Source organism: Bacteroides sp. 3_1_23, from assembly GCF_000162555.1.
GTDB classification, from domain to species: Bacteria; Bacteroidota; Bacteroidia; order Bacteroidales; family Bacteroidaceae; genus Bacteroides; species Bacteroides ovatus.
Map to the genome: position 1 here is coordinate 61,478 of NZ_GG774949.1, position 43,037 is coordinate 104,514.

General features: G+C 41.0%; 35 protein-coding genes and 1 tRNA gene (1 of these 36 cut by a window edge). 12 read left to right on the forward strand and 24 right to left on the reverse strand.

Annotation, left to right across the window (positions count from 1 at the left end; translation table 11 throughout):
* From HMPREF9010_RS23550 to HMPREF9010_RS23535, 4 genes are all read left to right on the forward strand, one after another.
* Positions 1-1,543, forward strand: partial view of an aminopeptidase P family protein gene (locus HMPREF9010_RS23550; protein WP_008646330.1) — the 3' portion only. 239 nt of this gene lie to the left of the window's left edge; only the last 1,543 of its 1,782 coding nucleotides appear in the window; its start codon lies beyond the left edge, outside the window; it ends in the stop codon at positions 1,541-1,543.
* A 148-nt stretch (positions 1,544-1,691) separates the two neighbouring features.
* The gene (locus HMPREF9010_RS23545) at positions 1,692-2,207 is read left to right on the forward strand and encodes a gamma carbonic anhydrase family protein (protein WP_004307560.1); all 516 of its coding nucleotides are present in this window, start codon (positions 1,692-1,694) and stop codon (positions 2,205-2,207) included.
* A gap of 283 nt (positions 2,208-2,490) precedes the next feature.
* On the forward strand, positions 2,491-3,702 hold the full coding sequence (locus HMPREF9010_RS23540) for a peroxiredoxin family protein (protein WP_008646331.1): 1,212 nt from the start codon (positions 2,491-2,493) through the stop codon (positions 3,700-3,702).
* Complete coding sequence (locus HMPREF9010_RS23535; RefSeq protein WP_004310899.1) at positions 3,699-5,333, forward strand: TlpA family protein disulfide reductase; 1,635 nt, start codon at positions 3,699-3,701, stop codon at positions 5,331-5,333. Before HMPREF9010_RS23540 ends, HMPREF9010_RS23535 begins: the two co-directional genes overlap by 4 nt.
* A gap of 274 nt (positions 5,334-5,607) precedes the next feature.
* Here the strand turns inward: HMPREF9010_RS23535 and HMPREF9010_RS23530 are convergent, their stop codons facing one another.
* Both HMPREF9010_RS23530 and gltX read right to left on the reverse strand, forming a co-directional pair.
* Positions 5,608-6,831, reverse strand: a complete 1,224-nt coding sequence (locus HMPREF9010_RS23530; RefSeq protein ID WP_008646335.1) for a 3-deoxy-D-manno-octulosonic acid transferase — start codon at positions 6,829-6,831, stop codon at positions 5,608-5,610.
* Positions 6,832-6,844: 13 nt separating this feature from the next.
* The gene (gltX, locus tag HMPREF9010_RS23525; RefSeq protein WP_004307566.1) at positions 6,845-8,362 is read right to left on the reverse strand and encodes a glutamate--tRNA ligase; all 1,518 of its coding nucleotides are present in this window, start codon (positions 8,360-8,362) and stop codon (positions 6,845-6,847) included.
* 94 nt (positions 8,363-8,456) lie between these two features.
* Between gltX and HMPREF9010_RS23520 the strand changes: the two genes are divergently transcribed.
* Positions 8,457-10,529 (forward strand): HD family phosphohydrolase, encoded by a 2,073-nt coding sequence (locus HMPREF9010_RS23520; protein WP_004296374.1) that lies wholly within the window; start codon positions 8,457-8,459, stop codon positions 10,527-10,529.
* Here HMPREF9010_RS23520 and HMPREF9010_RS23515 read toward each other — a convergent pair.
* The 5 genes from HMPREF9010_RS23515 to HMPREF9010_RS23495 all read right to left on the reverse strand — a co-directional run bounded on the left by HMPREF9010_RS23515 (position 10,504) and on the right by HMPREF9010_RS23495 (position 16,695).
* Positions 10,504-10,974, reverse strand: a complete 471-nt coding sequence (locus HMPREF9010_RS23515) for a low molecular weight protein-tyrosine-phosphatase (RefSeq protein WP_004296375.1) — start codon at positions 10,972-10,974, stop codon at positions 10,504-10,506. The genes HMPREF9010_RS23520 and HMPREF9010_RS23515 overlap by 26 nt on opposite strands.
* A 17-nt stretch (positions 10,975-10,991) precedes the next feature.
* On the reverse strand, positions 10,992-12,788 hold the full coding sequence (locus HMPREF9010_RS23510) for a DUF4091 domain-containing protein (RefSeq protein ID WP_004310902.1): 1,797 nt from the start codon (positions 12,786-12,788) through the stop codon (positions 10,992-10,994).
* 51 nt (positions 12,789-12,839) lie between these two features.
* Entirely contained in the window at positions 12,840-15,296 is a 2,457-nt protein-coding gene (priA, locus tag HMPREF9010_RS23505; RefSeq protein ID WP_004310903.1) for a primosomal protein N', read from the reverse strand.
* Between the two features lie 191 nt (positions 15,297-15,487).
* Positions 15,488-16,063, reverse strand: coding sequence for a porin family protein (locus HMPREF9010_RS23500; protein ID WP_004296378.1), 576 nt, complete (start codon positions 16,061-16,063; stop codon positions 15,488-15,490).
* 200 nt (positions 16,064-16,263) lie between these two features.
* Positions 16,264-16,695, reverse strand: a complete 432-nt coding sequence (locus HMPREF9010_RS23495; RefSeq protein WP_004310904.1) for a hypothetical protein — start codon at positions 16,693-16,695, stop codon at positions 16,264-16,266.
* Between the two features lie 35 nt (positions 16,696-16,730).
* Between HMPREF9010_RS23495 and HMPREF9010_RS0123920 the strand changes: the two genes are divergently transcribed.
* Entirely contained in the window at positions 16,731-17,039 is a 309-nt protein-coding gene (locus HMPREF9010_RS0123920) for a hypothetical protein (RefSeq protein WP_022199847.1), read from the forward strand.
* 937 nt (positions 17,040-17,976) lie between these two features.
* Here HMPREF9010_RS0123920 and HMPREF9010_RS23490 read toward each other — a convergent pair.
* Together HMPREF9010_RS23490 and aspA are read right to left on the reverse strand one after the other, a co-directional pair.
* Positions 17,977-19,347, reverse strand: a complete 1,371-nt coding sequence (locus HMPREF9010_RS23490) for an FAD-dependent oxidoreductase (protein WP_004310905.1) — start codon at positions 19,345-19,347, stop codon at positions 17,977-17,979.
* Between the two features lie 228 nt (positions 19,348-19,575).
* Positions 19,576-21,009 carry an aspartate ammonia-lyase gene (gene aspA / locus HMPREF9010_RS23485; RefSeq protein WP_008646342.1) on the reverse strand — a complete coding sequence of 478 codons (1,434 nt, stop codon included), beginning with the start codon at positions 21,007-21,009 and terminating at the stop codon, positions 19,576-19,578.
* A gap of 178 nt (positions 21,010-21,187) precedes the next feature.
* Between aspA and HMPREF9010_RS23480 the strand changes: the two genes are divergently transcribed.
* From HMPREF9010_RS23480 to HMPREF9010_RS23470, 3 genes are read left to right on the forward strand one after another with little or no spacing between them, the layout of a single operon-like run.
* Positions 21,188-22,498, forward strand: coding sequence for an anaerobic C4-dicarboxylate transporter family protein (locus HMPREF9010_RS23480; protein ID WP_004302365.1), 1,311 nt, complete (start codon positions 21,188-21,190; stop codon positions 22,496-22,498).
* A gap of 34 nt (positions 22,499-22,532) precedes the next feature.
* Positions 22,533-23,591, forward strand: coding sequence for an L-asparaginase 2 (gene ansB / locus HMPREF9010_RS23475; protein ID WP_004296386.1), 1,059 nt, complete (start codon positions 22,533-22,535; stop codon positions 23,589-23,591).
* 15 nt (positions 23,592-23,606) lie between these two features.
* Positions 23,607-24,794: a porin gene (locus HMPREF9010_RS23470; protein ID WP_004296387.1), complete on the forward strand. Its 1,188-nt coding sequence runs from the start codon at positions 23,607-23,609 to the stop codon at positions 24,792-24,794.
* A gap of 92 nt (positions 24,795-24,886) precedes the next feature.
* Here HMPREF9010_RS23470 and HMPREF9010_RS23465 read toward each other — a convergent pair whose 3' ends face one another.
* From HMPREF9010_RS23465 to HMPREF9010_RS23425, 9 genes are all read right to left on the reverse strand, one after another.
* Entirely contained in the window at positions 24,887-25,108 is a 222-nt protein-coding gene (locus tag HMPREF9010_RS23465) for a DUF2795 domain-containing protein (protein WP_002558131.1), read from the reverse strand.
* A gap of 73 nt (positions 25,109-25,181) precedes the next feature.
* Positions 25,182-25,745, reverse strand: a complete 564-nt coding sequence (locus HMPREF9010_RS23460; protein WP_004302366.1) for a cob(I)yrinic acid a,c-diamide adenosyltransferase — start codon at positions 25,743-25,745, stop codon at positions 25,182-25,184.
* A 43-nt stretch (positions 25,746-25,788) separates the two neighbouring features.
* A complete protein-coding gene (locus HMPREF9010_RS23455; protein ID WP_008646346.1) occupies positions 25,789-26,412 on the reverse strand; it encodes a hypothetical protein in 624 nt (207 codons plus the stop codon).
* Positions 26,413-26,519: 107 nt separating this feature from the next.
* Positions 26,520-27,200, reverse strand: a complete 681-nt coding sequence (locus tag HMPREF9010_RS23450) for an energy transducer TonB (RefSeq protein ID WP_008646348.1) — start codon at positions 27,198-27,200, stop codon at positions 26,520-26,522.
* Positions 27,201-27,445: 245 nt separating this feature from the next.
* Complete coding sequence (locus tag HMPREF9010_RS23445) at positions 27,446-28,585, reverse strand: toll/interleukin-1 receptor domain-containing protein (RefSeq protein ID WP_004323776.1); 1,140 nt, start codon at positions 28,583-28,585, stop codon at positions 27,446-27,448.
* A 250-nt stretch (positions 28,586-28,835) separates the two neighbouring features.
* A complete protein-coding gene (locus HMPREF9010_RS23440; RefSeq protein ID WP_008646351.1) occupies positions 28,836-30,971 on the reverse strand; it encodes a tetratricopeptide repeat protein in 2,136 nt (711 codons plus the stop codon).
* Positions 30,972-31,099: 128 nt separating this feature from the next.
* Entirely contained in the window at positions 31,100-31,606 is a 507-nt protein-coding gene (locus HMPREF9010_RS23435) for a zinc ribbon domain-containing protein (RefSeq protein WP_004302377.1), read from the reverse strand.
* A 10-nt stretch (positions 31,607-31,616) separates the two neighbouring features.
* Positions 31,617-31,874 (reverse strand): hypothetical protein, encoded by a 258-nt coding sequence (locus HMPREF9010_RS23430; RefSeq protein WP_004302378.1) that lies wholly within the window; start codon positions 31,872-31,874, stop codon positions 31,617-31,619.
* Positions 31,875-31,886: 12 nt separating this feature from the next.
* A complete protein-coding gene (locus tag HMPREF9010_RS23425; protein WP_008646354.1) occupies positions 31,887-32,765 on the reverse strand; it encodes a M48 family metallopeptidase in 879 nt (292 codons plus the stop codon).
* Between the two features lie 1,024 nt (positions 32,766-33,789).
* Between HMPREF9010_RS23425 and HMPREF9010_RS23420 the strand changes: the two genes are divergently transcribed.
* The gene (locus tag HMPREF9010_RS23420) at positions 33,790-35,898 is read left to right on the forward strand and encodes a BT4734/BF3469 family protein (RefSeq protein ID WP_008646360.1); all 2,109 of its coding nucleotides are present in this window, start codon (positions 33,790-33,792) and stop codon (positions 35,896-35,898) included.
* A gap of 372 nt (positions 35,899-36,270) precedes the next feature.
* On the opposite strand, the gene HMPREF9010_RS23415 is transcribed toward HMPREF9010_RS23420, so the two are convergent.
* Positions 36,271-36,615 carry a hypothetical protein gene (locus tag HMPREF9010_RS23415; RefSeq protein ID WP_008015740.1) on the reverse strand — a complete coding sequence of 115 codons (345 nt, stop codon included), beginning with the start codon at positions 36,613-36,615 and terminating at the stop codon, positions 36,271-36,273.
* A gap of 279 nt (positions 36,616-36,894) precedes the next feature.
* Between HMPREF9010_RS23415 and HMPREF9010_RS23410 the strand changes: the two genes are divergently transcribed.
* The gene (locus tag HMPREF9010_RS23410) at positions 36,895-38,067 is read left to right on the forward strand and encodes an immunoglobulin-like domain-containing protein (RefSeq protein ID WP_008646361.1); all 1,173 of its coding nucleotides are present in this window, start codon (positions 36,895-36,897) and stop codon (positions 38,065-38,067) included.
* On the opposite strand, the gene HMPREF9010_RS23405 is transcribed toward HMPREF9010_RS23410, so the two are convergent.
* Entirely contained in the window at positions 38,059-38,574 is a 516-nt protein-coding gene (locus tag HMPREF9010_RS23405; RefSeq protein ID WP_198139047.1) for a DUF6125 family protein, read from the reverse strand. The two genes, HMPREF9010_RS23410 and HMPREF9010_RS23405, sit on opposite strands and share 9 nt — an antisense overlap.
* 133 nt (positions 38,575-38,707) lie before the next feature.
* Positions 38,708-38,791 (reverse strand) — tRNA-Leu (locus HMPREF9010_RS23400).
* 164 nt (positions 38,792-38,955) lie between these two features.
* Here HMPREF9010_RS23400 and HMPREF9010_RS23395 point away from each other — a divergent pair.
* The gene (locus tag HMPREF9010_RS23395) at positions 38,956-40,038 is read left to right on the forward strand and encodes a mannose-1-phosphate guanylyltransferase (RefSeq protein WP_004296398.1); all 1,083 of its coding nucleotides are present in this window, start codon (positions 38,956-38,958) and stop codon (positions 40,036-40,038) included.
* A gap of 154 nt (positions 40,039-40,192) precedes the next feature.
* On the opposite strand, the gene HMPREF9010_RS23390 is transcribed toward HMPREF9010_RS23395, so the two are convergent.
* From HMPREF9010_RS23390 to rpsO, 3 genes are all read right to left on the reverse strand, one after another.
* On the reverse strand, positions 40,193-41,842 hold the full coding sequence (locus HMPREF9010_RS23390; RefSeq protein WP_004296397.1) for an AMP-binding protein: 1,650 nt from the start codon (positions 41,840-41,842) through the stop codon (positions 40,193-40,195).
* Between the two features lie 35 nt (positions 41,843-41,877).
* A complete protein-coding gene (locus HMPREF9010_RS23385; RefSeq protein WP_008646368.1) occupies positions 41,878-42,453 on the reverse strand; it encodes a helix-turn-helix domain-containing protein in 576 nt (191 codons plus the stop codon).
* Positions 42,454-42,639: 186 nt separating this feature from the next.
* Positions 42,640-42,909, reverse strand: coding sequence for a 30S ribosomal protein S15 (gene rpsO, locus HMPREF9010_RS23380; RefSeq protein WP_004296393.1), 270 nt, complete (start codon positions 42,907-42,909; stop codon positions 42,640-42,642).
* Positions 42,910-43,037 lie beyond the last annotated feature (128 nt).

Below are 43,037 nucleotides of genomic sequence, written 5' to 3' on the forward strand. Positions count from 1 at the left end.
GGAAGGGAGTGGCATCACACTCTACAAAGAGATGCTGCCGGAAACTCCAAGCATAACAGAGTTTCTCTGCCAGCACCTAAAACCCGGAGAATCTGTAAGCATTGACGGGAAAATGTTCTCCGTGCAACAGGTAGAACAAATGAAAGAAGAACTAGCGGCACATCAGTTACAGGTAGATATATTTGGAGATCCATTAAAGAACATCTGGAAAGACCGTCCCTCCATACCTGACTCTCCAGCCTTTATTTATGATATCAAATATGCAGGAAAAAGCTGCGAAGAAAAAATATCCGCCATCCGTGCGGAGTTGAAGAAGAAAGGTGTCTATGCCTTATTCATATCTGCACTGGACGAAATAGCATGGACTCTCAATCTACGAGGAAACGATGTACATTGCAATCCAGTTATAGTGAGCTACCTGTTAATTACGCAGGACGAGGTGACTTACTTCATTTCACCGGAAAAAGTGACGTCGGAGGTCGAGACTTATCTGAAGAAACAACAAATAGGAATACAGAAATATGATGAGGTAGAGACATTCCTGAATTCTTTCCCCGGAGAAAATATTCTTATTGATCCACGGAAAACGAATTATGCGATTTACTCGGCCATTAATCCGAAATGTTCCATTATTCGTGGCGAGTCTCCCGTCACATTATTGAAAGCCATTCGCAATAAACAGGAAATAGCCGGCATCCATGCTGCCATGCAACGGGATGGAGTGGCACTTGTCAGATTCCTCAAGTGGCTGGAAGAATCTGTATCCACCGGAAAAGAAACTGAATTAAGTATAGATAAAAAGCTGCATGAATTCAGAGCAGCACAGCCCCTCTACATGGGAGAAAGTTTCGACACCATTGCAGGATATAAAGAGCACGGAGCAATCGTGCATTATTCGGCAACGCCAGAAAGCGATGTAACTCTTCAGCCTAAAGGATTCCTACTCTTAGATTCAGGGGCACAATACTTGGACGGAACCACTGACATCACTCGTACCATCGCATTAGGCGAACTGACGGAAGAGGAAAAGACGGATTATACCTTAATATTAAAGGGACACATAGCATTGGCTATGGCCAAATTCCCAGCCGGAACCCGTGGTGCGCAACTCGATGTACTGGCGCGTATACCTATCTGGAATCACAGAATGAACTTTCTCCATGGCACAGGGCACGGCGTCGGGCATTTCTTGAGTGTACACGAAGGTCCACAAAGCATTCGTATGAATGAAAACCCTGCAATTCTCCAGCCCGGTATGGTTACATCCAACGAACCTGGTGTTTATAAGACAGGCAGTCACGGGATACGTACGGAGAACCTGACGTTAGTTTGCAAAGATGGAGAGGGAATGTTTGGAGAATATCTTAAGTTTGAGACTATCACTTTATGCCCCATCTGCAAAAAAGGGATCATCAAGGAGATGCTGACAAATGAAGAAATTGAATGGTTAAACAATTACCATCAGACTGTCTACGAGAAACTATCACCGGATCTTAACGAAGAAGAAAAAGTTTGGTTACAAGAGGCGACTGCTTCCCTTTAAAAAGAACTTGCCTGACACCCGGGTGTCAAGCATACCAGCACCCGGGTGTCAGACTGCTCAAGACCCGGGTCTCATACATCACGACACCCGGGTGTCGTACAACATAGAACTGCATTAAATAAAAAACTTTATTAGAAACAAATATTATATGGCTTTAATTAAATCAGTACGGGGTTTTACTCCCGAGATCGGAGAAAACTGCTTCCTCGCAGATAATGCAACTATTATAGGAGATGTAAAAATAGGAAATGATTGTAGCATTTGGTTTAATACGGTATTAAGAGGTGACGTCAACTCCATACGAATCGGCAACGGTGTCAATATTCAAGATGGAAGTGTCTTGCATACATTATACCAGAAATCGACTATTGAAATTGGCGATCACGTATCCGTAGGACATAATGTCACCATTCATGGGGCGACCATCAAAGATTACGCATTGGTCGGGATGGGGTCAACCGTACTGGATCACGTTGTAGTCGGTGAAGGAGCAATCGTTGCCGCCGGCTCTCTGGTATTAAGCAATACCATCATTGAACCGGGAAGCATTTGGGGAGGAGTACCCGCGAAATTCATTAAAAAGGTAGATCCTGAACAAGCCAAAGAACTGAATCAAAAAATTGCTCACAACTATCTGATGTACTCACAATGGTATAAAGAATAGCTTTAAATAAAACCTAAAACAAAACTTCGTTCCTCCTTACTCTTATATTTTTAAGAAAAGGGGGAACGTTTTTTTTCAGAACACCATTGACACTTCAATAGCCACATAAATAAGCCATTTACAAACACATACCATAAAATCCACACTACTAAAACTAATCATCATTGATTTCCAAAGTCCATATTTATATTATTTAACCCTCTGAATATATTTTTATTACGAATTATTCGTAGATTTGTAAGACATTAAATCTGAGCAATGAACCAACAAGCACTTATTCATTATGAAAATAAAACTACTACTTACAATTCTCTTATTGGCAGAAATAATAACCGCCAATGCACAAAACGCAGAAAAAGAATATTTAAAGAAAGTACTTACCAATTTAGAAAAGATTGAATCTGCAACCTACTATGTCACTAACGAAAGCTGGCAACCTGGTGATTCAACCGCATTATCTACCTTGCATGGCTTCGTTAAAGAGTACGATAATCCAATGGACTCAACCATAGGTGCAAGCTATGTTTCACTAGATGCCAATGATACAACAAAACTAGAATTTTGTTATGACGGCAACATAAGAGTATTACCTTATCACGAAAATAAGAAATTAGCAATTGATGATTTCACATTCAGACCACTTCCTTTCAGACTAGTAAGTCCTCCATTCTTCAATCACGCAAAGAATATCATCAGATATGCACTTACCACTAAGGATCATATTGTAACAGAGTTGAAAGATGAGGGTGATAATTATTATTTTAAATTAGTCATTGATGAGAATCAACAGGTTGAGTTCTTTGGAAAAGCTTATCACATGCCACTTCCTCCATTCAATATCGGCAGTACAGCTTCTATTTATGAGTTATGGATCAACAAATCGAATGACCTACCTTATAAAAAACGGAGAGAGATGTCGCATGATATTTCCGTTTCAACCTGTTCGAATCTTGAAATCAATAAACTAACAATTAACGACTTTAACGCGTCTGATTATTTCCCCAAAGATTATGAGATAGTAAAATACAGCGACCTCTACAAGAAAAAAGCAGAACCAACAGCATCCAGTCTTATAGGAAAAAAAGCTCCCGACTGGATATTAGAAAATATAGAAGCACAGCCGGTATCATTAGCCGACTGTAAAAGCAAAATCATACTAATCAACTTCACAGGCATTGGTTGTGGTGCCTGTCAGGCGGCTGTTCCTTTTCTGAAACAGTTAAAAGAATTATTCACCAGTGAAGAGTTTGAGTTGATTGCAATAGAATCCTGGAGCCGTAAAGTATCTGCCATCCGAAATTATGCAAACCGAAAGGAATTGAATTATACCATTCTGAATGCAACAAATGAGGTTATAAAACAATATCAGACCGGTAGTGCCGCACCTTACTTTTTCATAGTAGACCAAGAACGAATCATACGAAAAGTAATCAGAGGTTATAGTAATGAGAATACAGATAAAGAAATAATAAATGCAATAAAAGAACTACTATGAACATGAACAGACTATTTACTTGTCTTTGTTTGTCCTTGTTATTCAACCTGGCACAAGCACAATTACCCATCCCCGAATATCAGAAAGGAAAGGCCATTTTAAGTGGTACAATCGCCAATTACCATCCGAATGATAATCTGATATTCAAGATCGGAGCTCCCAATATCGTGATGGGAACAGCCGAAACTCTTTATCCGACTGTTGAGTCAGACGGAAACTTTACTATTAATATTCCTCTCTACCATCATACACAAGTACGGATGATGATAGGAAATGCTGATTTAGTCATTCTGCTAAGTCCCGAAAAAGAAACAAATGTAGCTATCAATCTAAGTAATCCACCAGGAAAACAGTTTGTATTTAGCGGTCAATATGCTACCATTAACAATGAATGGTGCCAGCCGGAACTGATAACAAAGATACCACCTGTTTATAGTGATGGCGACCTATTGGATTCCATTGTAGGCATTAGTGCCAATGAATTCAAAAAACGATGTATCAACCAATACAAACGATATGTAACGCACAACAACGCACAGTTACAATTCAGCGAAGACACTCGCACACTCGCCAATCTCTCATGCGCATTTGATTGCCTGGAAAATCTACAGGCCACCCACTATTGCCTGCAAACTGCTTATCAAAAGAAGGAAAACATTACGCGGGAACAAGCTTTTGCTGCTTTTCTTGATGTATATTTGCCTGATGATTTCCACAATTATTTGAAGGATTTCCCAGTCAATCACCCTTTAGCACTCTATTGTTATAATTACCGCAATGTAGTCATGGATTTATATGATACCCACAAAGACCCACTCGCTTACGAAAAAAATCTATTGAAAAATGCACCACTCACTAAAGAGGAACAGACACTTATCCATCAATATGAAACGGCTTTCAAAGCAGGTGTCTCCTTTCAGCAAGAAAGCGAGCTAATGGCACTTAGTGCAAAATACTTCAAAGAAAATGACCTATTCAGATGGGAGTCATTCTCCAAAACAAAAGAACGTCTTAGTAATATCATACAAGACAGCACAAGTTTAATAGTTGACTACATACGAGCAATCTATATGCGTTCCAGTTTTTACAATTTACAACCTCTGACACCCCGACAAGAGCTCATGGCTTCGGAAATCACCAATCCTATTTTCTTAGGTATCATTCAAGACATGAACCGCCAGATGCAACCCCGACAGAAAACGATAACAAAGAAATTCACTATTTGCGAAGTACCACAAGTTCCGGAAAAGGAACTGTTGACTGCTCTCATTGCCCGCCACAAAGGGAAGGTACAGTTTATCGACTTTTGGGCTACCTGGTGCGGTGGCTGCCGGCAAATCATCAAGGAATATGAACCACTAAAGAAAGAAATAGGTGAAGACAAAGTTGCTTTCATTTACCTCACAGGCCCCAGTTCTATAAAAAAGACTTGGGATATACTAATACAAGACATTGCCGGAGAACATTACTGGTTGAACAAAGAACAGTGGGGTTATCTTTGGAATCATTTTCAGATGACGGGATTACCGATGTACCTGATAATAGATAAAAAAGGAAATATCGCAAAACAATTCACCCACGTAACAGCCAAAGAGTTGAAAGAGTTGCTAGAGTTAGAAGTCAACAGATAAGGTGCCTAGCTACAAATGCAGGAAACAGGTTCTTCGTCAAATCTGGTGAAAAGTTGTCCTCTATTCATTTATATAATTCAGTAGATGCCTGTTTTTCTAAAGGATTTACCACCCAATTTGACAAAGAGCCGAAAGCAATGAGAAGTGTGCCAAAGCTCCTTAATAAACAAAGAATCACCTTTACCACAGATAATTGTGATAAAGGTGATTCTTTGTTTATTAAGGTTTTGTATTGCCCTCTTATATCGAATTCACATTGATCTACACTACATATTTAGAAATTAATCATGTGCATAATCTTCTCCGTCGCACCGGCATTGCTAGTCACATAATAACCGGCATTCGTTCCGGTTTCCCGCAAAAACGCCTCATCTGTCAGGAAACGATCCAGCAAAGTTTTCAGCTCATCATAGTCTTTGATAGAATAGGCACCTTTTGCTTCGAGCAATTGAACGGCTTCCATAAATTTCTGATACTTCGGTCCGAAAATCACCGGAATACCGTATACAGCCGCTTCCAAGGTGTTATGGATTCCTACCCCGAAACCACCGCCTATATAAGCTATTTCACCATAGCGGTAAATAGAGGACAGCAGTCCGAAGCAGTCTATAATAAGACAATCCGCTTTCAATACATTCCTCTCATCGGCACGGGTATAGCGCACATACGGACGCTTCAGTTTACCGATGATCTCAACCAGGTGATTCTCATCGATCACATGCGGAGCAATAATCAATTTCATTTCCGGATGATTATTGAAATATTCGAGGAATAAATCCTCATCAGGTCCCCATGAACTTCCGGCAACAAAAGTAAAAGAATTGTTTCCTTTAAACTTCTCCACCAACGGGAGCTCTTTAGCCTCTTCGCGGATTTGCAGTACACGGTCAAAACGGGTATCCCCCACTACTGTCACACGACTGATGCCGATTTTCGACAAATAACGTTTGGATGCCTCATTCTGAACAAACAGATGATCGAAATCTTTCAAGACATTGCGATAAGTGCCACCGTACCATTTAAAGAATATTTGTTCGCGACGGAAAATAGACGACACACTATATACCGGAATACGGCGCTTGTGAAGCTCATCCAGATAATTCTTCCAAAACTCATATTTGATAAAGAACGCCATGCAAGGATTTGCAATATCCAGGAACTTCTTCACATTCCTCGGCTTATCAAACGGCAGATAGCAGACAATATCCGCCCCCCGATAATGCTTGCGCACTTCATAACCGGAAGGAGAAAAAAATGTCAGCAATATCTTATAGTTAGGATATTTCTCACGAATCATTTCTATCAGAGGGCGTCCTTGTTCAAACTCCCCCAGTGAAGCAGCGTGAAACCAAATATACTGTTCCCCTTTTTCCACTTGTTGGCGTAAGAGTTCATACACCACCCAATGCCCCTTCATCATCTTCCGTGGCTTACGGCTAAACGGAGCAGCCAAATGGACGATAAAGTCATAAATGACTATTGCCAGGTCGTAAAGCATAGTACTGTGTCGATTACTTCAAAACCTCTACCGCTCGTTTCATACGAGCTATCGTCTCCTCTTTGCCCAATACCCAGGAAATATCGAACATGTGCGGGCCTTTTCCTTCACCCACCAATGTCAGACGGAAAGCATTCATGATATTACCGGTATGGTAACCTTTCTCTGCAATCCAGTCCATAACGACTTTTTCCTGTCCTTCAATGCTAAAATCTTCAATACCGGCAATCACTTCTGCCAATTCGGTCATACATTTGGCAGAATCTTCTTTCCAGCGTTTCTTCACCGTCTTTTCATCATATTCGGTAGGAGCCACAAAGAAGAAGCTACATACATCCCACAGTTCTTTAATGAAACTTACCCGGTCTTTCATCATGCCAACCACAGTCACTACCTTTTCGAAAGGAGCCTCTACGCCTTGTTCTTTCAAGAAAGGCAAGAACAGTTCCGCAATTTCTTCGTTAGGTTTCTGCTGTATATATTGATGATTGAACCATATTCCTTTTTTATAGTCGAACTTAGCTCCCGACTTGCTGCAACGGTGAAGATCAAACAACTTAATCAATTCATCCATCGACATCACTTCCAGATCATTACCCGGATTCCATCCCAATAAAGCCAGGAAATTAATCACAGCTTCGGGTAAATAACCGGATTCGCGATAACCAGAAGAGATTTCTCCGGATTTCGGATCGTGCCATTCCAATGGAAATACAGGGAATCCGAGACGGTCACCGTCACGCTTGCTTAATTTTCCATTACCTTCCGGTTTCAATAACAAAGGCAGGTGAGCAAATTCCGGCATCGTATCTTCCCAACCGAAAGCACGGTACAACAACACATGCAAAGGAGCGGAAGGCAACCATTCTTCACCACGAATCACGTGGGAAACTTCCATCAAATGGTCATCCACGATATTTGCCAAATGGTAAGTAGGCAGTTCGTCAGCCGATTTATAAAGCACTTTGTCATCCAGAATAGATGAGTTGATTACTACTTCGCCACGAATCAGGTCATTTACATGTATATCTTCATTCGGTTCGATTTTGAAACGAACAACATATTGTTTGCCTTCAGCAATCAGTGCATCCACTTCTTCTTTCGGCATAGTTAATGAATTGCGCATCATACCACGGGTAGATGCATCATATTGGAAGTTAGCAATTTCAGCACGCTTAGCGTCCAGCTCCTCCGGAGTATCAAAAGCGATGTAAGCTTTTCCATTTTCCAGCAAAATCTGCACATATTTCTTGTAGATTTCGCGGCGCTCCGACTGACGGTATGGACCCTGTTCACCACCGAAGCTCACTCCCTCGTCAAAGTGGATACCTAACCACTTAAAAGATTCGAGTATATACTCTTCCGCTCCCGGAACGAACCGGTTAGAGTCAGTGTCTTCAATACGAAATATCAAGTCTCCGCCGTGTTGACGTGCAAATAGATAATTATACAAAGCTGTACGCACACCACCGATGTGCAATGCTCCCGTAGGACTTGGAGCAAAACGAACTCTTACTTTTCTTTCTGCCATAATTTGGGTTAGTATAGGTAAATCGTGGCAAAATTAAACCTTTTTTTCCACACTATTGTTTTTTTTTGTACTTTTCGCAAAAATTTCAGTGGATATGGAACATTTGAAGAAGAAAAAAAGATTTTCATGGAGAGATTTACTATATAAATCACTGCTGTTTGTAGGCACTGTGGCGCTGATTGTTTATTTCCTGCCACGTGACGGAAAATTCAATTACCAGTTCGACATCAACAAGCCCTGGAAATACGGACAGTTGATCGCTACTTTCGACTTTCCTATTTATAAAGAGGATGCAGTGGTAAAAAGGGAACAAGATAGCCTGATGGCTTTCTTCCAACCTTATTATCAACTGGATAAAAATATAGAAAAAGACGCAATCGCCAAGCTGAAAGAGAATTACCATACGAATCTGAAAGGTATTCTCCCTTCCATCGATTATTTGCGGTACATTGAGCGCACTTTAAAAGAAATCTATCAGGCAGGCATCGTTTCGACAGAGAATATACAGCTGCTTCACAAAGACAGCACTTCATCTGTCATGGTGATTGATGACAAACTGGCTAATCCACAGGCTACCGAGAATCTTTACACGGTAAAAAAAGCCTATGAGCACTTGCTGTCAGCAGACTCTACTCATTTCAACCGGGAAATTTTAAGGCAATGCTCCCTGAACGAATACATCACCCCCAACCTTACCTTTGACGAGGAACGTACCCAGGCTGCCAAAGAAGAAATCCTGAACAACTATTCCTGGGCAAACGGATTAGTAGTCAGCGGGCAAAAGATTATCGACCGGGGGGAAATCGTCAGCCCGCATACCTATAATATCCTGGAGTCATTACGCAAAGAATCCATCAAACGGAATGAGTCCATGGGACAGAACCGTCTGATTCTCGGCGGACAGATTCTGTTTGTAGGAATGCTGATGCTTTGTTTTATGCTTTATCTCGACCTGTTCCGAAAAGACTACTATCAACGAAAAGGCAGTCTGTCATTGCTATTCACGTTGATTGTATTTTACAGTGTCATAACCGCTTTTATGGTAACACATAATCTATTTAATGTGTATATCATCCCGTACGCGATGCTACCCATTATCATCCGTGTTTTTCTTGATTCGAGGACTGCTTTCCTGACGCATGTCATCACTATATTGATATGCTCCATATCCCTACGCTTTCCGCATGAATTCATTCTGACACAGTTGGCAGCAGGATTGGTGGCGATATTCAGTCTAAGAGAGCTATCGCAAAGGTCCCAACTTTTCCGGACGGCTTTATTGGTTATACTGACTTATGCAGCCATTTACTTCGCCTTCGAATTGATGACAGAGAACGGTCTTTCCACCGACTTCTCGAAGTTGAACATACGAATGTACACTTACTTCATCATCAATGGAATTCTGTTATTATTCACCTATCCTTTACTCTTTTTATTGGAAAAGACTTTCGGATTTACTTCCAATGTAACGTTGGTAGAACTTTCGAATATCAATAATGACCTTTTGCGGCAAATGTCCGAGACGGTTCCGGGCACCTTCCAACATTCCATGCAAGTGGCCAATCTTGCTGCAGAAGCAGCCATCCGTATTGGAGCTAAAAGCCAGTTAGTACGTACAGGAGCTTTGTATCATGATATTGGTAAGATGGAAAACCCTGCTTTTTTCACAGAAAATCAGTCAGGAGGAGTTAACCCGCATAAGAACCTGAATTACGAACAAAGTGCGCAGGTCGTCATCAGTCATGTGACGGATGGATTGAAGTTAGCCGATAAACACAATCTGCCTAAAGCCATCAAGGACTTTATCAGCACGCATCATGGACGGGGGAAAACAAAATATTTCTATATTTCCTGGAAGAACGAGCATCCGGACGAAGAGCCGAATGAAGAACTGTTCACCTATCCCGGCCCGAATCCGTTCACCAAAGAACAGGCTATCCTGATGATGGCGGATGCCGTAGAAGCTGCCTCACGCAGTCTTCCGGAATATACAGAAGAAACAATCAGCAACCTGGTCGATAAGATTATCGATTCCCAGGTCACTGAAGGTTACTTTAAAGAATGTCCTATCACTTTCAAGGATATAGCAACAGTGAAAGCTGTGTTCAAAGAAAAACTAAAGATTGCTTATCACACCCGGATCAGTTATCCTGAGTTAAAGAAGTAAGCAAACCTGCGCAAGCATCTTCAAGAACATCAAGTACATATTCAAACCCCTCGGCCCCTCCATAATAGGGGTCGGGTACATGATCTGCAGGAATACGGGTGCAATACTCCGTCATGCGATGAATCTTCTTCCATTCTTCGGGAGAAGGAGCTTTGTCTTTCAAGTCATCTATGTTCCGGTCGTCCATACCGATAATCAGATCAAAATTATAAAAATCTTCCGTACGGACGGGGCGAGAACGATGCACCAATTGATAACCGCGACGGGCTGCATGAGCACGCATCCGGCTATCCGGCAATTCCCCCTGATGATAAGACAGGATTCCGGCAGAATCTATCACAAATTCTTTTTCCAGTCCCGCTTCTTCTATTAAATGAAGCATTACGCCTTCAGCCGTAGAGCTACGGCAGATATTTCCTAAACAGACAAATAATATTTTCTTCATATATACATGATTGTTTCTCAAAAAGAGTTCAGTATCTGATTGGCCCGGTTCACGGTTATTGCGGCCGGGATTTCCGGCATACTACCCAAATTGAACGGAGCAAGCATTTTTTCTATCTTCTTTAATCCGGCCTTATTTCCTTTTTTCTCAAATTCCTGACGAAGGATATTGATCTTCTCATGCGCCTGTATTCCTTCAATCAAACGCTCGAAACGAATACAGCTACGAGCTCCCGGATATACAAGGTAAGTATCTCCGCCTGCCCAACTACGGAAACGGGAATCGAGCAGTGGTTCCAATGGCCAGCTGTTATATGCCCAACGCAGATAACCATCCAGATGTTTCTTAGATGAATAATAACTCATCCAGGCTGCTTCTGCAGGATCAGAGAAAGTAAACGTGTTGGGATGGGCTTCCGTACAGCAGGTATAATAATTAGTACGCTTGTTCTCGGCAACACGACGCAGACGCACTTCTTCCGGGAAGTTCTGTCCGATAACAATACAATAATCATATAGATCGGGCTCAATTTCTTCATGATAGTTCCCGGCCAACGATACTTTAAAATCCGGATCAGCTTTACGAATCACTTTCAACGTCTTCTGCATCACTTCCATCGGACGTTCGTCCATTGCAATAGCACAAATATCAAACCATCCTTTTTCTTTCAGATGCTTGGAGAAAGAGGCAAGCATCGCTCCCCACATTTCTTCATAAGCCGCATCACCCGGTGCAGTTTTCACGAATTGCAGAGAGTTGGTTGCCTGATCGTAGTATTGGAATGACAATTCCCATGGAACCATTGAGTAACAATTAATCTGTTTATCAATGCCTACACTCATCATAAATTCCACCCAACGGTCGAAGATAGTATAATCAAAAGCCCATGTTCCATCTGCCCGTTTCATCCAGGTGACCATTGTATCAAAATAATCTTCTGTCTGACCATTCCAGGGTTTATGTGTCAAAGTAGCCGTGATAATCTTCTGTCCGGCATCTGCCAACATTTTCATCAAAGGACGCATAGCGTCAAAATGCTCCTGGCTCCATAAAGGAACCTGATAATAACGTGCCACTGCATAAGGACTTTGCCATAAATCCAAGTGATAAGCCCATTCCGAAGGTTGAGGAAGTTCACGGGAAGAAACGGTAATTTCGAGATTCAGGCGTTGCAATAAACGCGAGCCGTCATTGATTAACAACTCCCCTTGATAAGTTCCGGGAGTAGCCGATTGAGGAATCCAGCACTGCACCCAAACCGGTTGAACAGTGTGAGCGGGCAAAGCCATCGTTTTCAGGTTGGTATCAATAGGATCGGCCACCAATAATGAATCATAATCTATGGACTTCCGGTGTCCGCAGGCACCTCTCCCATCCTTATTCAATTCATCCGTCATCACATAACGGACAAAACCACCTGTAAATGCATCTTTGGGAAGAACATTTCCCTTTTTGTCTTTAAAATCACCAAAGCTGAAATTCAGGTCTTTCAGTTCTACGCCTGTCCACACAACAGCTTGCGCGTTCACACGTTCGCCACGCCAGCCTTTCAGGGAAACAGTCTGTTGTTTCTTCAACTGCGGGAGTTGATGTTTCGCATACCGGGTATCTGTTGTACCCCAAGAGACTTGAGTGGAAGTCACCGCTGCCCACTCTTTATCAGAAGGTGCAGTAGGATCAGGCAACTCCTGATAAGTCAGTAAAGGGAACTTCGGTTGTCCTGTCGGAACACCACATTGAGTTACTCCCTGCTGGGCAAAAACTGCACCCACGCTAAAGAGACAAGTCAGAGAAAAAATAGTAAGTCGTTTCATGGTTAGTTAATTAAATGATTAAAGGTTATTATATGGGGGAAAATTATTAAATCACATAGGGTCTACATCATAATACACAATCAAAGATTTATAGCGTTCGTCCGCCAACATCTCGCGCTGGATACGTAACAACAATTCCCGTGCACGTCCCATCGGGGCATTCTGCTCAATCTTGACGACGATCTTTTTGATAAACAAAGTCTGGATACGGGCAACAGGAGGTTTATCCGGACCTAATACCCGATTGCCAAATACAGCCCGCAACTTATTCGCCATCACTGCCGCCATCTGATCCAGCAACGCTTCATTATGATTTTTCAGATAAACATATACCAGCCGGTAATAGGGAGGATAATGGAACATCTGACGTTCCACCAATTGTCCGCCTACCATATCTTCATAATCATTGGCAATGACCTGATGAATGATAGGATGATCGATACTCTTGGTTTGCAATACCACCCGTCCGCGTTTGTTCTTACGTCCGGCACGTCCCGCTACTTGTGCCATCAACTGAAAAGCACGTTCATAGGAACGGAAATCAGGATAATTCAACATGGTATCAGCATTCAATATACCTACTATACTGACATGATCGAAATCCAACCCTTTTGATACCATTTGCGTACCAATCAATATGTCCGTCTTTCCCTGCTCAAAGTCTGCAATAATCTTCTCATAAGCCGAGCGGGTACGTGTAGTATCCAAGTCCATCCGGGCTACGGCAGCTTCCGGGAAAAGGATTTTGATGTCATCTTCAATCTTTTCCGTACCGAAACCACGGTTCACCAGTTCTGTTCCCTCGCAGGCAGGACAGGATTTCGGCAGTTGATACGTATAACCGCAGTAGTGACAGGTTAATTGATTAATTCCTTTATGATAGGTAAGGCTTACATCGCAATTCTTACACTTAGGCACCCAACCACAGGTACGACACTCCACCATCGGAGCAAACCCACGACGGTTCTGAAAAAGAATCACTTGTTCTTTCTGTTCCAAAGCCTCTTTCATATGTTGTATCAGAAGTGGCGAGAATTGTCCGACCATCCGCTTTTTGCGATGCAGTTCCTTGATATCCACCGGAATAATCTCCGGCAACTGGATTTCTTTATATCGTTCTTTCAGTTGTACGAAACCATATTTTCCCTCTCTTGCATTCTGCCATGACTCGATAGAGGGAGTGGCCGTACCCAACAGGGTTTTAGCTCCGTACATGGCGGCCAGTACAATAGCCGCGCTACGCGCATGATAGCGGGGAGCGGGATCTTGTTGCTTATACGTATTTTCGTGCTCTTCGTCCACAATCACCAATCCCAGATTTCGGAAAGGCAGGAAAATAGAAGAACGAACACCCAGAATAATATCATACCCGTTCTCTCCCAGTTGCTTCCGCCATATTTCAACCCGTTCGGCATCAGGGAACTTAGAATGATAGATACCCAGACGAGCACCGAAGACCCGTTGCAAACGCTCCGTGATTTGAGTGGTCAATGCAATTTCCGGCAACAAATATAACACCTGCTTTCCCTGACGAATCGCTTCTTCTATCAGATGGATATAAATTTCAGTCTTACCACTGGACGTTACCCCATGAAGCAGACAGACATTTTTCTCCTGAAAAGACTGCACGACTTCATCAAATGCACGCTGTTGAAACTCATTCAAAGGATTTAATTCGACAATCTCCTTCTCCTGCTTATCCAACCGCCCGATTTCATGGTAGTAGATTTCAAAAATCTTCTTATCCACCAATCCATTCAATACAGAAGGAGCCACATTAGTCCGCTGCAACAGTTCTTTCTTGGAGACTTCTTTCGGAGTTCCCGCTCCTAAAACGCCGGAACACTCCACATACTTCATGAGTAATGCCAACTGCTTCGGAGCACGAGACAGAATATCAAACAGGATATGAAGCCGCTTTTCATCCGCTGTACCCGCAAGCCGAACCCGTGCCTCTGTTTTAGGTTTATAAGTACGCCTCAACTCCTCCTTTACGAAAATCGCTTCTTTATCGAGCAAAGACTTGATGACCGTAAGAATATTTTTGATACCACTGTCCTTCTCCAGTTTAGTGACGCACTGTTGCGAATCTACGGCAAGTAAATCCAAAATACGTTGCTCACGTTCCGGCAATGGCGCATCCGCTTCAAAATCAGGATTATATTCAACGATCGTTTCACTCTCCAGTTTCAGGCCGGAGGGAAGTGCCGCTTTATAGACATCGCCTTGTGTACAGAGATAATAATCAGCTATCCACTCCCAAAATTTGAATTGAGCGGGTAACAGAATGGGAGAAGCATCCAGCAATGCAGATATATCTTTCACTTCGTACTCCGTTGGAGCACAATAATGAACGTTAAGGACGATAGCCGTATAAAACTTCTTCCGCCCGAAAGGAACTACCACACGGCAGCCTATCTTCACATCTTCCGCACATTCATCCGGCAAAGAGTAAGTAAAACTCTTCGGAAGCGGAAGCGGTAATATGACATCTACATACTTTTTCATTGCAGCTACAAAAATACAATAAAAAAATGGGGATTTAAAAGAAGGGAGAGAGAACACTTAAAAAGAAAACTCTACTTCATACGAGAATTGGAAGAAATATATTCGAGAGCGCAACAGGACAATCCCAAACAAAAAAGAGTTTCCGGTTATCGGAAACTCTTTTTCATATACTATGTAAAGTGATAGACTACTTAAAAAATATAGGCCACAGATACTTGCCAAGTCTTAGTCTTATAAGAAGCATTTGTTCCTTCAATATCAGCAGTATTACCCAATGGGATATTGTAATTAGCACCCACCTGCAAATGGTTCAGCAACTTCAAACCGGCACCCACATTGATACCTACTTCAGCTTTCTTCTTATCAATTCCCGATTTCTTTTCAAAATCGAAATAAAAGTCAGGACCTGCAGCCAGATAAATACCCGCCAGACTTCCCAAGCCAATGGTATATTTCAGGTTTACAGGAATATCAATACCGTTTTGTTTAACAGTAATATCATCATTCCCTTCTGAAACTTTGATACCCCGTTGAGCAAAAAGCAAAGATGCATCTACTCCCAACCCTACGATTGGAATATTAAACTCGGCCATCGGACCGATAAAGAAACCTGTGAAATTATCCTTTTTAAAGTTTTCGCTCACATTAGAGAAACTCGCCTTTGACAAGTTCAAACCTCCCTTTACACCAAAGTGTATCTGCGCCTGAGCAGGCATTGCCATAGCTATACATATAGCAATCATTAAAGCACCAAAAATCTTTTTCATAAATTTACGTGTTTATAATTCGGGACAAAGATATATATTTAGATTAAATAAACACAAATTATTGGTTGTTTGTTCATTTAAAGACGTCGTTGTCCCTCCTGACGAACTAATAAGAATTTCTTATAAGTTCGATTTTATCTAATTGGTACGGTTATGAAGCAATTGATATTTTAGCAAATAAGTATTGAATTAATCCGATTTTACTTCCTGATTTTCATACAGATTCTTTTCAGCCAACAGGTACAGCAAGTAGTCTGCCCCAAGACGAGTTCTTTTTCCAACTTCCGCAACCGGTCACATTGTTTCAGCCATTTGATTTGTAAGGTATCATAGAGAATTCCGGCTGCTTTATATCTTGTGATTTCTTTGTCCTGTTTTCCTAAAAGTGATAGGTATATTGAACAAAGTTTTGATTTATCTATGCAATATCGTTCCAGTTTTTCGATATACATCAAGGTAGCCCCTTTTTCATTTCGACTCATAAACTCCTGAACACTGTCATCACTGATGATGTCGATGCCCGACCTTTCGTAGTCCACAGTGATTTCTCGCATCTCTATCAAGACCCAGATATATTCTGTCTCGAATCCGTACTTTGCGGCTGCCTCTTCTATACTAATCCATTGTGCCATAGCGTTTGTTTTTTCATGTGTGATACAAATAAGGGATGAATAATATTTTATTCATGTATATTAGCACAACGGGCATCCACGCTTTTTTGCAGTCTGCCGGGTGGGGATTGGCTAGGTTAAATTGGGGCAATTTATTACCGGCCGAATACAAGAAAGACGCAGATGCTGCTGTACCATTATCCGATCTTAAGGCTAGCTACACCCGCACAAAAGATAATGATAACAGCAGACACCCACGTCAATCGTTTATATATAACACATCTCTTACGAATATGTTGATATACATCCGTTCACGTGGAGTATCTACCGTATCATCTCTCTTTGTTTGGATTGGCTATTTCTAAGATCGAGAGATAATACGCTTTTACTCCATAATGGAAATAAAAACCGCCTTCTGCCTATTCCATCACGCTGATGGGCTGAAAGCGTACGGCAAAGATATATGTTTTTTTGAAACGCAGTCGAAATATGGAAATAAATACTGGAAGTTATGTATTAAAATGAATCTGACAAAAGACGGCTCTACTTCTCGTTCTTGATTATGGAAATATTTCTCACAAATAAAAGTTATAGCAGTTTTTACCCTCACACCCTCACCCATTGGTTCAATCCCTTTATTCATCGGCATTACAGGTGTGAGGGTAAAAAAATGATGGCAGGGTGAGGGTAACTTTTACCCTCACCCTGCCATCACGTAAGCGCTTCCACTAATCTGCACCTACAACAAACTGTTATCATCTGATATACTGAACATTAATTATTTCCGCAAGAAGTATTAACAGCTATCACCTCAAGTATTAACACTGTAGACTTCAGCCATTAATAGTTGAAAAATCAGGTATTAACACATGGGAAATGGAGTGATAATACCTGATCAATGGTTTAATATCATCTGAAACAACAGGTGAAACGAGCGTATAGATACAGATGAAAGCATCATACCATAATAAGATTGCAAATGGCTTATCCATTAGGAAAGTTCCAGTTTCCAATAGGACGAATGACAGTTTCATATAATGATACTAACAGTTTCCCGGTGAGAGACTATAGTTTCCCCGTAAGGAAACCATTGTTCCCCCATAGGGGAAACTTTAGTTTCAAGCCTGCGAACAGATTGTTTCAAGCCTCTAAACAAATTATTTGAAGCTATAAAACAAATTTAAGCTGCTGACCGGAAATTAGCCAACCAGTAATCACGAGGAAAACACAACTTACCCGACAACTGAAATCAGGATGATCCACACACAGCGTATGCGACTAGAAAGACGTATTCTTACTACTCTATGAGAACAAATCATTCAACGCTTCGCTCATGCTGGGATGAGTAAAGATGAAATCACGCAGGAAAGTATAATCCTGACCTGTTTTCATTGCCATGGCAACTATATTGATGACTTCGCCGGCATCAGGCGCAAACAGCATACAACCTACTATTTTTCCCGTATTCTTATCAATGACAGCTTTCAACAGACCGTCCGTCTCTCCCAATGTCTTTGCTCTCGGTATCGCCATAACAGGCAATTTCTTGATAATCACATCCAAATCCTGCTTACGAGCCTCATCCTCATTCAATCCGATACGCGCCATTGGAGGATCAATAAATACGGAGTAAGCAACCGGATTACGGTCACTTGTTTTCCGCTCCTTATCTCCAAACAAATCTTCACAGATAATCCGATAATCATCCAATGAAATATAAGTGAACTGCAAACCACCTTTCACATCACCCACGGCACGTATATTCGGATTAGTTGTTTTCAGATATTCATCCACAATGATCGCTCCACGTGCGTCCGTCTCCACTCCGGCAACTTCCAGATTAAGATCTTTCGTATTGGGTTTGCGCCCCGTAGCCAACAAGACAGCATCAGCTTCAAGTCCGAACGCTTCACCTGTTTGTGAGTCAGAAAAAACAACGACAGCCCTATTTTCAACATGCCGCACAGATTGTACCTTCACGTTCATCCGAAAAACAATACCCTTTTTCTCCAATGTTTCCTTTACACTTGCAGCAATGTCACGATCTTCACGAGCAATTAGTTCCGGATAACTCTCAAGCACCGTCACCTGCGAACCGAACGAAGCATACATAGACGCAAACTCTAAACCAATATAACCGCCGCCAACAATAACCAGCCGACGGGGAAGATCGGTTAATTCCATGATTGAAGTACTGGTATAAACCAAAGAATTGTCCGCAATTCCTTCAATAGGCGGAATAATTGTTTCCGCTCCGGTGTTGATAATTATTTGCTTTGATGTTAACCATATTTCTTCAGTAGATGTACGGACGGAAACCACATCGGCAGATACAAAAGAACCTACACCTGTATAAACTGTTACATTAGGATGATCTGCCAGATTATGGTAATTCTTATCTCTCAACGCACTTGTCACAGACTCCTTCACAGCAATAGCATTGCGATAAAACTCTCTTCTTTCTTCAAACGTCGAATTCTTCATGCCGGAAGCAATTTTAGCCTGATGAACTAGCGTCTTTGTCGGAATACATCCGATATTGATACACGTCCCTCCATACATTTTATCAGAACGTTCAACAATGGCAACTTTCCGCCCACGTTTTGCAAACTCTGCCGCAAGGGTCTTTCCTCCCTTACCGAAACCGATAATAATAACATCAAATGCATTCATATCTATATAACTTTTAATGGGTTCAAGACTTGCTTATTAGGTTAACAACGAATGATATTGCAAAGTTCGTCGCTTTCGAAGTAATAAACAATAACCATTTCGCCGGATGAATTAGCAATTATTCCCGTATAAGGTCAAAGTAATAAATAATCAAAAATCGCCGGAACAGATCAATGATTTGCCCGGCGATATCTCATCTTAAACCAATCTCCACTTACTATATATCAATCAACGATTCGGGTGAATGTCCAACTTCACCGGTTTAATCATATTTTCCGGTTTTAAGATAGTATCCAGGTCTTCCTTGGAAAGAATGTTATGTTCCAAAACAAGTTCATAAACTCCCTTCCCTGTTTCCAATGCTTCTTTGGCTATTTTAGTAGAGTTCTTATATCCGATCACCGGATTCAGGGCTGTCACTACTCCAATGCTGTTATGCACATCTCTCCGGCATTTTTCTTCATTAGCCGTAATGCCGTCGATGCATAAGGTGCGCAAAGTGTCAAAACCATTCATTAGTAAATCGGCAGACTCGAAACAGCATTGTGCCATCACCGGCTCCATTGCATTCAGTTCCATTTGAGCTGCTTCACCGCTCATGGCCACACAAAGGTCATTTCCTATTACCTTGTAAGCCACCTGGTTCATCACTTCAGGAATCACCGGATTCACTTTTCCGGGCATGATGGATGAGCCCGGCTGCATTGCCGGCAGATTGATTTCTCCCAATCCACAACGCGGACCGGAAGCCAGCAACCGCAAGTCGTTACATATCTTATTCATTTTAACAGCAATACGCCTCATCACTCCCGAATAACCTACCATGCAGGAAGTGTCCGAAGTAGCTCCCACCAAATCGTCTGCTAGTTTGATATCCAATCCCGTAATCTTGCGCAAAGCGGCAATGCACTTCTCCGCATATTCCGGTTCGGCAGTGATTCCTGTTCCAATGGCTGTTGCTCCCATATTGACTGCCAGAAAATCTTGTGCAGCAAAATCAAGGTTCTTTACTTCATGTGACAAAATACTTGCAAAGCCATTAAAGGTTTGCCCAAGAGTCATCGGTACGGCATCTTCCAATTGGGTACGCCCCATTTTGATGACATGTGCAAACTCATTCGCTTTCTTCCGGAAAGACTCGATCAGAACCTCCAAATGCTTAACCAATTTCAAATGAGTATAATACAGTCCAATGTGAATGGCTGTAGGATAAGCATCGTTGGTAGATTGTGAACGGTTGACGTGATCGTTAGGCGAACAGAATTGATATTCTCCCCGCTGATGCCCCATCAGTTCTAATGCCCGGTTGGCAATCACTTCATTGGCATTCATGTTGGTGGTCGTACCGGCTCCTCCCTGAATCATATCTACGGGGAACTGCTCGTGATGCTTTCCTTCGAGTATTTCTTTACAGGCTCTCAAGATAGCATCCGCTTGTTCTTCAGTTAATAAGTCCAGTTCACGGTTGGCAATGGTGGCTCCCATCTTCGTAATGGCCAATGCCTGAATGAATAAAGGATATTCATTCAAATGAAACTTGCTGATGCGAAAGTTTTCAATGCCACGGAGTGTCTGTACTCCATAGAGTGCACTTTCCGGCACTTCACGACTACCTATCAGGTCACTCTCTGTACGAGTTTTTTTTGATAAATTTTGTTCCATATCGGTTGTTTTATAGTAATAACGTTTTCGTTAGTTCTTATAATAACCAACCAACGATGTTATTGTTTTAATAAATATGCAAAAACTATTCAAAGACTTTTTTGTTGTAAATAGAAGAAAAAGAAAATACAAAGAGAAGAATCGCTTACCTTTGTTTTTGAATTTAAAACAGCAATCTATGATATTACAATTAGCATTTGTTCTGACAGCCATTATTATTGGCGCACGCCTGGGAGGTATCGGACTTGGCGTAATGGGAGGCGTAGGGTTGGCAATACTCACGTTCGTTTTTGGTTTACAGCCCACTGCGCCTCCCATCGACGTTATGTTAATGATTGCCGCCGTAATCTCTGCCGCTTCCTGCATGCAGGCAGCCGGAGGTTTGGACTATATGGTGAAACTGGCAGAACATTTGCTTCGTAAAAATCCTTCACACGTCACTCTGCTTAGTCCGCTGGTGACTTACCTCTTTACTTTTGTAGCCGGAACCGGACACGTGGCTTATTCCGTACTGCCGGTAATTGCAGAGGTTGCCACCGAAACAAAAATCCGTCCGGAACGTCCGTTAGGTATTGCCGTCATCGCTTCCCAGCAGGCCATTACGGCAAGTCCGATCTCTGCCGCTACCGTGGCACTTCTCGGACTTTTAGCCGGATTCGACATTACCCTGTTCGACATTCTCAAAATTACGATTCCCGCCACCATCATTGGAGTGTTGGTAGGCGCCTTGTTTTCCATGAGAATCGGTAAGGAACTGGTGGAAGATCCCGAATATCAGAAAAGATTGAAAGAAGGTTTATTCAACAATAAAAAGGTGGAGATTAAAAGTGTCAAGAACAAACGTTCGGCAATGATTTCCGTTATCATCTTTATATTGGCAACTGCTTTTATCGTGCTTTTCGGTTCTTTTGAAGGAATGCGCCCCAGTTTCCTGATTGATGGGGAAATTGTCACCTTGGGAATGTCTTCTATCATCGAAATCGTGATGTTGTCGGCTGCCGCAATTATCCTGCTAGTAACGAAGACAGACGGGATCAAAGCAACGCAAGGTTCTGTATTTCCGGCAGGTATGCAGGCGGTGATTGCCATCTTCGGTATTGCCTGGATGGGAGATACCTTTCTTCAGGGAAATATGGGACAGCTGACTCTCTCTATCCAGGGAATTGTGCAACAAATGCCGTGGTTGTTCGGTGTCGCCCTGTTTGTGATGTCTATCCTGCTATATAGCCAGGCTGCCACTGTACGGGCACTCGTCCCTCTGGGCATTGCGTTAGGGATTTCTCCTTATATGCTGATCGCTTTATTCCCGGCCGTGAACGGATATTTCTTTATTCCGAATTATCCTACCGTGGTGGCTGCGATTAATTTCGACCGTACCGGGACAACAAAAATCGGCAAATATGTGTTGAATCATTCGTTCATGATGCCCGGTCTGGTATCGACCGTTGTGGCTATTGCACTAGGTTTGCTTTTTATACAAATATTCTAATAGATCATATTATTAACCTAAACATCATTCAGTTATGAAACAATTCAAAAGCTTTGGACTGGTAGTAGTCACACTACTGTTTTCCGTAACTATGGCATTCGCCGCAAAACCGAATATTCATATTCTTGCTACGGGAGGAACCATCGCAGGTACGGGAAGCTCGGCTACCGGAACCAGTTATACGGCAGGACAAGTTGCCATCGGCGCACTGCTCGATGCTGTGCCTGAAATTAAAGACATCGCCAACGTAACCGGAGAACAGATTGTCAAAATCGGTTCGCAGGACATGAACGACCAGGTTTGGTTGACGCTTGCCAAGAAAATCAATGAACTACTGAAACGCCCGGACATTGACGGCATCGTGATTACTCACGGAACAGACACCATGGAGGAAACTGCTTACTTCCTGAATCTGACTGTCAAGAGTGACAAACCGGTGGTATTAGTAGGCGCCATGCGTCCGTCTACCGCTCTAAGTGCCGACGGCCCGTTGAACCTTTACAATGCCGTTGTTACCGCAGCCGCAAAAGAATCGAAAGACAAAGGGGTATTGGTTGCCATGAACGGCCTGATCCTCGGAGCGCAGAGCACGGTTAAAATGAATACGGTCGATGTACAAACTTTCCAGGCTCCCAACTCCGGCGCACTGGGTTATGTACTGAACGGAAAAGTGTTCTACAACCAAGTAACGCTAAAGAAACATACTACCCAGTCCGTTTTTGATGTCACTCATCTGAACGCGCTTCCTAAAGTAGGTATCGTGTACAGCTATTCCAACATTGAGGCCGATATGGTAACTCCGATGCTTAGCAACGGGTACAAAGGCATCATCCACGCAGGAGTAGGAAACGGAAATATTCACCAGAACATCTTCCCGGTACTGACGGATGCCCGCCAAAAAGGTATTCTTGTCGTTCGTTCTTCCCGTGTCCCGACCGGACCTACCACACTGGATGCAGAGGTGGACGACGCCAAATATCAGTTTGTGGCTTCGCAGGAACTGAACCCGCAGAAATCTCGTGTTTTGTTAATGCTTGCACTAACAAAAACTACAGACTGGAAACAGATTCAGCAATATTTCAACGAATACTAAAAACCTGACTTACTTATGAAAAAATGGATATTCATGCTGCTCCTCGCGGGTAGCATACAGGGAATATATGCTCAAAAAACAGAGAAAAAGGAGAAATTCAATCCGAACACTCCCCTGTTTGAAGAGCTGACAGACGTGAAAAAGAAAACAGATAAATTCAATCTTTATCTGAATATGCAAGGGAGCTTTGACGCTCATTTCCAGAATGGTTTTCAGGAGGGTGACTTTAATATGCACCAGCTTCGTATCGAAGCCAAAGGAAATATCAACAACTGGCTGTCTTACCGCTATCGTCAGCGCCTCAACCGCTCGAACGATGCAAACGGCATGATTGATAACCTCCCGACTTCTATCGACTATGCCGGAATCGGTATCAAGCTGAATGACCAGTTTAGTCTTTTTGCAGGAAAGCAATGTGCCGCATACGGTGGTATCGAGTTCGACCTGAATCCGATTGACATCTATCAATACAGTGATATGATTGATTACATGAGTAATTTCATGACCGGATTGAATGTGGGTTATAACATTACTCCCGAACAGCAGCTTAACTTGCAGATATTGAACAGCCGTAACAGTTCTTTCGATAATACTTACGGAATCACAGAGGATGCCGAAGGTAATCTCCCCGATCTGAAATCGGGCAAAATGCCACTGGTTTATACATTGAACTGGAACGGTAATTTCAATAATGTATTTAAAACCCGTTGGTCGGCTTCTGTTATGAACGAGGCCAAAAGTCACAATATGTATTATTATGCTTTAGGTAACGAGTTAAATCTTGGAAAATGGAATGCTTTTGTCGATTTCATGTATTCAAAAGAGGATATTGACCGCAAAGGAATCATTACCAGTATCGTAGGTCGTCCGGGCGGGCATAACGCTTTTGATGCTAACTATCTTTCGGTTGTTGCCAAATGTAATTACCGCTTTCTTCCGAAATGGAATGTTTTTGTGAAGGGTATGTATGAGACGGCTTCCGTAGGCAAGGCGTCCGAGGGAATAGAGAAGGGAAATTACCGTACTTCCTGGGGATATCTGGGCGGTATCGAATATTACCCGATGGAAACCAATCTGCACTTCTTTGTTACCTACGTGGGACGTTCGTATGATTTCACTTCCCGCGCCAAGGTGCTGGGACAGGAGAATTATAGTACTAACCGTATTTCTGTAGGATTTATCTGGCAGATGCCTGTATTCTAATCCTAAAGCAAGAAACCGAGCTGACAATAAAAAATACCCGATAGCTTCTTACAACAGTTATCGGGTATTCTTATATGTTCGGTCTTTTTAAATCAATACTCTTCCTCGTTAAAGAAGAAATCCTCCTTACTAGGATAATCCGGCCAAATATCTTCGATACTCTCATAGATTTCGCCCTCATCTTCCATCTCTTGGAGATTCTCAATAACTTCAAGAGGAGCACCCGAACGCATGGCATAATCAATCAATTCGTCCTTGGTTGCCGGCCAGGGAGCATCTTCAAGTTTTGATGCTAGTTCCAATGTCCAATACATAATCTTGAGTATTTAAAATGAATACTAAATTTGTCTCGTTTTCTATTTTTCGGCAAAAGTATAATAAAATCTATCATTTCCAACTATTATCCCAAAATATTTCATTATTTTGCTCATCAAAATTAATTTTTCGGGATAATACAAACAAATAATCTGATAATCTGTTGACAAATGCTAATACTTCGGGAGAAATTGTACAAGTTTCGGATAAAGCCAGAATACGTCTCTCGGCTCTCCTGCAAATAGTACGGCAAACATGACAAACGGCTGCTCCACGACTCCCGCCGGGAATGATGAAAGCGCAAAGTTCGGGCAGTTGTTCGTCCAGCTTATCAATCTCCCGCTCAATATTCTCCACGTTTTCGGGAGTTATGATGCTGGCAGCCTTCAGTTGCGTTTTTTCCTGGTCGGTGGCCAGATGTGAACCGATGGCAAATAGCTTATGCTGAATACTCAAAATGAAATCACGATCTGATTCATCCTGCAGATAGGTGTTCAACCATCCTAAATGAGAATTTAGTTCATCCACAGTTCCGTAAGCTTCCAGACGGATATGGGTCTTTGGAACGCGACTTCCGCCGACAAGACTGGTAGTTCCTTTATCTCCGGTCTTTGTATATACAAGGCTCTTTTTCATAATCTTCTTTTTTACTTATTATAAGGTAAACGTACAAAGGTTCTTAGAAGTTGACAATATACTGCTGTTTTATCTTCGTTTTATCAAAAAATAGTAAACCGACGTCGTAGAGGTCAAAGGTGATGCCTACTCTTTCATCAGCCTGCAGCTTTTTCCAAAGTGCTTTCATCTCTTTGGAATAGCAGATGCCATGGACTACAAATACACTTTTAGGAGTGGTGCGATGTGCACAGACCCGGAAGACTTCTTCCAGTAAGTCGGGATTCCGGTAGTCATTCAGATACAGAAAGTCGACTGAAGTGTCTGCATCCAGAAACAGTTCCGACAAGTCGGAAGCAAAGAGGTAGGAAGCCGATGGTTTAGCGGATTGTAAGTAGAGGGTTGTGGAGGAAGGACGCCCAACTTCTATAATCGTAGCAGGCTGCACTTTGTTCACCAACCGGAACAGGAAACGGTTTACCTTTTGAGAACCTTTAGTCCACCCACGCTCTCTTATCATCTTTTTTTGTTCTTTTTTCAAAGAAGAATAGGCATAGTAAGGCATCTTCTCATAAATCACATCGGTAATCAGGCTAAAAGCAAAAGGGGAATGTACGCCATATCCGCAACGATAACGAAAGCGGGAAAGCCAGATAAAAGGTCTTTTTATACAGAGTAGAAGATTCATAAAACAATCATTCGTATTTTTATTCTCCCGACAAAGATATATTTTTTTATTGAAAAAGGGTCGGTTCCCATAAAGAACCGACCCTCATACTCATTTATTCCAAGTTACTACTGTAGTCTGAATGATACCGGTACAGTAAATTTCACTCGTACTTTCTTACCATTTTGCACTCCGGGAGTCCATTTCGGCATAGAACTTATCACGCGGATAGCTTCTTTATCCAAATAAGGATCAACCCCTCGCACAACTTCAGGATTGGAAATCGTTCCGTCTTTGTCTACAACAAACTGAACAATGACTTTTCCTTGTGAACCAGTTTCCTGCGAAATCGTTGGATATTTGATATTACTACTTAAATATTTCATTAAAGCAGCTGTACCTCCAATAAACTCCGGCATGACTTCAACACTTACGTGAATAACGTCTTCAACTACCGTTTCTGTTTCTACCACTGGGGGTATCCAAATAACGTTTTGAACTGCATTCATATCCTCTGACACTGTAGAAACGTTATCCGTCACCTCCGTATTGTTTTCCACTATTTCGAACAATTCTGTTACCTTAGTTTCGGGAGGAGGCGGTTCCAGTTTCTCTTCAGGGAATGTGATTGGAACTAGCTCTGTTACAAAGATGGATTCATCATCTGGTGATAGTGCTGCAACTCTGACGTCATGTTGTGTCCATTCGAACGAAACGAACATGAAGGCTAGCGCAACAACCAAACCCATCAACAACCAAGAACCCCGTTGATTCTCAATTGCAGCCTTTTTTGATTTCTTGGCTTCCATAAAAAATGTGTTTAAGTAATTAATAATAGAAAATATATAGTATATATACTACTTTTCGTTTTTCCTCTTAAGCATTACTTAAAGTGCTCTCTCGCTGCAATAAATATAATCGTTTTATGGATAGGTTGTTACGACGTCTCTTGTTTATTTTATTCTTTTCTCTTCTTTTGGATAAAATTTATGAATAATTCGGCTTTAGTGAGTTTAGTATGAGTAAACGTTTCTATACCACTATTTTTCATATCTCAATATTGAACATAAATTGTACTAAGACCAGTATGACCGGACGCCTGCAATGAATCTCCAGAATAGGTCAGATGCATAGAGATTCCGTTATAATCAATTTTCACCGGATAAGACACCTGCTGCCGGTCTATTGGAATGAGTACATCGAGTATACCTTCATCGTTCGTTTTCACTTTCAGAAAGCCAAAGTCGAATGTTACACCTATAAGTTGCTTTTCCGTTTCATTATCTACAATACAGTATTGAATATGCCCAAACGTTTCAGGATTCCGTTGAATAGGCAATGCCATCTTTGAAGTAATAGATACGATTGTGTCCAACACATAGCAACCATAAGCCTTTGCAACAATTCTCATATTCTGTCCTTTATACTTTCCCGGAATGTTGGGAAACAAAACAGCATTATCCAAATCTTTTAGAACCACTGTGCGTAGATCATTTTCACCTAGAAACAGATACAGACTGTCTGTTTCATCGGCACTAAGTGGGAGAGCCTTGCAAGGTGTTTGTGATAATTGCACTGCTAAATCGAAAGGACGTGAATGAATTGCGTTCACTGCCAGTCCGATGATAATGGAAAGAACAACAATCATCAAAGCGACCAGCTTAACGAGAAAATGCTTTCGACGGTTCCATAATACGCCAAAGTCCACATCAAGCATTCTTGCCACAAGACGGATAAATGCTTGATGGAAACGTATCGCATGGAATCTTGAATTTTCCGCCTGCACATCAATCCCCAAAAGTTCCAATCCGCCTAACGTCAGTTGAGCATGAAAACATTCCCGATCTTTGGAATGAGGAATACCGTCAATGATAAAAGGTATAATCTCTCTTTCGCGTCCCTTCGAGCGGAAGTAGGCAATCTCCTCCCCTACATATTTCGATTGTGCCGAATTCGGCGAACAAATGACAATCAGATATTTCGATTCATCCAATTTATGATGCAGTTCGTCACTAAGTACACCACTCGTCAGTTCATCAGCATCACGAAAGACTTTAAACCGTTTAGGTGCCTCCGGCTTCATTTTCTGAATCATTGTCGGCAAATTGTACGATTCTAATAAAAACTGTAATCGCTTCGCCGCCTTAATGTCCGTATGACGATAGCTAATAAAAGCAAAAAAATTGTGTGCCATTTCGTCTGATTTCTATTTAAAATTAACCACATTTGATAACATTCCACTATTTTTTCTTTTTCCTACACATTCATGGGATATATCTGCAATTGCATGCCTATCATATTATTGTTCAAATCAAAAACATTAATATATTTGTTTCTATCCTCCATCAGCACACTCAAGAACAATATAGTTTTCTGACATTCCTCGCTCAAAAGCGAAAGATCTTTTCGGTGATGGTTCCTAATATAATATGAGTTTTCATAAATTATTTTGTTGTTTCAGGGGATTGTAATACCTTACTATTAGCAGCAACATTAATCAAATCCATAATTTCCTTTGTCAAAGGATGATTTTCACCATAAACAGACAAACGGATTTTCAAGGACTTCTCATAATAGTTCAGAGCTTTGGATTTGTCACCTTGAATTATATACAAACTCCCTATGCTATAATAACTCAAAGCTACCTCAGGATGGTTCTCACCAAAAAGAGACAAACGGATTTTCAAAGACTCTTCAAAATAATATAAGGCTTTAGAATAATCTTTTTGAGCAAAATATACTTCTCCTATATGATCATAAATAGAAGATACTTGAGAATGATTTTCACCATAAACTGACAAAACTATTTTCAAAGACTTTTTAAAATAATCCAAAGCTTTGAAATCATCTCCTTGAACGGAATATATTTCTCCTATATCATTGTAAACAGAAGCTACTCGGGAATGATTTTCACCATAAACTGACAAACGAATCTTTAAAACCTCCTCAAAATATTCCAAAGCCTTAGAGTAATCCCCTTGAGCAAAATACACATACCCAATATTATAATATCCGGAAGCTACAGAAGGATGGTTCTCACCAAAAAACGACAAATCCAATTTCAAAGACTTTTTAAAATAATCCAAAGCTTTAGAATAGTCATTTTGAGCAAAATATATCTGTCCTATATAACTGTAACTTGTAGCTACAGCAGGGTGGTTATCTCCATTAAGCAACAAAAATATTTTCAAGGCCCCTTCAAAACAGACCAAGGCTTTGGAGTAATCTCCTTGATTTGAATATACACGTCCCATACCAATAGATACATTGGCTATTCCCCATGAAGCGTTCTCACCGTAAATCATCAAATAGATATTCAAAGACTTTTCATAATATTCCAAAGCTTTAGAACAGTCATCTTGAGCGAAATATATCTGTCCCATACGTTCATAATCATTAGCCACAATTTCATCATTTTCGCCATAAACAGATAGCCGAATCTTCAAAGACTTTTCATAACATTCCAAAGCTTTAGAATAGTCATCTAGCTTCTCATATATTCCCCCTATTATAATGTAACTAGTTGCTTTGTATGTATCATTGTCTGTTGTATTCAATGCAGACAACTGATAATTCATAGCCCGATTGTAATCAGCCATATAATCTTCTTCAAACCTTCCCGCTGCAATCAAATAATCCCAATTTGTTGGAGCAGCTTTCGTGAGAATCTCATAATAATGCGAAACCGAATCATTCAAATGCTGCATCTTGAATGATTCGATAGCAGTCTCCATTTTCCCAAACCATTGACTGCGTTGTTGTATCAACCGTTGTTGTTCTGACAGTCCTCTAGCTAATTCAAGCTTGGCTTGTTCTACTTTTGCATCCGCATTCCGTTGCTGTTGTTCAATCACTTTCCAGGCTTCCTCGGCTCCACCAGGCATAGACTCGCGTATCAAGTCGTTAAGTGCCTTCCATTCTCCGTTTTTTTTCAGTTCATAAATTTTCAGTTCCAAAGAGTCCAAGCTCTGATAATCGGTCAGTGCCAGCTCTTCAGCTAATTCCTTGATAACCTCATCTATCTTATCCTCATTGTTGATGTAATCAAGATAAAGTTTGCGGATGCTGTCACACTCCGCTTTCAGACGTGCATAATGTACATCCGATTCGCTCAATTCTCCAAGACGCTTATTCAGTTCATTGCGTAGTTTACGTAAAGATAACGACTGCTCTTCATACTTTTCTTTCAGTAACTCATACCGCTTCTTATACTCCATCTCCTTTTCTTCTGGTGTTATCAACGAGACTTCCAAGTCATTGGCAGATATAAATAGTCGTTTACCTTTCGATGGCGAAGCCAACATATACTTGGAACCTTGTGGCACACGCACGGCTGTCAGTGTATAACTACCCGCCTTATCCGTGACCTTCACCTTCAACGAAAATCGTCCGTCCTTATCACTTGCTTTATTAGCTTCCCCCGACACAATAACTTGTACACCCTGCACCGGAATGAAAGGATCGGAAGCCGAACGGGTAACCTTGCGGACTATCCCCTTCTGGGTATGAACCTGTGCTGTAACTCCCAATACCATGAAGACGGCAAAAAGGAATACTGTTATCAAACGTAATTTACTCATGTCATTTTCATTATAACTATAGAATTATCTAGAATCTTACCTTTATTATTCTTATAGTCCTTGCTACTTGCCTTTACTATTTTATTCATTAAAAGCGATGGTTTAATAAAACCATCGCTTTTAACTCCTTACAATGCCTGTCCACATTCCGAACAAAATTTTGCACCTTTGATATTCCGATATCCGCAGTTCGTACAGAATACCATACCGTTAATATCCAAATTCAGAGTTGTAAAAGAATCCCGATTTTTTAGCACCTCTTCAGCTATTTCGAGCGCCTTATCATCAAGTTTGGACTGTTGTACTATCCCCCAAATTTGCGTGATAAGTACCGGCCAGAAGAATAGCATAGAAATGATAGTAGGAATAGCTTGTTGCCCAAAGATCCCTATCCCAGCCTCAAACGCTATTGCATTATCTTTAGGTATCAAGCTGACTTTCAATGCAGACTTCAAACCAAGTACAGCTTTAAATAAACCGCCCTTTGATATAGAAATATCAACACCACCACTTAATAAATTATCTATTTGTACCTCAAACTGCTCGGCCGCAAATTCTGTTTTTATTTGTTCAGCAATAACAGGAATCAAAGAAGGATTGCCCTGAAGTATCTTTTTTGTTGCAAATGTTCCCATAATTCTATTTTTAAAAGTGTAATGACTGTAATGCATGATATTGGCTCGTTGTAAATAACACACCGGCTTCAACAAGCAATTCTTTAATTTCACGCTGTTGCTCTTCCGTATAGTTCTTTTCCATAGACTTCAATATAGAAACAATTCTTTCAGACTGTTCCTTGATCTCCTGTTCAGTAACTATACCATCTTCCATAATCTTCTTGAATGTGGGCTGGTTCATGACCGCCTCGTCTAAATTCAACATTCCTTGTTCATTAAAAAACATAAGCTATTATATTTAAAGTTTATTTCCACAATGTTTGCAATAGGTCCAGCCATCCACTATCGGTTGTTTGCAATTCGAGCATACCTTGCCTGATTTTTCTGCCGAAAGATAATCTACTATAGTCTTATATTGAGAACTTTTTCCCCATTTCAAGATTTCCTTAACCCGCACAGCCGAGAACGGATGATTCTGATTCATTATTGCCGCTACCTGCAATGTCTTATTCCATAATCCGTCATTACGGATAGCCTCATATTGGTCTGCCTGTTTAGCCCACTCCTCCATATCGATATTCTTTGTTATAGAAGTCGGACCTCCGGATAGACGAGCCATCGTGCTTGCCACTATGGCCGGAGTAGTCACAATACTGGCAGCTCTGTCACAGGACAACTCACTTTTACGTTCCCAATACAAAATCGCATATTGAAGAGGAGCTCCCAAACTCCCCAAAACGCCCAGCGAATCCAGACCATCCATCACATAATGAGCTATAGAATGATACAAGACATGATGACAAAGGATATGCCCGCATTCATGGGCAATCACTGCATCCAACTCCTCTTCGGTCATCATATCAACCAAACCGGAAGTGATCGTTATAAAAATCTTTGTATCGCCAAAGGTCCATGCGTTAGGATTAGGATCCATAGAGAGATAGAACTCCGGTTGCTCAATACCCAACTTTTTACAAATCGGTGGCAGACGATTATACAGTTTCGGCAATTGACTCGGTGATAAACGAATTGCAGATGCCATATTAACGCCATATTGCAGTTGTTCCAATCCCATTGACATTAACTTTTTCACTAGGGTCGGGAATCCGGGAATACTTTCCAACTGCCTCAATGCAGCTGCATCCTCAGGATGAATAAAATCTGTTGCTTTAATCATGGTTATCAATATTAATATCTATTGTTTTTATGACCTTCATTACAAAACATATCAAGTTCAGTCTTTTCATATCACTGGTATACGCAACAAACTCCTCGTAAGCACCACAGGTTAAAATCCTGATATACAATAAACCGGAAACATAAAAAGAATTATGCGAATAAATTCTTCATTTATCTGATAAAATAAGAAAGCAGCACGATAATCAGTATTAGCTTTTAACAGATACAAATATCATGCTGCTAAAATGTTGTCCTTGTGCAGTCCTTTCATTGGCGATTTCAGAGACCTGGACAAACATATTCTCCATATTCTAGTTCACCGCATCATCATTACAAGTCTCAAATATAACGAATAATATAGCAAGAAAAAATTACAAAAGCCCCAATCATGTCTAAACAGACCAAAAACAGAACTATTGATGCGAAAAACATGTCTATCATGACATTTTTTATTTTGCAAATCACAACAACAAAAAGATAGCATTCATTATAAATATATTATTTATATCTTTCATCTTTCACCGAAAGTCACAAATCCTTTTGTTCATCGTACTTTCAAACCATTGACAGTTCTTTTTCAATCTATCACCCAATCTTTCATCTTTCACCACTTATCACATTCAAAGGAACAGCTATTTCTTTCCTGAACTATTAATAGATAAGTTCCTTTTCATTAAATATAAACTTCCTTTTCATTAATAGAAAACTTATTCCTCACCTGATTCAAACTATAAATGCAAGTTCCGTTTTTATAAATGAAAGTTTCATTTATAAAAACGGAACTTGCATTTATATAATCAAAGCTTTCATTTATAGATTGCAAACAGCCAAAAGAAACTTCTCTATTAGACGAAAGAAACTTTGCATAGGGAAGAAAGGAACTTTTCTATTAATAGCCAATGTAAGAGACAGTACATAAGAAGGTCCAACAAAGAGAAGATGATATATTTGGAGAGTCCAATAATAAAACATACCTTTACTCGCCTTTTAAATAAAGAGACATAAACAAAAACACATCTATCATGAAACTTACTTTGATGCGGGACAACGGAGAAACGACAACCATGCGAACGTTGGACATAAACATACAAATAGAAACGATGAAGCATGAAACGAAAGCCCAGCCAGTCAGCAACCTACGCACGAGCATCCGTTACGCATCACCGGACAGCAAACTGGACGACGTCAAGAAATTGGTCAAAGTTGTCCCGGCTGCCACTTTTCGTAAAACAGTCAATGGTATACAAATGACCGGATATAACGGCATTATACAAATAGAAGTGAATCATCTCGCCAACCGGATGGAAGTAAACCGGGTGAAGCAGGAAGCGGCCGAACTTTCACATACATTCGCAGCCTTTATGGGTTCCGGAGGACATTCCGTGAAAATATGGATACGATTCACACGTCCCGACAAGTCACTTCCTCAAAAACGGGAAGAAGCGGAAATATTTCAGGCAAATGCCTACAGAAAAGCGGTCAGTCTATACCAGCCCGCCCTTTCCTATGCTATCGAACTGAAGAATCCTGCCCTGGAACAGTTCTGCCGACAGACTTATGACCCGGAACTTTATTACAACCCTGAATCTACCGTGATTTATATGCGGCAGCCATTGGAAATGCCTTCGGAAACAACTTACAAGGAAGCTGTGCAAACAGAAGCATCTCCATTCAAACGGTTGATTCCGGGATATGACAGTTTCGACACATTATCCGCTCTCTTCGAAGCTGCTTTATACAAGACATATCAATCACTAAGCGAATTACAGCCAAGAATCCATATTCATTCCGATGAAGACCTGAAACCTTTGCTGGTTCAGGTAGCGAAGAACTGTTTTCAGGCAGGAATACCGGAAGAAGAGACGATCCGTTGGTCTACCGCTCATTTCTATACAAAGAACAAAGAATTCCTGATCCGGCAAACCATACAGAATGTATATACGTGCGAAAAAGGTTTCGGAAAGAAATCTCCCTTATCAGCAGAACAGGAACTGGAATTTCGGACGGAAGAATTCATGCAACGCCGATATGAATTTCGCTACAATACGATGACGACAGTTACGGAATACCGCGAACGAAACACGTTTTGTTTCTGTTTCCGCCCCATCAGTAACCGCATACGGAACAGCATCGCAATGAACGCACGCCTGGAAGGGCTTAACCTATGGGACAGAGACGTCGTCCGGTATCTGGACTCCGACCGTATCCCTATTTTTAATCCTATTGAAGATTTCCTTTTCGGGTTGGACATCCGTTGGGACGGGCGTGACCGGATTCGGGAACTGGCAACCCGGGTTCCTTGCAACAATACCCACTGGCCTGACTTGTTTTACCGCTGGTTTCTGAATATGGTAGCCCACTGGCGTCAGACAGACCGGAAATACGCCAATTGTACTGTACCGTTACTGGTCGGTCCACAGGCATACCGAAAATCCACTTTTTGCCGAAGTCTGCTTCCACCTGAATTACAGGCTTATTATACCGACCGCATTGATTTCAGCAATAAGCGGGATGCCGAACTGTCTCTAAATAGGTTCGCACTCATCAATATGGATGAATTTGACCAGAACCGAGTGAGCCAGCAGGCATTTCTGAAACATATTCTTCAAAAACCGGTTGTCAACGTCCGACGTCCGCATGGCACCGCTACTCAAGAGATGCGCCGATACGCATCTTTCATTGGGACAAGCAATCACAAGGACCTACTGACTGATACTTCCGGCAGCCGACGCTATATCGTAATTAATGTGACCGGCCCCATCGATTGCTCCCCCATCGATTATGAGCAGCTTTATACACAAGCCATGCACGACTTATATAGAGGAGAACGATATTGGTTCAACACGGAAGATGAAAATGTCATGACGGAGAATAATCAAGAATTTCAAGTCATGCCGGTTGCTGAGCAGTTGTTTCACGAATATTTCCGGGGAGCAAAAGAAGGAGAAGAATGCGAGCAACTCCTTGCCATTGAAATACTGCAACAACTACAACATGACAGCAAGATTCATGTATCTATCTGCAGTATTGTCCAGTTCGGAAGAATATTACAAAAGAACAAAATACCTTCTTTGCATACGAAACGCGGTAATTTCTACAAAGTAATACGAATCAAGCCGGGAAGAGGATAAGTTTGCAATAAAAAATATCCAGTGAAAGATGACAGATCAGTGACAGATCATTTTACATCTATCACCAACGTACAACTACCATAGACAGGGAGTTTCAGCAGAAGGTGAAAGATTGAAAGATAAAAGCATGAAAAAAAACTTTAGTGGAGGGAGTATAAATATAAGACGAAACATCGTCTAACAAATTTTCGTTCTACTCAAATTGAAAAAATAGACTCATTTAAATGGAGCCTGCATTCAACTTTAGTAGAACGAAAATGGTCATGTAGATTAAATAAATTATTTATGAAAGAACCAAAAATAAGTATAGCGTCATAACAGATTATCTTTTACGATTCTCCGTTTGACAGGTTTAGATTAAACGAATAGTACTTATTTTGCTTTTTTCTTTTTCTTCGCGTTATCCTTCTTACGCATATCCTGGTATTTCTTATATTGTTCATCGGTCAGAATGCTTTTTATTTTAGCATCTATTTCCTGCCTTTTCTTTTGCATTTCTTCCCGCGTAGGTCTTTCATTCGATTTATTTTTCGCAGGTCTCATTTCTTTCATTGCAGCTTTGAAATCTTTGGCCTGCTTTTCATTCAAGCCCAGATCGGCAACAATCTGTTCCATACGTTTCTCTCTATCAGCCTTTCCATTCTGACGATTTTGAGCCATACATACAGTTGAGCCAATCAATAACGCAACTGCTAAACTTAAAATTTGCTTTCTCATCATTTTAATTCTCATATTAAATAAGTTATGTATGTTAGACCTCACAAATGGGTGAAAGTTAATTCGATAATGAGGCTAAAAACTGTTTTTTCACATTATTTATCAAAGGGCAGCTAGTATCACATCGAAAAACGAATAAACATTTTCTTATCCGGTAAAAAAACAGCAGCATCCAGTTTATCGGTTTAGAAATATTATTTCTATATTTGCAGGAAACAGATCAAAAGCTTGACATACCCTTATGCAAACCTATTACAAAACCGATTAATAATTAAAACGATGAGAACACTTTTCTTTATTCTGCCATTTATCTTTATCACTACAGGATGTATTAAACAGAATACAGAAAAAGGTGATATTTTGACAACAGAGGATATAGCCAAATTTGACAGTTTATTTAATGCCTGGGAAAAAGAAATACACAACAATCCCAAAGCACAATTAAGTTCAAGTACCCGTGCTTACACCATTTTACCCCAATTCAAAGAGCTAAAAGCTATGGGTAAGAAAATTATCCCATGTATCATAGAACAGTTTGAAAAGGACAATAATACTTTTTTTGCTTTACCTCTTTATGACGAATTACAAGATAATGACAGCCTAAAATCTCACAGAGAAACAAGCGAACAAGATAAAGTGAGCGAGATTGTGCAGAAATTCAGAGAACAGGAAAAAAGAAAGATGTGGGAAGAAGCTAATAGATACAAGACGTCTATAACCGACACTACTTTCCTGAAGACAAGAGGGACGATGTCGTATGCTGCAATAGATTTATTCACGGGACGAGGTTTCAATAAAGATTACGCATTTAATCAGGTTGTCTATTTGAAAGCCTTACAAAGAGCCCAGAAACATCTGTCTGTCGTAAATGGTCAGTTGGCATGCGACTTAAAGTCAGGTACAGAAATATATATTTCCGAAGATTTATACCTATTTATCACCGGCCTTTTTAAGGATTGGAATACGTGGCTGGAATCGGGAAAATATGAGATAATAAAAGACGAACAAGGGCTTTATACAGTGTTACCTAAGAAAACCAACCAATCATCGCAAACGAACTCCGTCATATTGCGACCTATTCCCCGTGACATTCCGACTGGAGAGAACATAAGTCCCGCTTCGCTTTCTATAGAAACAGAACACGACCATTATCCGCTATCAACTACAGAAGTAAAAATAACCATCACCAACCACTCCCACGATGAATACGAGTGCGGAGAAAAGTACAGCCTTGCTTACTATAACAAAAGTAAACGGCAATGGGAAACATTGCCGACCGACCCTGTTGTTAATGATATACTGTGGATTTTCCCACCGGAGCACCCCAGTCACCAACAGACAATTAAACTCTATACATCAGAATCCCCCAACCATCCAGGGAAATACCGTATCTACAAATCATTCAACAGAGGCACCAAAGTGGCTTATGGAGAATTTGAATTACTACCTTAATGTGAATTTCCAACAACAAGCACACTCCGGATCAGTAACATTCGGATAACAGCTAATCATTTCAGTAACAATTCTTTCGTCTATGACGCGTGCAAATCCATCATGCTCGGTAAAACCAGGCGACGCACAAGGATGAAACGGCATGCCTTTATTCTTTCGGGCAGTCTGCACCCTGCACTCATTGATACGATATATAAGAGAATCTCCTTCCTTGAAAAGGCTTACCGAAGGATTCGACAATGCAGAAAATCTGATCGCTAATGCTTTCTCCAGTCCTTCGAGTCCTGCCTGTTCAGGAAGTTCCAGAAATTTCTTGATTCTCCGGGCTTCCGTACGGGTGAATTTTCTCCATGCATTTTCATCGTGCAACATAGCTTCATCCATACCGTTCTTTCCTTCTACGGATTGAAACCATACTCCATCAAGTGCATAGATGTTTCTTGCGTATATTCTGACCAGTTCCTTTAGTTCATCTTTTGATAATAAATCCAGTTTATCAATCATCATTTCTTAATATTACATTTTACCTTATTTTTTATCCCGCTTTGATTTTATATTGATCCGAATTTCGGTATGACCAACAATTTACGAGGAGTAGAAAAGAAAAACGGAGAGAGTATTTCTACTTTCTCCGCTTCAGTACCCAGACCCGGGGTCGAACCGGGATGGAAGTGAATCCACTGGTGTTTGAGACCAGCGCGTCTACCGATTCCGCCATCTGGGCGCATACTTGATTTCTCAATTGCGGTGCAAAGATACGACATTATTTTGATTCCACAATAGTTTGGCAAAAAAAAGGAGAAAAAAATAATAAAACATATCTTAAACACTTCTCTATTCAGAGAATAAACCGTACATTAGCAGAAACTTTAAAATAGAGTCACTATCATGACAAACCAGGATAATTATTGCGTGATTATGGGTGGCGGCATTGGAAGCCGCTTCTGGCCGTTTAGCCGCAAAACATTGCCCAAACAATTCTTAGATTTCTTCGGAACGGGCCGTTCACTTTTACAACAGACTTTCGACCGGTTCCAAAAGGTTATCCCAACAGAAAATATTTTCATCGTTACCAATGCAATGTATGCGGACTTAGTGAAGGAACAATTACCTGAAGTGAGCGAAAACCAAATTCTGCTGGAACCTGCAAGACGAAATACTGCTCCATGTATAGCATGGGCTTCTTACCATATCCGGGCACTGAATCCAAATGCCAATATCGTAGTTGCGCCTTCAGACCATTTAATATTAAAAGAGGATGAGTTTCTTGCCGCTATCGAAAAAGGACTTGATTTTGTTTCACGCTCTGAAAAGCTACTGACATTAGGTATTAAACCCAATCGTCCGGAAACAGGATATGGATATATACAAATAGATGAACCCGCAGGAGGAAACTTCTATAAAGTAAAAACATTCACTGAAAAACCTGAATTAGAATTAGCTAAAGTATTCGTAGAAAGCGGAGAATTTTACTGGAATTCCGGCCTGTTTATGTGGAATGTAAATACAATCATCAAAGCAAGTGAAGACTTGTTGCCTGAATTAGCTTCCAAACTGGCACCGGGAAAAGATATTTATGCCACCGATAAGGAAAAAGCATTTATTGAAGAAAATTTCCCCGCATGTCCTAATGTATCCATCGACTTCGGTATTATGGAAAAAGCGGATAACGTGTATGTATCGTTAGGAGATTTTGGCTGGTCTGACCTTGGAACCTGGGGATCACTTTATGACTTATCGGAAAGAGACCCGGAAGGCAATGTTACTCTGAAATGCCATTCGCTTATTTATAATAGTAAAGATAATATGGTAGTACTTCCCAAAGGAAAACTGGCCGTAATCGATGGATTGGAAGGATTTCTAATAGCAGAATCCGACAATGTTCTTTTAATCTGCCGCAAAGATGAAGAACATGCCATCCGTAAATATGTGAATGACGCCCAAATGCAACTGGGTGACGATTTCATTTAGCAGCGTATAATACATAGCTGCTACAACAAAAGCCGGATAAGACAATAATATAAATAATGAACGGTGAACTCTCTGCAAACAATCATGCAGTTCGTTCACCGTTCATCGTTTATTATATCGAAAAACTTTGTGTGTCCTTAAACAATCACAGACCTTAGATAATTTCTATTCCCTGCTCTTTACAAAGCTGTAATCCCAGATCCTTCAATCTGAACTTCTGAATCTTTCCACTACCTGTCATCGGGAATTCATTCACAAAGAAGATATATTTCGGAATCTTATAACGGGATATCTTATTTCTACAAAAATCACGAACATCAGCTTCCTGCATTTTCACACCTTCCTGCAAGATAATAAATGCTCCGACCGCCTCACCGTATTTCTTAGAAGGAATACCTGCCACCTGAACATCTTTCACTCCATCAAGTTTATAAAGAAACTCCTCTATTTCGCGCGGATAAATATTCTCGCCACCCCGGATTATCATATCTTTGATACGTCCGGTAATCCGGTAATTTCCATCTTCATCCTTGATACCTAAATCACCGGAATGCAAGAAATTGTTTTCATCAAGCACTTCTGCTGTTGCTTCCGGATTTTTATAATATCCTTTCATGGTGTTATATCCACGGTTGCACATCTCACCTTGTACGCCAACCGGACATTCTTCACCAGTTTCCGGGTCGATCACTTTTACTTCCGTAAATTCAAAATCACGTCCTACCGTATTACAACGTACATCAAACGGATCATCAATACGAGAAGCTGTCATACCCGGTGCAGTCTCTGTCAGTCCATACACACTGGTCACCTTCATATACATTTTCTCCTCCACTTGCTTCATCAGTTCAACAGGACATAGAGAACCTGCCATAATACCTGTACGAAGACAAGACATATCAAAGAGATCAAACATCGGATGATGCAACTCGGCAATAAACATAGTCGGTACGCCATAAAGAGCCGTGCAACGTTCTTTATGAATGGAAGCCAATACAATCAGCGGATCGAAACGTTCCACCATTACTTGCGTACAACCATGAGTCAGACAGTTCATGGTGGCCAACACCACTCCGAAACAATGGAATAACGGAACACAGCAGCAAAGTTTATCATCCGCCGTGAACTTCATGTGTTCACCAGTCAGAAATCCATTATTGGCAATATTATAATGTGTCAGCATTACTCCCTTCGGAAAACCGGTAGTTCCCGATGTATATTGCATATTCACCACATCGTGACAATCCACCTTGCTTTTGAGTTCGCTCAAACAGTCGTCTTCCACATTATTTCCCAATAACAGAATCTCCGCTGTATTATACATACCACGATGTTTCTCCTGTCCTACATACACTACATTTCTCATGTACGGAAAACGTTCACTCTTCAAATGTCCGCGTTCACAGGTTTTCAATTCGGGAAGCATTGTATAGGTCATCTGCACAAAGTCACTGTCCTTCTCGCCATTCACGATACAAAGCGTATGCATATCCGAGTTCTGGCAAAGATACTCCAACTCCGATTGTTTATAGTTCGTATTTACAGTAACATATACCGCACCGATCTTCGCACAAGCATACAACAATGTCAACCAATCGGGAACATTAGCCGCCCAGATACCCACATGGGTACCACGTTCCACCCCAATGGCGATAAGCCCTTTCGCCATATCATCCACACGACGGTTCAACTGACTCCAGGTAAAACGGAGATTGCGGTCGGAATAAACGATATATTCCTTATCGGGAGTCTCTTCAGCCCAGTGCTCGAGCCACTGCCCCAAAGTACGATCAAATAATTGCATGTAATTATACTTAAGTCTTGGTTCCTATTATTTCATTAAATTGGCGTGTAAACTACTGCCAGGATTTTTGCAGCCTGCCCCTCGTAAGCATGTACATGATGAGGAACAATGGAATCATAATAAATGCTATCACCCTCTTCCAGCAAATAGGTACTCTTGCCGTAGCTGATTTCCATGATACCTTCCATAACCATGATAAATTCTTCCCCTTCATGAGAAGAAAGCACGAAGTCGGTATCTTCCGTTGGCATCACATCAATAATAAACGGCTCCATGTGACGATCCGCCTTTGACTTGGACAACGAGTGATATTCCATGTGTTTGCGAGAATGAATCGCGTTATTGGAGAAACTAATCGCATCTTTGGCTTCTTTCTTACGACAAACCACCGGTCCTACTTCATCCTGATCGTCAAGGAAAGTCCCCAGACGTACTCCCAATACACGCGCAATTTTAATTAGCGGTGCAAGAGAAGGTATATCAATGTTATTCTCAATACGTTCAACCTGTTCGATAGCCAAACCCGAACGTTGTGCCAACTCTTCTATGCTTATTGATTTATCTTCGCGGAGGGCTTTAATTTTTTCGCCAACAATCTTACTTGTATCCATTTTGAAAGCATTTTAGTTATCAAAGGTGATAAATTATAATAATTAAGCTGCAAAAATAGCAAAATCTTTAGATGAACACAATTATAACCGAAGAAAATACGACTATCAGGAAGAAAAAGAAGAAACTAAAAAAAGCCGCTCCTCTATAAATGAGGAACGGCTTTAAATCTTTTCGCGACAAGTAGATTACTTACGCAAACCGAGCTCTTTAACAATAGCACGATATCTTTCGATATCTCTTGCTTTCAGGTAATCAAGTAAGCGACGACGCTTACCTACCAACATTGTTAACGCTCTTTCAGTACTATAATCTTTTCTGTTGAGCTTCATGTGCTCAGTCAGGTGAGAAATACGGTAGGAAAACAATGCCACTTGGGCCTCAGCTGAGCCGGTGTCAGTGTTAGACTTTCCGTACTTTCCGAAGATTTCTTGCTTTTTAGCAGCGTCTAAATACATAATTCTTAGAATTTTAATTGATAAATTATTCTTTTGAGCGTGCAAAGATAGGCATTATCTTTATATCACACAACGATTTACAAGAAAAAATTGCTATCATTGCGCATATTTCTAATCCTATTTTCGTA

Coding starts and splice junctions, on each gene's coding strand:
- priA (WP_004310903.1), bottom strand. CDS start 15,296: ATGAAAAAGTATGTAGATGTCATATTACCGCTTCCGCTTCCGAAGAGT.
- HMPREF9010_RS23480 (WP_004302365.1), top strand. CDS start 21,188: ATGATATTACAATTAGCATTTGTTCTGACAGCCATTATTATTGGCGCA.
- HMPREF9010_RS23410 (WP_008646361.1), top strand. CDS start 36,895: ATGAGAACACTTTTCTTTATTCTGCCATTTATCTTTATCACTACAGGA.
- rpsO (WP_004296393.1), bottom strand. CDS start 42,909: ATGTATTTAGACGCTGCTAAAAAGCAAGAAATCTTCGGAAAGTACGGA.
- HMPREF9010_RS23535 (WP_004310899.1), top strand. CDS start 3,699: ATGAACATGAACAGACTATTTACTTGTCTTTGTTTGTCCTTGTTATTC.
- HMPREF9010_RS23455 (WP_008646346.1), bottom strand. CDS start 26,412: ATGAATCTTCTACTCTGTATAAAAAGACCTTTTATCTGGCTTTCCCGC.
- HMPREF9010_RS23435 (WP_004302377.1), bottom strand. CDS start 31,606: ATGGGAACATTTGCAACAAAAAAGATACTTCAGGGCAATCCTTCTTTG.
- HMPREF9010_RS23445 (WP_004323776.1), bottom strand. CDS start 28,585: ATGGCACACAATTTTTTTGCTTTTATTAGCTATCGTCATACGGACATT.
- HMPREF9010_RS23510 (WP_004310902.1), bottom strand. CDS start 12,788: ATGAAACGACTTACTATTTTTTCTCTGACTTGTCTCTTTAGCGTGGGT.
- HMPREF9010_RS23420 (WP_008646360.1), top strand. CDS start 33,790: ATGAAACTTACTTTGATGCGGGACAACGGAGAAACGACAACCATGCGA.
- HMPREF9010_RS23385 (WP_008646368.1), bottom strand. CDS start 42,453: ATGGATACAAGTAAGATTGTTGGCGAAAAAATTAAAGCCCTCCGCGAA.
- HMPREF9010_RS23500 (WP_004296378.1), bottom strand. CDS start 16,063: ATGAAAAAGATTTTTGGTGCTTTAATGATTGCTATATGTATAGCTATG.
- HMPREF9010_RS23545 (WP_004307560.1), top strand. CDS start 1,692: ATGGCTTTAATTAAATCAGTACGGGGTTTTACTCCCGAGATCGGAGAA.
- HMPREF9010_RS23390 (WP_004296397.1), bottom strand. CDS start 41,842: ATGCAATTATTTGATCGTACTTTGGGGCAGTGGCTCGAGCACTGGGCT.
- HMPREF9010_RS23530 (WP_008646335.1), bottom strand. CDS start 6,831: ATGCTTTACGACCTGGCAATAGTCATTTATGACTTTATCGTCCATTTG.
- HMPREF9010_RS23450 (WP_008646348.1), bottom strand. CDS start 27,200: ATGGAAGCCAAGAAATCAAAAAAGGCTGCAATTGAGAATCAACGGGGT.
- HMPREF9010_RS23460 (WP_004302366.1), bottom strand. CDS start 25,745: ATGAAAAAGAGCCTTGTATATACAAAGACCGGAGATAAAGGAACTACC.
- HMPREF9010_RS23430 (WP_004302378.1), bottom strand. CDS start 31,874: ATGTTTTTTAATGAACAAGGAATGTTGAATTTAGACGAGGCGGTCATG.
- aspA (WP_008646342.1), bottom strand. CDS start 21,009: ATGGAACAAAATTTATCAAAAAAAACTCGTACAGAGAGTGACCTGATA.
- HMPREF9010_RS23520 (WP_004296374.1), top strand. CDS start 8,457: ATGGAACATTTGAAGAAGAAAAAAAGATTTTCATGGAGAGATTTACTA.
- HMPREF9010_RS23395 (WP_004296398.1), top strand. CDS start 38,956: ATGACAAACCAGGATAATTATTGCGTGATTATGGGTGGCGGCATTGGA.
- HMPREF9010_RS23415 (WP_008015740.1), bottom strand. CDS start 36,615: ATGAGAAAGCAAATTTTAAGTTTAGCAGTTGCGTTATTGATTGGCTCA.
- gltX (WP_004307566.1), bottom strand. CDS start 8,362: ATGGCAGAAAGAAAAGTAAGAGTTCGTTTTGCTCCAAGTCCTACGGGA.
- HMPREF9010_RS23425 (WP_008646354.1), bottom strand. CDS start 32,765: ATGATTAAAGCAACAGATTTTATTCATCCTGAGGATGCAGCTGCATTG.
- HMPREF9010_RS23515 (WP_004296375.1), bottom strand. CDS start 10,974: ATGAAGAAAATATTATTTGTCTGTTTAGGAAATATCTGCCGTAGCTCT.
- HMPREF9010_RS23465 (WP_002558131.1), bottom strand. CDS start 25,108: ATGTATTGGACATTGGAACTAGCATCAAAACTTGAAGATGCTCCCTGG.
- HMPREF9010_RS0123920 (WP_022199847.1), top strand. CDS start 16,731: ATGAATAATATTTTATTCATGTATATTAGCACAACGGGCATCCACGCT.
- HMPREF9010_RS23490 (WP_004310905.1), bottom strand. CDS start 19,347: ATGAATGCATTTGATGTTATTATTATCGGTTTCGGTAAGGGAGGAAAG.
- HMPREF9010_RS23440 (WP_008646351.1), bottom strand. CDS start 30,971: ATGAGTAAATTACGTTTGATAACAGTATTCCTTTTTGCCGTCTTCATG.
- HMPREF9010_RS23405 (WP_198139047.1), bottom strand. CDS start 38,574: ATGATGATTGATAAACTGGATTTATTATCAAAAGATGAACTAAAGGAA.
- HMPREF9010_RS23470 (WP_004296387.1), top strand. CDS start 23,607: ATGAAAAAATGGATATTCATGCTGCTCCTCGCGGGTAGCATACAGGGA.
- HMPREF9010_RS23495 (WP_004310904.1), bottom strand. CDS start 16,695: ATGGCACAATGGATTAGTATAGAAGAGGCAGCCGCAAAGTACGGATTC.
- HMPREF9010_RS23540 (WP_008646331.1), top strand. CDS start 2,491: ATGAAAATAAAACTACTACTTACAATTCTCTTATTGGCAGAAATAATA.
- ansB (WP_004296386.1), top strand. CDS start 22,533: ATGAAACAATTCAAAAGCTTTGGACTGGTAGTAGTCACACTACTGTTT.